The sequence below is a fragment of the Pseudomonas chlororaphis genome (genome assembly GCF_001921865.1).
GTDB classification, from domain to species: domain Bacteria; phylum Pseudomonadota; class Gammaproteobacteria; order Pseudomonadales; family Pseudomonadaceae; genus Aquipseudomonas; species Aquipseudomonas chlororaphis_D.
The window spans coordinates 180,344-238,014 of record NZ_MSCT01000005.1; the positions used below are offsets into that span (position 1 = coordinate 180,344).

Below are 57,671 nucleotides of genomic sequence, written 5' to 3' on the forward strand. Positions count from 1 at the left end.
CCAAGCCATACCAACGAATAGATGATATTGGACTGGGCAAGAATCTGGACGATTCCTTTGCCCATCGTCCCAGACCCAATGACCGCAACTTTAATTTCTTTCATGCTGCAAGGAGTCCTTATTTGGAGATTTTGTTTAGAGGCTTCGCTGGGTTGCCGAATACTGTTGTATAGGGGGCGACGCTTTTTGTTACAACGGACCCCATCCCAACCACCGCGCCTTCGCCGATAACAATCGGCCTGTCGGGGGTTCCTTGGCGAATCATTGCGCCAGTCCCAATATAAGCGTGGTCTTCAATGACCACGCTACCGTTGCATTGGACATTGGGTGCGAATGTCACGTAATCACCAATCACGCAGTCATGTGCTATGTACGAATAGATGTTTGCGTGAAAGAACTTACCTATCTTGGCGTTGGCCGTGACTGTCGTGAATGGGCAAAATACCCCGCCTTCCCCGATGATGTTATGGCTCAGCTTTACTGAGTTGGTTGCGGATATAGAGAAGGGTTTTATTCCTGAGGCGATAAATTGCTCAGCAATTTTCTGTCTGACCTTACTGTTAGCGATTGTGATGTTGAAGAACTTTTCGCCATCCATGTTCAGGAAGCTGGTGGTGTCAACCACGTTGATTTCGTTGATGCTTTTTTCTGTCTGGTTATCGTCAACGAAAATTATCTGGAACTCTTCTTCATTACGCATGCTAATCATTTCTTGTGCTAGAGGTGCTACCTCACGCCCAAAGCCGCCAGCACCAACGATTGCATAAATCTTCATGTTCGATCCTTCAATTCTGTGTAAAGGGAAGCGTCTTGAGCCGTGACGGGCTTGAGTCGCTACCGACGCAATGGGCGCGGCCGGATTCTACATTCGAAACAGCTCAATGTCAGGGCGTCCAGATAGCTGGATGCAATACTGCGGTGCTGGCGGGTAGTGGCAATTCAGAGGAGAGCTGTACCTCACGATGCTCTTGTGAGGATGCGCTTGTGCATCCTGTGCTTCTTTTAGTTTGTCAGTTATGCCGGCAAGAGTGGCTGGCCAGTAGGGTGCGTTATGCGGCTGAATAAAAATGCAGGGATTGGAAAGTTCTGGCAGGCCATCGTTGAAGTCGAAAGCAGCCAGGGAGCTTGTTCTGTTTGTTCTTGTGTCTCCATGGGGGGAGCTCTAGCAGTCGATGATTGGCAGGCTCGCATCGTGCAAACAACAAAGCCCGCATAGGCGGGCTTTGTTGTTTCTATTAGCCTTGTCTCACTTCACCCTGCGGCTCAGGTCCTCGAGGCTGCGCTTGAGTTGTTCCAGGTCCCGGTCCTGGTTGCTGACCTCGCTCTTGAGGCTGGACAGCTCGCTGGAGCTTGCACTCGAGCCGGAGCTGCTACTGCGCTTGAGGTCATCGACCTGTCTTTCCAGCTTGTCCAGGGTGCTGGCCTGACTGCCGACCTCGTTCTTGAGACTGGACAGCTCGCTGGAGCTCGAACCGGAGCTTGAGCTGCTGCCGCGCTTGAGTTCATCGATCTGCCTCTGCAGCTTGTCCAGTTCGCCGGCCTGGCTGCCGACCGTACTCTTGAGGCTGGACAGTTCGCTGGAGCTCGAACTGGAGCTTGAGCTGCTGCCACGCTTGAGGTCGTCGATCTGCTTGCCGAGCTTGTCCAGGTCGTTGGCCTGGCTGCTGACGGTGCTCTTGAGGCTGGATAGCTCGCTGGAGCTCGAACTGGAGCTTGAACTATTGCCGCGCTTGAGTTCGTCGATCTGCTTGCCGAGCTTGTCCAGCTCATTGGCCTGGTCGCTGGTGACCCGTTTGAGGTTGTTCACTTCATTAGTGTTCGAGCTGGAGCTGGAACCGTTGTTGCGCTTGAGTTCATCGAGCTGTTTTTCCAGCTTGGTCAATTGGCTGGCTTGCTCGCCGGCGGCTTTTTTCAGGTTGCTCACTTCGCTGGCGTTGCTGCTGGAGCTGCTGCCAGTGTCGCGTTTGAGTTCTTCGATCAGGCGGGCCTGGCTGTCGATCGTGCCTTTGAGCTTGGCCAGCTCCGCGGTGTTGTCCTTGAAGCCAGCCTGCAGTTTTTCCAGTTCGTCCAGGGTGATCCCGCTGGAGCGCAGGTTGAACGTGCGGTCCGGTTCCTGGTGCAGGACCGGAATGTTGTCGTAAGACGAGGCGCTTCTGGAGTCGACATCTATGGCCAGGGCGGGAAGCGCCAGGCTGCCGAGCAGCAGGGTGGTCAGGCTGGTGGTGAGGTAGACGGACGAACGCTTGGAGCGATTGAACATCACTTCGATTCCTTGAGAAGTGCCGATATGGCACATCGCTATGACTGCGTTTCCCGATGCTTGTTCCTAGTGTCATCGGGGCTGCCGGGTTGAGGAATGTAACAGAGTATTTTTTGCTGAGCCGGTGTTGAACGAGTGGACAGGTTTTTGTCGACGCGGAGCAAGGATTCATAGGCATCCGCAGATAAAGGTCCTATATTCGCAGCCTGTCTGAATGGTTTTCAGATGATCCCGAATGGTTCACGGCCTCGGCCTTTACTACGGTTTTTTGCGGCGAAGAGATCCCAGCGATCCAGACCCATCTTCCATTCCCATGATCAGAGAGAACGAGATGATTCCTAAAGAAGCCAGAATTGATGTCGCCCTTGAGAAGTACCTGGCTGCCACCCCTTCCTTGCGGGAAGAAATCAGCGCCCTGAGCCCCCAGGAGCAGAAGCAGCAGGCCCAGTGGGCATTCGAGGACGAAGCGGAGTCGCGCGATATCGAGCCGTGGGAACTGGTGTTGGAGTTGGTGGCCGAGTCGCCAGAGGAACTCAAGGCCATGCGCCTGGAGGTTCATCAGGAAGTGGCCGAGGCCCTGGGCATGGACCTGCAGGACTACCTGGAACTCAACGAAATCGACGACTGATGCAAAAACGCCAGCCTTTCAGGGGCTGGCGTTTTTCGTTGGGTACCGCGCAAGGCTTCAGAGGCTCAAGCGCATCGACAGATCGACCGCCTTCACATCCTTGGTCATCGCCCCGATCGAAATGTAATCGACGCCGGTCTCGGCGATCGGGCGCAGGGTGTCTTCATTGATCCCGCCGCTGGCTTCCAGCTTGGCCTTGCCGGCATTCAGGCGCACGGCTTCGCGCATGTCGTCCAGGCTCAACTCGTCGAGCATGATGATGTCCGCGCCTGCCGCCAGGGCTTCCTTGAGTTCCGCCAGGCTTTCCACTTCGACTTCCACCGGCTTGCCCGGAGCGATCTTGTGCGCGGCGCTGATCGCCTGGGCGATGCCGCCGCACGCGGCAATATGGTTTTCCTTGATCAGGAAGGCGTCGTACAGGCCGATGCGGTGGTTGTGGCAACCGCCGCAGGTCACGGCGTACTTCTGCGCCAGGCGCAGCCCCGGCAGGGTCTTGCGGGTGTCCAGCAGCTTGACCTGGGTGTCGGAGACGAAGTCGGCGTAGTACTGCGCGCGCGTGGCCACGCCGGACAGCAATTGCAGGAAGTTCAGGGCGCAGCGTTCGCCGCTGAGCAGCGAGCGGGCCGGGCCTTCGAGGTGGAACAGAGCCTGGTTGGGGCTGGCGCGCTCGCCGTCGCGGACCTGCCAGTGCACGGCGACCCGCGGGTCGAGCTGACGGAATACCGCGTCGACCCAGGCGGTGCCGCTGACGACCGCGGCTTCGCGGGTGATGATGGTGGCTTTGGCCAGGCGCTCGGCCGGGATCAGTTGCGCGGTGATATCGCCGCTGCCGATGTCTTCCAGCAACGCACGGCGCACGTTGGCTTCGATTTCGGCGGTCAGGTCGGCGAGGCGTAGATTCGGCATAGCGGGCTCCACAAACAAAGTGGCCCGATTATAGGGCCATGGCACGAACGAACCCAAGGCGGCCACCCGTCGGCACCTGCATTTGGTCGCCTGGCATGAGCCTTTTGCGCAAAAGCCCGGTCGTTATAGAAGCGCTATTTCAAAGTGGAAGCAGAGTCTGCTGGCACAAGAAGTGACTTTTACCAGATAATCCGACTTCTAATTGACGTCATAGCTTTGACGTCTATTTGGCTCCCCGATATTTGAAATGCAGCGTGCGTACCGATACCCGCTGGGACTCGACCGTGAGCGTCGTCGGCGTCGCCGACCTTTCAGTGCGCGGCAGAGAAACACCTTCAGGAGGCTTGGATGCACAACGACGGGAATGTAGTGCCTTTGCACAAGGCGGCTACGGATCAGGCGAACGCTTCGCCGCTCGCCCGCCTGCCCGTGATTCTGCTTCAGGTTCGTGACAAGGCCGCCCAGCAACTGCGCCACGGTTTGCAGGAACTGTTCGATAACGCCGACGATACCTTGTTCGAAATGGCCGATCGGGCGCAGAACAATGTCGACCAGAACACCTTTTTCGAAGCCATGCGCGACCTGCGCCTGAAGCGTAAAAGCATCGAGCGCGGGTTCCTGGAGAAACTCTTCGAGGCGTTTGTCGGCCTGGTCCACTACGACCCCGCGCCCGCGATCGCCCAGGCCGTGGCCTGCGTCTCCCCCACTGAAACCTGCCGCGACGACCTGGAGCGTACGGTGGCCGTCGAGGCGATGGTCGCCAAGGTCGGCAACCGCGACGGTTTTGCCCTCGACCAACTGACCGCGCGCCTGAACGTGCTGCTGGGCAAGCGCCTGGACGATCGTTGCAACCCATTGGGGCCGGCCATGCTCTGCGAGTATTTCCTCGAAGCCGGGCGCAGCCTGGGAGTGGGGATCAAGGTCAAGCTGATCATTCTCAAGTTGTTCGAGCGTTATGTGCTCAGCGAGACCGATCAGCTGTACGCCGAAGCCAATCAGCTGTTGCTCGCCACAGGCGTGTTGCCGGAGCTCAAGCCCGCGCCGGCGCGCCGGGCCATCGACCAGGCGGCCGCGAGTATCCAGGCCACGCCCGACCCTGGCGTGGCGCAGATGGACGAAAGCGTGCAGGAAGTGTTCGCCGCCTTGCAGGAACTGCTGTTGCATGTGCGCGGCAGCGTGGTGCCGACCCTGGAGGCGAGCGCCGAGACCCAGCCCATTTCGACCCGCGACTTGTTGCGCCTGTTGTCGCACCTGCAGCACTACGTGCCGGCCGGTACGCAAGACGATTTCGACCTGCGCAACCAGCTGGAACAGCTGCTGACCCGGGTTAGCGTAAAAAGCGGCAAGTCGCGAGTGGTCGGGGTGGCCGACGAGGATGTGATCAACCTGGTGGCGATGCTCTTCGAGTTCATCCTGGCCGATCGCAACCTGCCGGAATCGCTGAAGACCCTGATCGGCCGCTTACAGATTCCCATGCTCAAGGTCGCGGTGCTGGACAAGAGTTTCTTCAGCCGCAGCAGCCATCCGGCGCGGCGTTTGCTCAATGAAATCGCCGCGGCGGCCATGGGTTGGGGCAGTTGCGACGATTATCAGCGCGACAGCCTGTACCTGCGCATCGAGCAGGTGGTGCAGCGGCTGCTGAGCGACTTCGTCGATGATCCGGCGATCTTTTCCGAACTGCTCGCCGAGTTTCTCGCGTTCACCAGCGACGAGCGCCGGCGCAGCGAATTGCTCGAACAGCGCACCCGTGATGCCGAAGAAGGGCGAGCCAAGGCCGAACTGGCGCGCCGTTGCGTCGAGCAGGCATTGAACGACGGGCTGCTGGGCAAGGTGCTGCCGCTGACGGTGGTCGAGTTCGTGCAGCAGGCCTGGAGCAAGGTCCTGCTGCTGACCTATCTCAAGCATGGCGAACACTCCGGCGAATGGCGCCAGGGCTTGCAGACCATGGAGCAACTGATCTGGAGCGTGCAGCGCCACGTCGATCCGGACGCAGCCCTGCAACTGCTGACGCTGGTGCCCGACCTGCTCAAGGCGTTGCGCGACGGGCTGAACAGCGCGGCATTCGATCCGTTCGCCACCAGCGAATTCTTCAGCCAGCTGGAAGCCTTGCACCTGCAGGTGTTCGAGGGCCTCGGCCAGAGCGCCGAAGTGCGCCAGCCGAATACGGCGGACACGGCGGACGAACGGCCGGCGATGGTCGCGGTCGAGGAAGAAATCGTCCTGCCCAGTGCCGAGGAGGGCCCGCTGGAGGCCGCTCCCCTGGCATTGGCGGCCAACGATCCCGGGTTGTTGCGAGTCGAACAGCTGCGGCTGGGGGCCTGGGTCGAATTCCTCGAGGAAGACGACAACAGCGTGCGCTGCAAACTGGCGGCCATCGTGCAACCCGGCGACAAGTACATTTTCGTCAACCGCACCGGCATGAAGGTGCTGGAGCGCACCCGGGTCGGCCTGGCCCTGGAGTTTCAGCGCGGCGCGGTGCGCGAGCTGGATGACACGCTGCTGTTCGACCGGGCGCTGGAGTCGGTGATCGGCAGTTTGCAGCGACTCAATCGCGGCAAGTGATCGCAACCCGGACGCGGAACGCGGCATACTGGGCCGTCACAGGCCTGGTTGAAGGAATCGGTATGCAGTTGGACCCCGCAAGCGGTTGGTGTCACGGCGTTCGCCATTGCCCGTCGCCCAATTTCAACGCGCGTCCCGCGGACGAAATTTCCCTGCTGGTGATCCACAACATCAGCCTGCCGCCGGCCCAGTTCGCGACGGGCAAGGTGCAGGAATTCTTCCAGAACCGTCTCGATGTCACAGAGCATCCTTATTTTGCCGGGATCGCCGATCTGCGCGTGTCCGCGCATTTCCTGATCGAACGTGACGGAAGCGTCACTCAGTTTGTCTCCTGTCTGGATCGTGCCTGGCATGCCGGCGTGTCGTGGTTCGACGGGCGCGAAAGCTGCAACGACTTTTCCCTGGGGATCGAGCTGGAGGGCACCGACGACTTGCCGTTCACCGATGCCCAGTATGACGCTTTGGTGGCCTTGACCTGGCAGTTGCAGCAGGCCTTCAAGGCCATCACCCCACGGCGGATCTGTGGGCACAGCGATATTGCTCCGGGGCGCAAGACCGATCCGGGGCCGGGATTCGACTGGGTGCGCTATCGCGCGGCCCTGGATAAAGGGGAAGGACAATGAGTTTTCTGGTGTTGCTGCTGGCGGTCTGGATCGAGAAGTTCTCGGCCTTGCGCCAGCGCGTTCAGCGCGACGAGCCCTGGTTGCGCCAATTGTCGCGCCGGGAAGCCAGCCCGCGGCTGGCCAAGCGCCCCTGGTGGGTGTTGGCGCTGCTGGTGCTGCTGCCGGTCGCGTTGCTCGGACTGCTGTTGTTGATGCTGGAGCCGCTGGCCTATGGCCTGCTGGCATTGCCGGTGCATCTGCTGGTGGTGATCTACAGCCTCGGGCGCGGCGATCTGCTGGGCGGCCTCGGGCCGTTCCGCGACGCCTGGCGCCGCGAAGACCTGCAAGCCGCGGCCCATGTGGCCAAACGCGACCTGGACATCTGCGCCGACAGCGGCGAGCAGTTGCTCGAGCAGGTCCAGGGACATCTGCTGTGGCAGGCCTACCAGAGCTTTTTCGCGGTGATCTTCTGGTACTTCCTGCTGGGGCCGGTGGCCGCCTTGAGTTATCGCCTGCTGGCGCTGGCCGCCGAACACAGCAAGAACCCGGCGGTCGCCGAACGGGCCGGGCAACTGCGGCACGCTTTCGATTGGTTGCCGGTGCGCCTGCTGGCGGCCAGTTTCGCCCTGGTGGGCAACTTCGTCGCGGTCAGCCGCGTGATGCTCCACGAATTGCTGAACTGGAACATCAGCGCCGCGCAGTTGGTGGAGAAGGTCGGCCAGGTCGCCGCCGAAATCCCCGCGCCGATCACCGGCCCGGAAGGCATTGTCAGCCTGGACCGGATCTGGGAATTGCTGCTGCGGGCCGCGGTGCTCTGGTACGCCGGCTTCGCCCTGTGGACGGTGTTGCCCTGACTGGGGCTTGAGCCAACGCCGGCGAGTTTTTGCGGCTTGCCGGCGTACAGCAACCTGCCTTTTATCCGCCGTCCGTGCGGTTAACCTTAAGTTACAAACCCTTTTGCCGATTTGAGCTATACAGAAGCAGCGCCGAATAGTGGCTATCTGCTTTCTTCGCGTGGCTGCCAATAAAAATAAAAGCAAAAAGGGAGACTTCCAGTGAAGAGCTTGCTCTATCCCGCCATTGCCCTGATGAATCGCCTGAGCTTCGGCATGAAGTTCAGCCTGATCAGCGTGCTGTTTTTTCTACCGATGCTGGTCACCAACTTCTATCTGGTGCGCGATTCCTACCGTGAATTCCAGGGTACCCAGGTCGAGCTGCAAAGCTTGGACCTGCTGGGCAGCAGCCTGACCCTGCGCCGGGACCTGGAAACCCTGAACAACATGGTGCAGATCAACGCGACCCTGGGCCAGTCCGGCAAGGCCGGGGATATCGAGAGCAAGATCGCTGCCCTGGAAAAGTCCGTGCTCGAGCGCTTGCAGGGCCTGGTCGCGGTCGCCGTGGACCCTGAGCAGATCGGTGTATTCGACGGCAAGCGCGATGAAATGATTGCCGCTTTCAAGGCGCAGCAGGCGGAAAGTTCGCTGCAGAGCAAAAGCGCGTTGATCGGCAAGCTGCTGGGTAGCGCGCAGATTTTCAGCCAGATCATCGCCAGCCAGTCCGGTCTCAGCCGCGACAGCCAGGGCGACATCCGTCAACTCAGCGAGCTGCTGACCAGCGTCACGCCCCAGGTCACGCAGCTGCTCGGCGAGGGGCGGGCGATGGGTGCCTACTCCCTGGGCCAGGGCTTTCTCAATTCGTCCGCCAGCACCCGCTTCGACGAACTGCTGGTGCAGATCGAGAAGCTCCAGGCCGAGTACGGCCTGAAACTCCAGGACGCCCTGGGTTCGAGCAAGGCCGCCCAGGGCGCGCTGGATGCCCTGGCCAGCGCCAGCAAAGGCAGCCTCAAGCAAGCCAGCGAGCTGTTCGAAGAGCAGGTGGTGATGGCCGATACCCTGGATGCGCCCTGGCAGGGCTTCTATGACCAGGTCAGCGGGCTGATGGCGCAGACCTACCAGCTCAACGAAGCGACCCTGAAACTCCTCGGCGACGAGCTGCAACAGCGGCTCGGGCAGAACCGCACGCACATGGTGTTGCTGGTGGTGGCGCTGGCGGCGGTGTTCCTGCTGATTTTCTACCTCTACGGCGCGTTCTACGTCTCCACCCGCACTACCCTCAAGCGCCTGGGCGCGGTGATGGACAAGGTGGCGGCCGGCGACATGACCGTCACCTTCAATGCCCAGAGCCGCGACGAGCTGGGTGAACTGGGCACAGTGTTCAACGGCACCGTGGCGAAGATCCACGACCTGATCGAACTGGTGGGCCAGACCGTTGGCGAGGTCGAGCGCCAGGCCGGGCAGGTGGAGGCCGTGTCGGCCCAGAGCAACCAGGCAGTGGCCGGTCAGCGCAGCCAGATCGAGCAAGTGGCGACGGCGATGAACCAGATGTCGGCCACGTCCCAGGAAGTCGCGCGCAGCGCCGCGGCGGCCGTCAGCAGCGCCCACAGCGTCAACGACGAGACCATCAGCGGCCGCGGGCTGGTGGAGTCCCAGCAAGGCAGCATCGCCCAGCTGGCCAGCGAGATCGACCAGTCAGTGCTGGTGATCAATCAACTGGCCAGCGACAGCCAGGCCATCAGCCGGGTGCTGGAAGTCATCAAGAGCATCGCCGAGCAGACCAACCTGCTGGCGCTCAATGCCGCCATCGAAGCCGCCCGCGCCGGCGAGCAAGGCCGCGGTTTCGCGGTGGTGGCCGACGAAGTGCGGACCCTGGCCAAGCGCACCCAGCAATCGACCGAGGAAATCGAGCAGATGATCCTCAAGCTCCACGGCGGCGTGGGTGCGGCGGTCAAGGCCATGGGCGTCAGCCATCAGATGGCCAACGGCACGGTGGGGCAGTCGGAAAAGGTCCAGCAGGCGCTGGAGAATATCCTCGGGGCGGTGGGCATGATCGTCGACCAGAATCAGCAGATTGCCGCGGCGGTGGAGCAACAGACTGCGGTAGCCCACGACATCGACCAGAACATCGTCGAGATCAACCGCGCCGGCGAACGTACCGCCGAAGGCGCCTACCAGACTGAAAACGCCAGCCGTCTGTTATCGGCGCAGGTGGTACAGCTCAAGCAACTGATCAGCGCCTTTCGCGTCTGATTCAGGCGTTGCACGGCCAGCCGAACAGCGCGCAGGCGTTGGCGGTACTGGCCGCCGCCAGCTGTTCGGGGCTCACCGCCATGATTTCGGCCAGGGCTGCGCAGATCGCCGGCAGGTGTTGCGGGCTGTTGCGCTGGCCGGGGAACATGGCCGGCGCCATGTCCGGCGAGTCGGTTTCCAGCACCACCGCGTCCAGCGGCAAATCGGCGATGACCTTGCGCAAGCGCAGGGCCTGCGGCCAGGTCGCGGCGCCGCCCAACCCCAACTTGAACCCCAGCTTGAGGTATTCGCGGGCTTCCTCGCGGCTGCCGGCGAAGGCGTGGACGATGCCGGCGCGCTTGAGCTTGAAGCGCTTCAAGGTGACGATCACCGCGGCATGGCTGCGGCGTACGTGGAGCAGGGCCGGCAACTGGAAGTCCGCCGCCAGTTGCAACTGGGCCTCGAACAGCTGTTGCTGGCGCGGGCGATCCAGTTGTTCGAGAAAGTAATCCAGGCCGATCTCGCCCACCGCGCACAGCTGCGGGTGGCCCGCCAGGCGGCTCAGCCAGTCGCCCAGCTCGCTCAGGTCGGCCGGTCGGTGTTCGTCGAGGTAGACCGGGTGCAGGCCGAAGGCGGCGTGCAGGTCGGCATCGCTTTGCACCAGCTCCCAGAGCCGCTGCCAATTGCGCTGATAGACCCCCAACACCACCATCCGGCGTACGCCGAGGGCGCGGCTGTCTGCCAGCAGCGCCTGACGGTCCGCGTCGAAATCCGGAAAATCCAGGTGGGTGTGGCTGTCGATCAGCTCCACGTTCAAGCCTCGTGAATACGCTGCTTGAAGGTCCGGGCGATGGCGTTCACGCCGGGTTGGTAATGGCCTTCCTCGATAGCGGCCAGGGCCAGTTGCAGGGCCTTGTCGGCAATCAGCTGGTGTTGCTGGGCCATCGCATTGACCGGCAGCGGCAGGAAGTCCAGCAACTGGGTATCGCCGAAGGTGCCCAGGCGCAGTGGCCGCGACTTGAGCGGGAAGTCGTGCAGCGCATCGAACACGCCTTGCAGCAGCACATAGGAGGTGGTCACCAGGGCATCCGGCAGATGGCCCAGGCGCTGCAACAGCGCCTCCATCAACTGGCGCCCGCAGTCGCGGCTGAACGCCTCGCCCTGTTCGATCAACACCTCGCCGTCGAAACTGGCCAGGGCTTGCTTGAAGCCGGCGGTGCGTTCCTGGCTGATGCTCAGCTCGGGGCGCGCGCCGATCAGCGCGATCTGTTTGGGCCGGGGCTGCAACAGGCTGTCGGTCAGGTGGCGGCTGGCTTGCTGGTCGTCGCTGATCACCGAGCAGAAATGCTCCGGCGCCATCACCCGGTCGAGGGCGATGATCGGCAGGCCCTGGGCCTGCAACAGGCGATAGGTATCGTCTTCGGGCGGCAGGCAGCTGGCGACGAACAGCGCGTCGCAGCGGCGCGCGCGAAACAGTTGCAGCAGTTGCCGCTCGCTGTCCGGAGCGTCGTCGGAGCTGGCGATCAGCAGTTGATAGCCACGGGCGCGGGCGCCTTGCTCCAGCAATTTGGCAATGCGCGCATAACTGGGGTTTTCCAGGTCCGGAAGGATGAAACCCAAGGTTCGGGTGCGCCGACTGCGCAGCCCGGCGGCCTGTGGATTGGGCGTGAAGCCGTGCTCCTTGACCACCGCCCGGACCCGTTCGACGGTCGCGCTGCTGATGCGTTGCTGTTCGGCCTTGCCGTTGATGACGTAGCTGGCGGTGGTCACGGACACACCGGCCAGTCTGGCGATATCGCTGAGTTTCAACCCGGGTTTTCCTTGTTTTCTGGAGCTTGCCCCGACATTTTCGCCAATCCTAACCGATATAGGCAGGCGACCAATGTCGCAACGTGCAACCGACAGGTAGGGCTTCAAGGATGATGGATTATCGAGTAACGTGCCCAACATTCTAGATTAAACGATTCAGCAGGCGTATTTTCTAGGGATATGAGCAAACGCAAACCGAGCCTTGCCAAGCCGACGGTCCCGTTTGTGGCGTTAAAGCCATCTGGCTGATTCACTCAAAACAATACCTAGCGTCCTGGCGCTAAATAGGAGAAAGCATGCTCGAGCTCACCATTGAGCAGATATCCATGGGCCAGTCGGCTGTGGATAAGTCTGCTGCACTGCACCTGCTCGCGGAAAAGCTGGTGGCCGACGGTCTGGTGGCCGATGGTTATCTGGCCGGCCTGCAGGCCCGCGAAGCCCAGGGCTCGACCTTTCTCGGCCAAGGTATTGCCATCCCCCACGGCACCCCGGAAACCCGCGACCAGGTCTTCGCCACTGGCGTGCGCTTGCTGCAATTTCCCGACGGCGTGGACTGGGGCGACGGCCAGATCGTCTACCTGGCCATTGGCATCGCCGCCAAATCCGACGAACACCTGCGTTTACTACAACTGCTGACCCGGGCCCTGGGCGAAACCGACCTGGGCCAGGCCCTGCGCCGCTCCAGCTCGCCCGAGGCGTTGCTGAAACTGTTGCAAGGCGCGCCGCAGGAACTGGCGCTGGATGCGCAGATGATCGGCCTGGGCGTGGCCGCGGAAGATTTCGAAGAGCTGGTGTGGCGCGGCGCCCGTTTGTTGCGCCAGGCCGATTGCGTCAGCAACGGTTTTGCCGCGGTGCTGCAACAGGTCGACGCGCTGCCCCTGGGGGACGGCCTGTGGTGGTTGCACAGCGAGCAGACCGTCAAGCGCCCGGGCCTGGCCTTCGTCACCCCGGACAAACCGATTCGTTACCTCGGCCAGCCCCTGGCCGGGTTGTTCTGCCTGGCCAGCCTGGGCGAGGCCCATCAGGCCCTGCTCGAACGCCTGTGCGCGCTGCTGATCGAGGGCCGCGGTCATGAGCTGGGTCGCGCCACCAGCAGCCGCGCCGTATTGGAGGTGCTGGGCGGCGAACTGCCGGCCGACTGGCCGAGCGCGCGTATTGTGCTGGCCAACGCCCACGGCTTGCATGCGCGGCCGGCGAAAGTCCTCGCGCAGTTGGCGAAAAGCTTCGACGGCGAGATTCGCCTGCGCATCGTCGACAGCCAGGGTTGCGCGGTCTCGGTGAAAAGCCTGAGCAAGCTGCTGAGCCTCGGTGCGCGACGCGGCCAGCTGTTGGAGCTGATCGCCGAGCCGAGCATTGCCGCCGACGCCTTGCCGGCGTTGTTGGCGGCCATCGGCGAAGGTTTGGGCGAAGAGGTCGAGCCGCTGCCGCAGGCCAGCGCGCCGCAGCCAGTGGCGGAGGAGGTCGAGACGCCGGTCAGTGCGCCGGCGGCCGGCAGCCTGGTCCAGGCCATTGCGGCGGCGCCCGGCATCGCCATCGGCCCGGCGCATATCCAGGTGGTCCAGGCCATCGATTACCCGCTGCGCGGCGAGTCCACCGCCATCGAGCGCCAGCGCCTGCAACAGGCCCTGGCCGAGGTGCGCCTCGATATCGACGGCCTGGTCCAGCGCAGCCAGGCCAAGGCCATCCGCGAGATTTTCATCACCCACCAGGAAATGCTCGACGACCCGGAGCTGACCGATGAAGTCGACACCCGCCTCAAGCAGGGCGAAAGCGCCGAAGCGGCCTGGATGACCGTGATCGAAGCCGCCGCCAAACAGCAGGAAGCCTTGCAGGATGCACTGCTGGCCGAGCGCGCCGCCGACCTGCGGGACATCGGCCGCCGGGTGCTGGCGCAGTTGTGTGGCGTCGAAACCCCGAGCGAGCCGGACGAAGCCTACATCCTGGTGATGGACGAAGTCGGCCCTTCGGACGTGGCGCGTCTCGATCCGGCGCGGGTCGCCGGGATTCTCACTGCCCGTGGCGGCGCCACTGCCCACAGCGCCATCGTCGCCCGCGCCCTGGGCATTCCGGCCCTGGTCGGTGCCGGGGCAGGGGTGTTGTTGCTCAAGCCGGGCACGCCGTTGCTGCTCGACGGTCAGCGCGGCCGCCTGCATGTGGACGCCGACGCCGCGACCCTGCAACGGGCCACGCAGGAGCGCGACAGCCGCGAACAGCGGCTCAAGGCTGCCGCCGAGCAACGGCATGAGCAGGCGCGTACCACGGATGGCCACTACGTCGAAGTCTTCGCCAATATCGGCGAAAGCGCCGGGGTCGCCAGCGCCGTGGAAAACGGCGCCGAGGGCATCGGCCTGCTGCGCACTGAATTGATTTTCATGGCCCACCCGCAAGCGCCGGACGAAGCCACCCAGGAAGCCGAATACCGCCGCGTGCTCGACGGCCTGGCCGGGCGGCCGCTGGTGGTCCGCACCCTGGATGTCGGCGGCGACAAACCGCTGCCGTACTGGCCGATCGCCAAGGAAGAAAACCCCTTCCTCGGCGTGCGCGGCATCCGCCTGACCCTGCAACGCCCGCAGATCATGGAAGCCCAGTTGCGCGCCCTGCTGCGTTCGGCCGACAACCGTCCGCTGCGGATCATGTTCCCCATGGTCGGCAGCGTCGACGAATGGCGCGCCGCCCGGGCGATGACCGAGCGCTTGCGCGAGGAAATCCCGGTGGCCGACCTGCAACTGGGGATCATGATCGAAGTGCCGTCCGCCGCCCTGCTGGCGCCGGTGCTGGCCCTGGAGGTCGACTTCTTCAGTATCGGCACCAACGACCTGACCCAATACACCCTGGCCATCGACCGCGGCCACCCGACCTTGTCGGCCCAGGCCGACGGCCTGCACCCGGCGGTGCTGCAACTGATCGACATCACCGTGCGTGCCGCCCATGCCCACGGCAAATGGGTCGGCGTGTGCGGCGAACTGGCGGCCGACCCGCTGGCGGTGCCGGTGCTGGTGGGCCTGGGGGTGGACGAACTGAGCGTCTCCGGACGCAGCATCGCCGAGGTCAAGGCCCGCATCCGCGAACTCAGCCTGGCCCAGGCCCAAACCCTGGCCCGGCAAGCCCTGGCCGTCGGCAGCGGCAATGATGTGCGCGCCCTTGTGGAGGCCCTGTAATGGCGAAGATTCTCACCCTGACCCTGAACCCGGCGCTGGACCTCACCGTCCAGTTGGCGCGCCTGGAGCCGGGGCAGGTCAACCGCAGCGAAGCCATGCACAGCCACGCCGCCGGCAAGGGTGTGAACGTGGCCCAGGTGCTGGCCGACCTTGGCCATCAGCTGACCGTCAGCGGCTTTCTCGGCGAAGACAACCCGCAGGCGTTCGAGGCGTTGTTTACCCGGCGCGGCTTTGTCGATGCCTTTATCCGCGTGCCGGGGGAAACCCGCAGCAATATCAAGTTGGCCGAGCAGGACGGGCGCATCACCGACCTCAACGGCCCGGGCCCGGAGGTCGACGAGGCGGCGCAACAGGCACTGTTCGAGCGCCTGGAACGCATCGCCCCCGGGCATGACGCGGTGGTGGTGGCTGGCAGCCTGCCGCGCGGCGTCAGCCCGCAATGGCTGCACGCCTTGTTGATGCGCCTCAAGGCGCTGGGGCTGAAAGTGGCCCTGGACACCAGCGGCGAAGCCCTGCGCGCCGGCCTGGCCGCCGGGCCCTGGCTGGTCAAGCCCAATACCGAAGAACTGGCCGAGGCCCTGGGCAGCCCGCTGCTCTCGGTGCGCACCCAGGCCGAGGCGGCTCGACGCCTGCACGCCCAGGGCGTCGAGCATGTGGTGATTTCCCATGGCGCCGAAGGCGTGAACTGGTTCAGCAGCGCGCCGGCCTTGCAGGCGCTGCCGCCGAAGGTCTGCGTGGCCAGCACCGTCGGCGCCGGCGATTCATTGCTCGCCGGCATGCTCCACGGCCTGCTCAGTACTCACGGTTTCGAACAGACCCTGCGCACCGCCACGGCCATCGCCGCCATGGCCGTGACCCAGATCGGTTTCGGCATCACCGATGCCGTGCAATTGGCACAACTTGAACAGGGGGTGCGCGTTCATCCCCTCATAGAACAATAAGAGGGTTGGTCATGAAGTTAGCCATTGTTACCGCCTGCCCGAACGGCATGGTCACCAGTGTGCTGTGCGCCCGGCTGCTGGACGCCGCGGCCCAGCGCCAGGGCTGGAGCACCAGTGTCGAAGTGCACGACGAGGCGCACCCCGAACGGCAGTTGTCGGCCGCCACCCTCGAAGCGGCCGAGTGGGTGCTGGTGGTCAGCACCGGGCCTGTGGATATGTCGCGCTTCGTCGGCAAGCGGGTGTTCCGGAGCACCCCGTCGGCGGCGTTGCAGGATGTTGATGGCGTGCTGCGCCGCGGCGCCGAGGAAGCCCGGGTGTATGCCCAGGCCGTGGCCGAGCCGGCGCCGAGCGCTCAACGCGCGCCACGGCTGGTGGCGGTCACCGCTTGCCCGACCGGCGTGGCCCACACCTTCATGGCGGCCGAGGCCTTGCAGCAAACCGCCAAGCGCCTCGGCTACGAGCTGCAAGTGGAAACCCAGGGTTCGGTCGGCGCGCGCAACCCGTTGAGCAGCGAGGCCATCGCCGACGCCGACGTGGTGCTGTTGGCGGCGGATATCGAAGTGCCCACCGAGCGCTTCGCCGGCAAGAAGATCTACCGCTGCGGCACCGGCGTCGCCCTCAAGCAAGCCGAAGCCACCCTGAACAGGGCGCTGGCCGAAGGGCAGGTGGAATCGGCGGCTGGCGCTACCGCGACGCCGGCCAAGCAGGAGAAGACCGGGGTCTACAAGCACCTGCTGACCGGCGTGTCGTTCATGCTGCCGATGGTGGTGGCGGGCGGCTTGATGATCGCCCTGTCGTTCGTGTTCGGTATCACCGCGTTCAAGGAGGAGGGCACCCTGGCCGCGGCCTTGATGCAGATCGGCGGCGACACGGCGTTCAAGTTGATGGTGCCGTTGCTGGCCGGTTACATCGCCTACTCCATCGCCGACCGTCCGGGCCTGGCCCCGGGGATGATCGGCGGCATGCTCGCCAGTACCCTGGGCGCCGGCTTTATCGGCGGGATCATCGCCGGCTTCATCGCCGGTTACGCGGCCAAGGCCATCAGCCAATACGCACGCCTGCCGCAGAGCCTGGAGGCGTTGAAACCGATCCTGATCATTCCGTTGCTGGCCAGCCTGTTCACCGGCCTGGTGATGATTTATGTGGTGGGCAAGCCGGTGGCGGGGATGCTCGCGGGCCTGACCCATTTCCTCGACAGCATGGGCACCACCAACGCCATTCTGTTGGGAGTGCTGTTGGGCGGGATGATGTGCGTCGACCTCGGCGGGCCGATCAACAAGGCGGCCTATGCCTTCTCGGTGGGGTTGTTGGCGTCGCAGAGTTACGCGCCGATGGCGGCGACCATGGCCGCGGGCATGGTGCCGCCGATTGGTTTGGGCATCGCCACCTTTATCGCCCGGCGCAAGTTTGCCCAGAGCGAGCGCGAGGCCGGCAAGGCGGCGCTGGTGCTGGGGCTGTGCTTTATCTCCGAGGGGGCGATTCCGTTCGCCGCCAAGGACCCGCTGCGGGTGATTCCGGCGAGCATCGCCGGCGGGGCGCTGACGGGGGCGTTGTCGATGTATTTCGGCTGCAAGCTGATGGCGCCGCATGGGGGGTTGTTTGTGATGTTGATTCCGAATGCGATCAATCATGCGTTGTTGTATGTGTTGGCGATTGTGGCGGGGAGCTTGTTGACGGCCGTGGTGTATGCGGTGGTGAAGCGGGCGGAGGCGACGGAGTTGGCGTTGGAGCCGGTCAAGGCCTGACCGTCGTTTCTGTCGACCACCGACCCTGTAGGAGCGAGCTTGCTCGCGATGGCGTCCGGCCTGGCGCTGCATTTTTTGGATGGTGTACATATCCATTCCTGCGGTCACGGCGGCTTATGGTTTCGCCCTTACGGCGACTCACTTTTTACAAACGCCTAAAAAGTAAGCAAAAACGCTTGCCCCCGCGTACGGCCCTCGCTGCGCTCGGGTTCCCTCCTTCCGGCATTCATCAGGGGGCATCGCCGCCGGCGATGTCCTCGACTGCGTCGAGGGGCGCTGCGCGCCAACCCCCTGATGAATACCTCCACTCGGCCTGCCGAAGGGGCAGGTAGATCAAGATCAAAAGCTGGCGCTGGCGCGACCTACCGGTCGGCGCCAATCTTTGTAGCCGCTGCCGAGCTTGCGAGGCTGCGCACGACCGCGAAGCGGGCGCAGGGTCTAGAGGTCGCTGGAGGACCTGCGGTCCTTGCGCAGCCTTCGGCAGCGGCTACAGGAATCGGGGTGTTTTCAGGTTGTGCTGGCCCTATGACCGGGACGGAAGCCGTGGTTTCTGGCTGACCAGGCTATGCCCAGGCTCAACAGGGCCAGTACGGCCAGCGCCCAGGGGAAGGATGCGCTTCCCGCGCGTTCCAGCAGCAGGCCGCCGACCAGGCCGCCACCGGCCACCGCCAGGTTGAAGACTGTCACCAGCATGGATTGCGCGACGTCGGCGTTGTCGCCCGCGGTATCGGCCAGCGCGGTTTGCAGCAGGGTAGGGGCGCCGCCGAATGTCAGGCCCCAGGTGGCGATACCCAGCAGCACGACGAGGGCGGAGCCGTTGGCGAAGCCCAGCAGCAGCGCGGCCAGGGCGAACAGCGCCAGGCTGAGCAGGGTCAGCCCCCGCAGCCAGCGGTCCACCAGCAGGCCGGTGATCCAGATGCCGACGATGGAGGACAGGCCGAACAGCAGCAGTACGCTGCCCACCCGCTGTTCCAGGCCCACGGTGGAGAGGAATGGGGCGATGTAGGTGTACAGAATGTTGTGCGCCAGGATCCAGGCGAACAGCGCCAGCAGCACCGGACGGATGCCGGGCATGAGGAAGATGTTGCGGATCGGCAAGCGCTGGCGTGCGGCCTGGCCGGCAAAGTCCGGTACGCCCAGGCGTACCCAGGCCAGCAGCACCAGGGCCAGCGCCGACATGATCCAGAACACTCCGCGCCAGTCGAACAGGCCGCCGAGCCAGGTACCCAGGGGCACGCCGATCGCCAGGGCAATGGGCTGGCCGATACCCACCACGGCCAGCGCTCGGCCTTGCAGGTGGTACGGCACCATGCGCCGCGCATAACCGGCCAGCAGCCCCCAGATCACGCCGGCCGCCATACCGGCGATAAAGCGCGCCACCAGCGTCAGGCCGTAGTAGGGGGATAGGGCCGTGACCGTGTTGAACACCAACAAGCCAGCGATGGCCAGCAGGAACAGCGGGCGCCGATGCCAACTGCGGGTGAGGGCAATCACCGGGATGGCCGCCAGTACCGAACCGAGGGCATAGAGCGTGACCAACTGGCCGGCCAGGGCCTCGGACACGTTCAGCCCCTGGCTGATCTGTGGCAGCAGCCCGGCCGGCATGGTTTCGGTCATGATGGCGATGAAGCCGGCCATGGTGAATGCCAGCAGTTTCCACACGGGAAGCCCCTGGTCGAGCTTGTCGAACTGAGCCGTCGCGATGGCTCCGTGGTTGCCCTGAATACTCATGCTCAATCTCTCTGTCTGTGAATGTCTGCCGGGCGCGCCGGCTCAGGCGAGGTAGGAGGCCGCCATGTCCTTGTCGCCATGGCCCGCTTCGAGCGCGCGCTCGAAGCGCGACAACCCGGCCTGGACGGCATCGACCCGGACGCCGGCCTGGGTCGCGGCCTCCACGACCAGACGCGCGTCCTTTACTGCATTGGCAACGGAAAAACTGGTGGTGTAGTCGTCCGCGAGGATCGCCGCGGCCTTGAGCCGGAAGTAGGCGCTGTCCATCGGCCCGTCCTTGACCACATCGACCACCAGGGACGGGTCGATGCCCAACCCTTTGGCGATGGCCAGGCTTTCGGCGATGCCGTGGGTCAAGGCAAAGGCCCAGCTGTTGAGCGCCAGTTTGAGTCGACTGCTGGCGCCGACCTGCTCGCAGACCCAGAGGGTGCGCTTGCCGATGGCATCGAAGACTGGCTGCACCTGCGTGCGCGCCGCGACCGGGCCGCTGGCGAGGATGATCAGTTGGCCCTGTTCCGCAGGCTGCCGGGTGCCCTGGACGGGGGCGTCATAGAACACCAGCCCGCGCTCCGCGGCGAACGCTGCCAGGGTGGCGGTGTCTTCGATGCCGACCGTACTCGACTGCAGCCATAGGGTGCCTTTTGCCAGCGCGGGGGCGGCGGCTCGCATGGCATCCAATACGCTGGGACCGTCCTTGAGCAGGGTTATGACGATGTCGGCGCCGCGAACAGCGTCGACCGGGCTGGCGAATGCCTGGACGCCGTCCGTTTCCAGTGCTTGGGCCTTGGTGGCCGTACGGTTCCAGGCATTGACCCGGAAACCGTGCTTGCTCAGGTTGCGGACCACAGGTGCGCCGATCAGGCCTGTGCCGAGCACGGCGACGGTGAGAGTCGGGTTGTCGATAGTCATGGTTGAACTCCGTGGGTGGGAAATGTGTGGGTGTCTAACTGGAACGATCAGTCCAAAACTGGGTAAATGAAAACCCGAGGGCTGCGCAGAGCGGTGTCGCGCAGCCGTCGGGCCTGGTCAAAGCGCTGCCAGCGCCACCTCGACGACATCCATCAGGCGTTCGCGCCGTTCCTGCGGTGCGCTGCCTTTGCTCAAGACCCGCATGCCCTGGATGGTGCTGACGAAAAAACGCGCCAGGGCTCGGGGATTTTTCTCGGGGGCAATCTCGCCCTCCTGCTGGCCACGCGTGACCAGTTGCTCCAGCGCCCTCTCCAGGCGCTGGAAGTTCTGGCTCACCAGGGCGGCGACCGCCGGGTCCTGACCGGCCAGCTCCAGCGTGGCGTTGGCGACCAGGCAGCCGCGCTGGCGGGTGTCGCCCATTTCGTCCTCGACGATGCGCATCAGCAGTTGGCGGACCAGCGCCGGTGCCGGCTCGGCTTGGGACAGCAGGGCGACATTGACTTCCGTCAGTTGGTGATAGCGGCGCAACGCTTGCTGATACAGGCCGTTCTTGCTTTCAAAGGCGTTGTACAGGCTGCTGCGCGACAGGCCGGTGCCTTCGACCAGATCCTGGATCGAAGTCGCGGCGTAGCCTCGCTGCCAGAACACCTGCATGGCGGAGTCGGCGACTTCCTCTGGCTCGAACTCTTTGGCTCGCACGGAATTTACCTTTTCTGGAATGATCGTTCCTGAAAAATTTAAGCGCTTATCCCGGACGAGTCAAGGCGCTTTATGCAGGGTCTCTTCCTGTGTGGTGCGGTGCCTTGTCATATGCGGTTCATCAGTGCTGGCTAAGGTTTGCCTTTTCGGGTTGATAGCGGAGGGATCCACCATGGGCGATTTCACTCTCGGGCGGCGGCGTCTGATCCAGGTGGCGGGGGCGGGGTTGTTGCTGCCGGGGTTGGCGCCGGCGGTGATCGCTTCGCCCAAGGACCGGCCGAAGATGGTCGACGGGGTGCAGTCCGGTGATTTGCTCGGCGACCGGGCGATGGTCTGGAGCCGTACCGACCGGCCGGCACGGATGGTGGTGGAGTGGGATACGCGCAGCCTGTTCAGTAACCCGCGCCGCTTTGTCTCGCCCCTGGCCGATGCCCGTACCGATTTCACCGCGCGGGTCGAGCTGGGTGGGTTGCCCACCGACCAGGCGATTTTCTATCGGGTGTATTTCGAGGACGCGCAGACCGGGGTGCGCAGCAAGCCCTGGTTCGGCCATTTGCGCAGCGTGCCGCAGACCCGTCGCGATATTCGTTTTGTCTGGAGCGGCGACACTGTCGGCCAAGGCTTCGGCATCAACCCGGACATCGGCGGCATGCGCATTTACGAGGCCATGCGCCGGCGCCTGCCGGACTTTTTTATCCACAGCGGCGACACCATCTACGCCGACGGCCCGGTGCCGGCGCAGCTGACCACCGAGGGCGGGCGGATCTGGCGCAATATCACCACCGAGGCCAAGAGCAAGGTCGCCGAGACCCTCGACGAATACCGCGGCAATTACCGTTACAACCTGCTGGACGAAAACGTGCGCCGCTTCAATGCCGAAGTGCCGCAGATCTGGCAGTGGGACGATCACGAAGTGGTCAACAACTGGTCGCCGAGCAAGGTGCTGGATGAGCGTTACACCGTCAAAGATATCCACACCCTGGTGGGCCGCGCGCGGCAGGCCTGGCTGGAATACGCGCCGATGCGTTTGCAGAGCGCCGACCAGGGCGGGCGGATCTATCGCAAGCTGAGCTACGGGCCGCTGCTGGACGTGTTCGTGCTGGACATGCGCAGCTACCGCGGCGGCAACGACGACAACCTCGGCGCGGCCAAGCCATTTCTCGGTCGTGAGCAGTTGGACTGGCTCAAGCAGGGGCTCAAGCATTCCAAGGCGCAGTGGAAGGTGGTGGCGGCTGACATGCCGATCGGCCTCGGCGTGCCCGACGGCGAGGTCAGCCCCGGCGTGCCGCGCTGGGAGGCGATCGCCAACGGCGACCCGGGCCCGGCCCAGGGCCGCGAGCTGGAGATAGCCGAGTTGCTGACGTTTCTGCGCAAGCACAAAGTGCGCAACCATGTGTGGCTGACGGCGGACGTGCATTACTGCGCGGCGCACCATTACCACCCGGACCGCGCGGCGTTCCAGGATTTCGAGCCGTTCTGGGAGTTCGTCGCAGGTCCCTTGAATGCCGGCAGTTTCGGGCCCAACGCGCTGGACAAGACCTTTGGCCCTGAGGTGGTGTTCCAGAAGGCGCCGCCGACGCAGAACACCTCGCCGTTCGCCGGTTTCCAGTTCTTCGGTGAAGTACAGATCGAGGGGCGCAGCGGAGAGCTGACGGTGGTCCTGCGTGACCTGGACGGGGTGTCGGTGTTCGAGCGCAAGTTGCAGCCGGTGGTGTAGGAGCGCAGCTTGCTCGCGATAGGCCGAAGGCCGGTAGTGGCCTTGATACCGCTATCGCGAGCAAGCTTCGCTCCTACAGGAGCATCGGGGTCAGTACACGTCGCGACGGTAGCGCCCTTGCTCGATCAGGCGTTCCACCTCTTCGGCGCCCAACATGTCGTTAAGCACCTGATCAACCCCCGATGCCATGCCTTGCAGGCTGCCGCAGATGTAGATCGAGGCACCGTCGGCCAGCCACTGCTTGAGGCGTTCGGCCTGTTGGCGCAGGCGGTCCTGCACGTAGATTTTCTGCTGCTGATCGCGGGAGAAGGCCAGGTCCAGGCGGCGCAGGTCGCCGGCGGTGAGCCATTCCTGCAACTCGTCCTTGCAGTAGAAATCATGCTCGGCGTTGCGCTCGCCGAAGATCAGCCAGTTGTCTTGCTGGCCGTCGGCGATGCGTGCCTTGAGCAGGCTGCGCAAACCGGCCAGCCCCGTGCCGTTGCCCAGCAGGATCAGTGGGCACGGCTCGGCCGGCAGGTGAAAGCCGCTGTTGCGTCGTACCCGCAGGCTGATGCCGGCACCGATCGGCGCATGTTCGGTGAGCCAGCCGGAGCCGATGCCCAGGCTGCCGTCGGCGCGGCGCTCCTGGCGCACCAGCAGTTCCAGTTGGCCGTCGCTGGCAATCGAGGCGATCGAGTATTCGCGCATCGCCAGCGGCACCAGGGATTCCACCAGCGCCTGGGCATGCAGGCCCACCAGATGGGCGCGGTTTTCCGGGAGCTGGCGGCTGGCCAGGGCCTGTTCCAGGGTTTCTGGCAGGCCGCCGAGGGTCACCGGCGTGGTGCCGGCGATGCCCAGGCCGTCGAGGAAATGTTCGATGTCCCAGGCGCTGTTGCGCGGCAGCACTTCCACCAGGTCGCCGGCCAGCCAACTGCTCGGTTGCGGCGCGGCCAGCCCCAGCAGGTAGACGCCCGAGCCGCTGCTGTCGGGGTTGAGCAGGACGCGCTGGTTCAGGGTCCAGTTGTCGTAGGCGGGTGCCTGCCACAGGTCCACCGGTGCCTGGCCGAGCAACTGGCCCAGTTGCTGCTGCCAGTGGCGCAGGGCGTAGCTGTCGCCGCTGTCGACTTCCACCGGGGCGAACAGGGTGTTGCCGCCATGCTCGGCCAGCCAGCCGTGCAGGCGTTTGGCAAAACCGCAGAAATGCGGGTACTGCCGGTCGCCCAGGCCCAGCACCGCGTACTTGAGGTTATCCAGGGACAACGCCCGGCCCAGCACTTTGCGCTCGAAGCCGCGGGCGCTGTCCGGGGCTTCGCCGTCGCCGAAGGTGCTGACCACGAACAGTACGTTTTGCGCGCTCAGCAGGTCCTGCTCGCTGACGCTGGCCAGCGGCCGGACGTTGGCCGGTACGCCGGCGGCCTGCAATTGCCCGGCGGTCTGCCAGGCCAGTTGTTCGGCGAAACCGCTCTGGCTGGCGAAGCCGATCAGCCAGGCCGAGGCGTCGCCGGTGTCGGCGCTCAGGCCCTGGCGCGCGTCCTTGACCTGGCGCTTCTTGCGCCGTCGGTCCAGGTACAGCAGCCAGCCGGTGATGAAGAACAGCGGCATGGTCAGCGACGCGACGGTCACCAGGATGCGCCCGACGATGCCGAAGTAACTGCCGACGTGCAGCGCATAGATGCTGGTCAGCAACTGCGCCTTGAAACTCTTGTCGCTGTAGCGGTCGTGTCGGCTGACGGCGCCGGTATTCGGGTCGAGGGTGATCTGGTTCAGCGCCCGGTCGTGAGGCGAATCCTTGAGCAGGTAGAACACGGTCGCCGGCTGGCCGGCCACCGGCGGCATGCGGATGTTGTAGGAACTCAGGTCCTTGCCGGCGGTGCTGTAGATGCCCAGCCACATGGCGTTGTAGTCGGCGGTCGGCGCCGGGCCCTTGGGCGGCGCGCCCCGGCCGCCCTTCATGCGCTGGCTCTGCGGCGAGTCGGCCAGCAGCTTGTTCAGGCCCTTGTTGTACCACTCGTAGGACCAGGACAAACCGGTCAGCGCCGCCAAGAGATAGAACAGCAGGCACCAGGTGCCGGCCACGGCGTGCAGGTCCCAGTTGAAGCCGCGGCCTTTTTTCGCCCAGTCCAGGGTCAGCCAGGCGCGCCAGCTCGCCAGCTGGCGCGGCCAGCGCAGGTACAGGCCGGAGAGGCAGAAGAAAATCAGGATCAGGGTGCAGGCGCCGGTGATTTGCCGGCCGCTGTCACCCATGGCCAGGAAGCGGTGCAGTTGCAGCATCAGGCCGAAGAAGTCCTGGCCCACGGCGGCTCCGACGAACTCGCCGGTGTAAGGGTCGAAGTAACGCATCTCGCCGCGGCGCTGGCCTGGCGGCGGGGTGAACCACACGCGAGCGGCGTTGCCGCTGTCGGCCTCCACCGTCAGCATCGCGACGGTCTGGCCCGCGGCGGCCTGGATCTTTTCCACCAGCTCGGCGGGCGGCAGGACCCCGGCCGGTTGTTTTTCAACCTGCAGGGTCGAGGGGTTGAGAGCACGCAGGATTTCGTCCTGGAACGACACGGTCGCTCCGGTGACGCCCATCAGGGCCAGGACCAGCCCGGCGCTGATGCCGAAAAACCAGTGCAGCTGGAACAGGGTTTTCTTCAACACATCGACCGCCTCGTTGTTCTTAAGTCTGTGCCACGGCGCGCATTATGCCGTGAGTTGTCGAGAAGCATTCTTTTTTACGCAGAAAAGCCCCACCTGCCGAAACAGGTGGGGCTTGTGCGTGTGTAGCTGCTGCCGAGGGCTGCGACAGGACCGAAGGTCCTCCAGCGATTTCAGGATCCTGCGCCCCCTTCGGGGTCGATCGCAGCCTGCGGCAGCGGCTACATTCGCCCGGCGGCGCCAGGCGTCGTTTTCACCTCGTCAGAAGTGGAAGTTGGTGGTGAACAACGCGGTACGGCCAGGTGCCTGGTTGGCGAAGTGCGCCGAGTAGGCCTTGTCGTAGTAGGTCTTGTCGGTCAGGTTCTGCACGTTCAATTGCAGGTCGACGTTCTTGCTCAGCTTGTAGCTGGCCATGGCGTCGTAGCGGGTGTAGGACGGCACGTACACGGTGTTGCCGGCGTCGCCGTAGACGTCGTCGACGTAGAACGCGCCGCCGCCCACGGTCAGCTTCGGCATCACCTCATAGGTGGTCCAGAGGCTGAAGCTGTTTTTCGGCGTGTTCGGCATTTCATTGCCTTTGTTCGAGCCAGCGCTGACCACGCCGTTACGCCCGTTCAGGCCGGCGTCCACCAGTTCGCTCTTCAGGTAGCTGTAGCCGGCGAACACTTGCCATTTGTCGGTGATCTTGCCGCTGGCCGACAGTTCCAGGCCGTCGACGCGGGATTCGCCGGCGTTCTGGTAGGTCAGGGAGTCGACCAGGATGCGGGTGTTCTTCTTCTCGGTACGGAACACCGCGGCGGTCAGGGACAGGCGGTCGCTGAACACGTCCCACTTGGTGCCCAGCTCGTAGTTGACGGTTTCTTCCGGTTGCAGGTCGCTGCTGGCGGCGCCGGCCGACAGCGGGTTGCCGTCCGCGCCTTCGCCGACCAGGCCGCCCGCCGGCGAAGCCGAAGTGGCGTAGGAAACGTAGACGCTGCCGTTGTCGGTCGGTTTCCACACCAGGCCGGCCTGCCAGTTCCAGAACTGGCTGTCTTCCTTGATCTTGGTGCGCCCGGTGGCCGAATCGGTATTGGCCACGGTGTCGAAGGTGTCGTAGCGCAGGCCGACGTTCAGTAGCCATTGCGGGTCGAGTTCGATGGTGTCGAACACATAGGCCGCGCGGCTGGTGGCCTTGGTGCTGGTGCCGTAGTAGTTGCGGTTGGTGGTGCCGGTCCAGGCATCGTCCGGGTTCGGGTTGCTCAGCGAGGTGCAGCTGCCGCCCGCGGACTTGCCGGGGGTGCAGGTCGGGTTGCTGTTCGGGCTGACGGTGTAGCTGCTGACGCGCGTTTCTTCGCCGGTGAATTCAAGACCGGTGGAGTAGTTGTGCTTGAAACCCAGGGCCTGGAATTCGCCGAACAGGTCGGTCTGGTTGGTGGTGGTTTCGGTGGTGGAAACCCGCGAGTTGGCGCGACGCCACACGGTGCCGAACTGGTTGACGTTGTGCTGGCTGTCGTCTGGCTGGGTGAGGATGTAGTCCTGGCCGGTGCTGCCATGACGCAGGGTGTTTTTCAGCGTCATGTTGTCGTTCAGGTCGTGCTCGATGGAAATGGTGCTGATGTCCGCGCGGGTCTTGCGGAAGTCGCGGTCCTTCAGGCCATAGAAGTTGTTGCTGTCGCCGCCGTCGGTCGGCTTGTCGTGCACGTGGACGGCTTTTGCGCCGCTGTTGCTGTAGCCGTACGGAATGCCCGAGTCCGGCAGGTCGTCGCTTTCCATGTGGTAGTAGCTGAGGTTGACCCGGGTCGGGGTGCCCAGGCCGAAGGTCAGCGACGGTGCCACGCCCCAGCGGTCGTAGTTGACGGCGTCACGACCGGCCACGTTCTGTTCGTGGCTCATCAGGTTGAGGCGGAAGGCGGCGCTGTCGAGGAACTGGCGGTTCACGTCAAGCACATAACGACGGGTCTGGTCGGAACCGTAGGTGAAGCCGCCATTGAGGAAGTCCTGCTGCTTGGGCGTCTTGCTCACCAGGTTGAGGCTGCCGCCGGCCGAACCGCGACCGCCGAAGGACGAGTTGGGGCCCTTGCTGACTTCGATGGACTCGATGTCGAAGATCTCGCGGCTCTGGCCGCCGGTATCGCGCACGCCATCGAGGTAGGTATCGCCCTGGGCATCGAAGCCACGGATGAACGGACGGTCGCCCTGCGGGTTACCGCCTTCGCCGGCGCCGAAAGTGATGCCCGGCACGGTACGCAGCGCATCCTGCAACGAGGTGGCGGCGGTGTCCTTGAGCACTTGCTGGGGAACCACGGTGACCGAGCGCGGGGTGTTGACCAGCGGCGCGGTGTATTTTTGCGACGAGGCTTTTTCGACCTGATAGGAGGTCTGGTCCTGGGCTTCGCCCGTGATGCTGGTGGCGCCCAGCGAGATGGCGTTGCCCGAGGCCTTGCTTTCGCTCGGTTCGGCGGCATAAGCCAGGTGTGCGGCGGAGCCGGCGGTAAGCGCCACGCCAATCGCAGACGCCAGCAGGCGTGGTGAACTGACCGGTAATTGTGGTTGTTGGCGTGACATGTGAATTCCCCTCCCCAAGGTTTTGAGGCGGCGGAATATAAGGTGAACAGGTATCTGTATCAATTGCGAAATATTACTATTCGCGGATAATTTACATTCTTTACAATTTGTCTTTACGGTTTTTACGTTTTCATTCGTCTGGGCATTTTACATCGTCAATAAGAATTAATATCATTGGCGATTCTTTCGCTTTCAGGTACCGCGCCATGCTGCTGCACATTCCTGGTCTGTTCTCCCGTGACGAAGTCCTGCGGATTCGCGAGGCCCTGGAACAGGCCGATTGGGCCGATGGCAAGATCACGGCCGGGTACCAGTCGGCCAAGGCCAAGCACAACCTGCAATTGCCCGAGGGCCATCCGCTGGCCCAGGAGATCGGCGCGGCGATGCTCGAGCGCTTGTGGCAGCACCCGCGCTTCATGTCGGCGGCGCTGCCGCACAAGGTGTTCCCGCCGCTGCTCAACTGCTACACCGCCGGCGGCAGTTTCGATTTTCACATCGACAACGCCGTGCGCCAGCCCAAGGGCAGCGCCGAACGGGTGCGCACCGACCTGTCGTCGACCCTGTTTTTCAGTGACCCGGAGGACTACGACGGCGGCGAGCTGGAAATCCAGGACACTTTCGGCACCCAGCGCGTGAAGCTGCCGGCTGGCGACATGGTGCTGTACCCGGGCACCAGCCTGCACAAGGTCAATGCGGTCACCCGCGGCACTCGTTATGCATCGTTCTTCTGGACCCAGAGCCTGGTGCGCGAAGACAGCCAGCGCGCCTTGCTGTTCGAGATGGACGAGGCGATCCAGCAACTGACCCGGGACCTGCCGGAGCACCCATCGCTGATCCGCCTGACCGGCACCTACCACAATCTGTTGCGCCGCTGGGTCGAGGTGTAAACGTGAGTTTTCAGTTGCGCCGCGAAGAAGTCCTCGACGGCGAGCAGCTCCGCGCCATGCTCGAGCAGAGCCCGGCCCGGGCCGCCCAGGCGGTGCTGCTGGCAGCCGGGGAGGGTGTGCTCGACGCCCAGGCGCTGCTGGGGCAGATCCTGCTCGACGGCCAGGGCATCGAGCGCGACCCGGTGCTGGCGCTGCGCTGGTTCGAGATCGCCGCGCGGGGCGGCCACCTGATGGCGCGGAACATGCTGGGGCGCTGCTGCGAGCATGGCTGGGGTCGGGAGGCCGATGCCGTCGCGGCGGCCGGGCATTACCGCCAGGCCGCCGAAGCCGGGCTGGACTGGGCGCTGTACAACTACGCGAATCTGTTGGCCACCGGCCGTGGCGTTGCCGAGAACCAGGCCCTGGCCTTGAGTTGCTACCGTCGCGCGGCGGCCATGGGCCATGCCAAGTCGATGAATCTTTTGGGGCGTTATCTGGAGGAGGGGTGCCACTGCCCGATGGATCTCGCCGCGGCCTGCGACTGGTATCGCCGCTCGGCCGAAGGCGGGGATTTCCGCGGGCAGTTCAGCCATGCCGCGGTGCTGGCCGATGCCGGGCGTCTCGATGAGGCGCTGGGTTGGCTGGACAAGGCGCTGGAAGGCGGCAACCTGAACTTCCTGCGGGTCGCGCGCGGCGCCTTGCTGCAGGCCGCCCATCCGCAGGTCCGTGGCCTGGCCCTGGCGTACCACCAGCGGGCGGCGCAACTGGGTGATGAAACCGACCGCGAAGCCCTGGCCCAATTGCCCCTGTAGGCGCGAGGCTTGCCCGCGATGCGGTATCAGGGCTCCAAACCACACTGCTTTTCTTGCAAGCACAAAAAAGCCCATGACCAGTCATGGGCTTTTTCATTACCGGGTATCGCTTACAGGTAGAAGGATTTCAGCGGCGGGAAGCCGTTGAATTCCACCGCGCTGTAGCTGGTGGTGTAGGCACCGGTGGACAGCCAGTACAGGCGGTCGCCGATGGCCAGGTTCAGCGGCAGGCCGTACTTGTAGTTCTCGTACATGATGTCGGCGCTGTCGCAGGTAGGGCCGGCGATGACCACTTCTTCCGTCTCGCCTTTCTTCTCGGTCCAGATCGGGAACTTGATGGCTTCGTCCATGGTTTCGATCAGGCCGGAGAACTTACCCACGTCGGTGTAGATCCAGCGCTCGACCGCGGTACGGGATTTACGCGCCACCAGCACCACTTCGCTGACCAGGATGCCGGCGTTGGCAATCAGCGAACGGCCTGGCTCGAGGATGATTTCCGGCAGGTCGTCGCCGAAGTCTTCCTTGAGGAAACGGATGATTTCCTCGGCGTAGGTTTCCAGGCTGTTGGTGCGGGTGATGTAGTTGGCCGGGAAGCCGCCGCCCATGTTGATCAGCTTGAGGTGGATGCCGTCTTCTTCTTTCAGGCGCTCGAAGATCACCTTGACCTTGGCGATCGCCGCGTCCCAGACACTGATGTCGCGCTGTTGCGAGCCGACATGGAACGACACGCCGTAAGGCACCAGGCCCAGGTCGCGGGCGAGGATCAAGAGGTCCATGGCCATGTCGGTCTGGCAGCCGAACTTGCGCGACAGCGGCCAGTCGGCAGTGGTCGAGCCTTCGGTGAGGATCCGTACATAGACTTTCGAGCCCGGCGCGGCCTTGGCGATGTTGCGCAGGTCGGCTTCGGAGTCGGTGGAGTACAGGCGCACGCCCTTCTCATAGAAGTAGCGGATGTCCTTGGATTTCTTGATGGTGTTGCCGTAGCTGATGCGATCCGGGCTCACGCCCTGGTTCAGCACTTTGTCCAGTTCGTAGATCGAGGCGATATCGAAGTTCGAGCCCTTGTCGCGCAGCAGGTCGATGATCTCGACGGCCGGGTTGGCCTTGACCGCGTAGTAGACCTTGGCGAACTCGAAGCCGGCGCGCAGGTCATCGTAGGCCTGGGCGATCATCTGGGTGTCGATGACCACGAACGGGGTTTCTTGCTTGTCGGCGAACGCCTTCATTTTCTGAAAGGTTTCGCGCGCGAAATAGTCTTCGACCTGAATCGACATACCTGGGAGCTCCTACAGGGCAAACAGAAAAATAAATGGGTGCAAATGAACGTCCTCCGTATCCCCACTTTGGTTCGCCTACTTCCCAAGGCATTGCCGCCGAAAGCAAAAAGGCCATTGGAGGGACTCCCTATGGCCTTGCTGTCTCGTCGTCAGTACTTGAGCCGGATGGATCGTTTCCAGCATGGACGTTCGGCGCGAACTTTAGGGCGTGAGGGGCCTGAGATCAACAAAAAATGTCGCGTTTTTGTACTGGTCTGACGTACGTCGCGGGCATCCCTCTTTGTAGCCGACCGATATGACGGACAGATGTTCCAGTTGATTTATGAAGTGTTAAAAATACCTGCACGTTCGATGCTTTTGCATGCCAACTCACCGAAAACAATAATGTCGTCAACTTCGGCGACGTTGCCTGCGAGAAGGTCGACCAGAGGGAGATTTGGCAGGTTCCTGGCACCTATCCGAAGGCCCTTCACGAGAGCGGGTGTTTATATTTTTTTCCGCTCGGCGAAGGGCTTGCAGAATGGGCTGGCTGCCAGGGCTGAGCACCTCGGCAGCGACAGGGACGGGGCGCTTGTCAGGCCAGTGCGGTTTCCGCCGGCGAGACAATGTTGGTCTTCATCCCGCGCGAGCGCCCGGAGCTGAGGTAGGCGGCGATCGATTCCTGGGTCACCTCGCCGAGGAACACCCGCTCGGCATCCATCACCGGCAACCACGAACGGTTGAACTCGTACATCCGCGACAACAGGATCCGCAGGTGTTCGTCGTAGGCCGCGGTGGCGTTGAACTCGCGCAGGTACTGCACGCAGGTGCCGGTCTGGCGATGCAGGTCGCGGCGGCGTACATAACCCAGGGCCTTGTTGTCGGCGCAGGTCACTACCACGTAGCGGCGGTCGTGCTCGTCCATCAGTTCCAGGGCTTCGGCCACCGGCGTTTCGGGGCTCACCGATGGCGCGTTGTCGGCGGCGTCTTCGGCTTTCACCAGCAGCAGGCGCTTGAGGGTGCTGTCCTGGCCGACGAAGTTGCTCACGAAGTCGTCCGCCGGGTGCGCCAGCAGGGTGTCCGGGTGGTCGATTTGCAGCAGCTTGCCGGCGCGGAAGATGGCGATCTTGTCCCCCAGCTTGATGGCTTCGTCGATGTCGTGGCTGACCATGATCACGGTCTTGTTCAGGGCCCGCTGCATCTCGAAGAACTCGTTCTGGATCATCTCGCGGTTGATCGGGTCGACCGCGCCGAAGGGTTCGTCCATCAGCAGCAGCGGCGCATCGGCCGCCAGCGCGCGAATCACCCCGATGCGCTGTTGTTGGCCGCCGGACAGTTCGCGCGGGTAACGGTGCAGGTACTGCTTGGGTTCGAGCTTGATCATGCTCATCAGCTCGCGGGCGCGGTCGTGGCATTTCTGCTTGTCCCAGCCGAGCAGCTTGGGCACCACCACGATATTTTCCTCGATGGTCATGTTGGGGAACAGGCCGATCTGCTGGATCACGTAGCCGATATTGCGGCGCAGGGTCACTTCGTCGAGGTCGGTGGTGTCTTCGCCGTTGATCAGGATCTTGCCCGAGGTGGGCTTGATCAGGCGGTTGATCATTTTCAGCGTGGTGCTTTTGCCGCAGCCCGATGGCCCGAGGAACACACAGATTTCGCCTTCATTCACGGTCAGGCTTACCGAGTCCACGGCTTTCACATCTTTACCGTTGCTTTGGAAGGTCTTGCTGAGGTTTTGAAGTTCGATCATTTGAGTAATCCTTTTGGAGTCAAAGAGCGTTGCAGCCACTGCAAAAACAGATCGGCGAAGATCGCCAGGAGACTGACCAGCACCGCGCCGACGATCAGCATCGACATGTCGCTGCGGCTGATGGAAGCAAGAATGAGTACGCCCAGGCCGCCGGCGCCGATGGTGGCGGCGATGGTCATTACGCCGATGTTCATCACCACGGCGGTGCGTACCCCGGCGAGAATCACCGGCACCGCGATCGGCAACTCGACCATGCGCAGGCGCTGGCCGAAGGTCATGCCGATGCCGCGGGCGGCTTCGCGAATCCCCGGTTCCACGCCGGTCAGCGCCAGGTAGGTGTTGCGCATGATCGGCAGCAGCGAATAGAGGAATACCGCGGTGATCGCCGGCAGCGGCCCCAGGCCCTGGCCGAACCTGGAATAGAACGGCAGCAGCAGGCCGAACAGGGCGATGGAGGGGATGGTCAGCAGCACCGTGGCGCTGGCTTGCAGCGGGCCGGCGAGGGTCGGGAAGCGAGTCATCAGGATGCCCAGCGGCACGCCGAAAAGGATCGCCAGGGTCACGGCGACTCCCACCAGGGTGATGTGCTGCCAGGTCAGCTGGAGGACCTGCTGCCAGTCGAGATGGGAAAAGGCGTTGAGCAATTCCATGGCTTTTTCCTCCCTCAATTCAATGGATGCTGGCGCAGGAAGTCTGCGGCCACGGCGGATGGGCTTTCATGGTCGACGTCGACCCGGGCGTTGAGCTGGCGCATGGTTTCGTCGTCGAACAGTTCGGCCAGCGGCTTGAGATCGGCGGCCAGTTGCGGGTGGGCGTCGAGGTAGGCCTGGCGTACCACGGGGGCCGCGGTGTAGTCCGGGAAGTAGTGCAGGTCGTCTTCCAGGAGCTTGAGTTTGAAGGCGTTGAGCCGGCCGTCGGTGGTGTAGACCAGGCCGGCGAACACCTGGCCGTTGCGCAGGGCGGTGTAGACCAGGCCCGCGTCCATCTGCCGGATGTTGCGACGAGTCAGGTCCATGCCGTACAGCTCGACCATGCCTTGCAGGCCGTCGGAGCGGTTGGCGAACTCGGTGTCCAGGGCGATCAGGGGGTTGTCCTTGCGCTCGGCGTCGAGGACTTTTTTCAGGTCGCTGACGCTGTTGACCTGCGGATATTCCCGGGCGATTTTTTCCGGCAGGGCCAGGGCGTAGGTGTTGCTGAATTTCGACGGAGTCAGCCAGACCAGGCCTTTTTTTCCGTCGAGCTCCTTGACCCGTTCATAGGACTGTTGGCTGTCGAGTTTTTCCGTCACGTGGTTGTAGGCCACCAGGGACACCCCGGTGTATTCCCAGAGCATGTCCAGCTGCCCGCTTTCGTGGGCACTGCGGGCCAGGTTGCTGCCCAGGCCGCCGGTGACCCGGGTCTCGTAGCCCTTGCTGCGCAGGTATTGCGCGGTGATTTCCGCCAGCAGCGTCTGCTCGGTGAAAACCCGGGCGCCGATGCGGATCAGCGGCTTTTGCGCGGCTTGGGCAATGCCCGCGCACAGCAGGACGCAGCTTATGATCAAAGCTATTTTTTTCATGTGAGTTCCTTCGCGCAGGCTTAAGACGGGCGCAGGCCGCGTTCCAGCCAGAGGCGGCTGGCCAGTGTCACCAGACCGTCGAGCAGCAGGGCCAGCAAGGCGGTGCAAGCCGCGCCGAGCAGCAGTTGCGGCTGATTGTTCAGGGCGATGCCGGGGAAGATCAGGCTGCCAAGGCTGTTGGCGCCGATCAGGAAGGCCAGCGGCGCGGTGCCGACGTTGATCGCCAGGGCCACGCGCACGCCACCGACGATGATCGGCACGGCGTTGGGCAGCTCGACTTTCCACAGCACCTGGCGCGGCGTCATGCCAATGCCGACGGCGGCTTCCTTGAGGGAACCCTGGACGTTTTTCAGGCCCTCGTAGGTGTTGCGCACGATGGGTAGCAAGGAGGCCAGGAACAGGGCGAAGATCGCCGGCCCGCTGCCGATGCCGAGGATCCCCAGGGCGATGGCCAGGACGGCCAGGGGAGGGACGGTGTTACCGATGTTGAACACTTGCATGAAGCGCTCGGCACGCCCGACCATCGATGGTCGGCTGAGTAGGATGCCGGCGGGTATCCCCACCACGAGGGCGGCGAACATTGAAGCGAGTACCAGGTACAGATGGGCTTGCAGGTAAAACAGCAGATCGTCGCGGTAGTGTTCGATCGTTGTGATGCCGATCCAATGGACCAGCAGGGCCAGGAGCGCGATGACCGCGACGCCTCCTATCAGCCCTTTGCCATAGCGAATAGCCACAGGCGGACTCCTTTTCATGTCGGCGAGCATTCTTTCGTGTGGCAAAGCCATGCCTGGCTGCCAAAAGAACGTTCGCGAGAAGCAGCTCGTCGATGCGCTGGAAACAGCGTCGGATCGAGCCATACGCATAGCCCCGTCAGGCTAACTTGCTGATTTTTCTACCCCTGACGAAAGCTCGTAACAGGGGAGTGGACGCCTCCACCTTTTAAAAGGTTCCATATTTGGCAGCGCTTGGCCACCCTTTGTCCGGTAAGTCCGATACATCTGATGCCCCTTTGCCGCACCTGCGTCGAGTGATCGTTGCATGACCGTCCTGTAGCCGCTGTCGAGCGTAGCGAGGCTGCGAACGGCGGCGAAGCCGTCGCAAAACCTGCACCTTTGGCAGTGGTTACAGGGTTCGGCATTGAGGATTCGAGATGAGGTCGAGAGCAGACCTCGCGGCCATTTGAATCGCCGGCCAGACCTATGGACAGGCCCGGCCGGCTACCGGTTTACCCGGCGTGGGGATGGGTTCAGAAGGTGAAGTTACGGCCGATCATCGGTACCTTGGCGGCTTCGCCTTCGACGCTATTGAGTGACTGCTGGCCGAGGTTCACCCCAATCAGGCCGCCATACACGTTGTCGGCACCCAGGGACACGATCTTGCCGCTAGCCGACGACAGGCGAACCGAGCCGCTATTGCCACCCACCAGCCCGCCAATCGCCGAGCCGGTGTTGCCGGTGACTTTGCCTGACGCCGACGCGTTGCTGATCTGGCCGTTGTTCCAGCCGACCAGGCCGCCCACGTGGCTTTCGTTGCTGGCCTCGACATCGCCGGTGGCCGAAGAATTGGCGATGCTGCCACTGGCCAGGTTACCGACCAGGCCACCGGCCTGGGTGTTGGCCCCGCCGGTTACCGCGCCGGAGGCCGAGGTGTTGCGCAGGGTAGTGTTGCGGCCCTGGCCGATCAGCCCGCCGACGATCGACGAGTTGCCGGCAACGACCTGGCCACGCGCCGAGGCATTGCTCAGCGAGCCGCTGGTGTGCAGGCCGATCAACCCGCCGACATTGGCATTGGCGCCGCCGGTGACGTTTCCGGAAGCCTTGAGGTTGTTATGGCTGCCGCCTTGGCTGGAGCCGATCAGGCCACCCAGGTTACGACCATTCTTGTCCATGACCTCGCCAATGGCCGAGGCGTTGGTGAGCGAGCCCTGGATATGCTGGCCGATCAACCCGCCGATGGCCTGGGTGCCGTTGCCGGTCACTTTGCCGCTGGCGGAGGCGTTGGTCAGCGAGCTGCCGGAGTTGAGGCCGATCAAGCCGCCGACATTGGCGCCCGAGCCCCCAGTCACGTTGCCCAGGGCCTTGACGTTGGTCTGGTTGCTCGATTCGTTCAAGCCCACCAGGCCGCCGACATTCAGGCTGGCGGTATCCAGCACATCACCGCTGGCCGAGGCTCCGGTGAGCCTACTGGCCCGGTTCCTGCCGATCAGTCCGCCGATGGCCTGGGAGCCGTTGCCGGTCACCTTGCCGCTGGCGGAGACGTTGGTCACGGCGCTGGCGATGTTGAAGCCGATCAGGCCACCGATGTTCTGGGTGCGGACGCCACTCACATCGCCGCTGGCCGAGGCATTGGTCACCGTGCCGCCATTGTTGTAGCCGATCAGTCCGCCGATGGCCTGGGCATTGTTGCCGGTCACGCTGCCGGTGGCGGAGGCGTTGGTCACGGTGCCGCCATTGTTGTGGCCGATCAGCCCGCCGAAGAAACCGTCCTTGCCGGTTCCCTTGACGCTGACGGAGGAGCTGACGTTGGTCAGGCGGGTCGCGGAGGTACCTTCGTTGAGGCCGACCAGGCCGCCCAGTTCCTGGCTGTCGCCGCTCAGGGCGATCGAGCCGGCGCTGCTGCTGTTGGTGATCCGGGCGTTGCGGTTGACACCGACCAGGCCACCCGCGCTGATGTAGGACGAGTGCCCGCTCAGCGCCACGTCGGAGTGGCTGTTGTCGATGCTGGCAACGCCCCTGGCATTGCCGATGTTTTCTCCCACCAGTCCGCCCATGGCGTAGGTGTGGCTGTTGGCGATCACGCTGCCGCTGGCCGAGGAGTTGGCGATGCTGCCGTTCTCCAGGTTCAGCGCCACCAGCCCGCCCAGGGTGTTGAGGTGGTCGGCGCCGGTGACGCGTACATTGCTGGCCTTGACGTTATCGATACGGCCAATGTTGACGCCCGCCAGGGTGCCGACCTGGGTGTTGTAGTGGGTGGAGCGCGCGCCGCTGACCGAGATACGGTCGAGGTTCAGGTTACGGATTTCGCCTGCGTTGGAACTGAACAGGCCGACAAACGCCCCGGTGCCGTAGACCGACAGGTTATCGATGCTGTTACCCAGGCCGTCGAACACCCCGTAGAACCCGCTCCGGTCGGCCAGAGACAGGAAGCTGGCGCCGTTACCGGCGATCTTGTTGCCCAGTACGTAGCGCCCCTTCAGGTCCTTGTCGACGGCGCGCAATTGCGTCAGGTCCTGGATGACCAGATAGTCCTGGCCGTTGGCCCGGAAGGTTGCCCCGGCGCCCGACAGCGTCACCGCCTTGCTGTCCTTGATGGCGTGGCCTTGGTTGCCGGTATTCAGCTCCAGTCCCGCGCCCGCGCCAGTGAGGCGGATATCGTCGTTCAGGCGGACGCTGCCGTTACGGGCGCTCAGGGCCAGGCGGGCCTTGTCGCCGGTGGCGGTCAGCGCGGCATCGACACGGACGTCGCCGCGCTCGGCGTTCAGGCTCAGCGTGTTGCCGCTGCTCCAGGACAGCGGAGCCTTGACCGACAGATCGTTGCCGCTGGTCAGCTCGATATGGGTGTTGTTCAGGTTGGCCGTCAGGGTTTCGGTGCGCAGGGTCGAGTTGTTGCTGGTGAGCTTGCCCAGGTTGTTCTGGCCAGCTTGACCTGCCCCGCTTTCCTGGCTGGCAACATTGAGGGTGTTGGCGCGGATTTTCCAGGAACCGGTTTCGCCTTTGTCGGCCCGGGTATCCACTTGCGCGGCCAATTGCACATCGACTTGGGCGCCGCGGTTTTCCACGACGCCGCCGTTGCCCTGGGCGCCGAGAGCGCTGGCGTCCTGCTTGCCGGCGACCTGCACGATGCCGCGATCGCCGCCATCGAGGACGATCCGGCCCGACTTGCTCTGCAGCGTCCTGGCCTCGATCGTGCCCTGGTTGCTGACCACGGTCTTGAGCAGGCTGTCGGCGCTTTTGGCGGTCATCAGTACCTGGCCGCCGTCGGCCTTGATCAGGCCGCCGTTTTGCACCAGGGCATCCACCGCGCCGTCGCTGATCTGCAGGTTGAGCAAGCCGTTGCCGTCGAAGTTGAGGGTCATGTCCTTGCCCGCGCCCAGCACGACGTTACCCAGGTTGGCCTGGATCACGCCGTTGTTGCTGACCTGGGCGCCGAGCAGGGCGACACTGCCGCCGTCGCTGGCGGCGAGGGTGCCGGCGTTGCTGATACTGGCGCTGGAGTTGCCGGTGAAATGCAGGTTGCCGTCGAGGAAATCCTTGTCGGCGAGGTTTTGGGTCGAGACCACCAGGCCGCCGACATTGACCTGGGCCGACTTGCCGAACAGCACGCCGTTGGGGTTGATCAGGAACACCTGGCCGTTGGCGTCGATCCGGCCCTGGATGTCGCTGCCGTGGGTGCCGATGACGCGGTTGAGGGCGACGGCGTCGCGGCCGGGTTGCTGGAAGCTGACCCGCTCATCGGCACCGACGTTGAAGTCGTTCCAGTGGGTGATCAGCTTGTTGCTCTGCTGGTCGATGGTCAGATGCTTGCCGTCGACGGAGGTGCTCATGCCGCCATCGCCGGCGACTATATCGGCTCCGCTGGGCAGGGCGAAGGCCGGTGCCTGGGCGAGCAGGCCGAGCAGCGAGACGCCCGCGGCGATCACTGCCTTGCTGCGCCCGGCCTTGCCGCGTCGGCGGGTCCATTCGCTGGCAACGTTCCAGCAGCCCAGGGCCTGGTTCCAGACCAATGCATAGCTCTTGTTCATGATGCGTCCTCTTGTGTGAAAACTCTGCTGATCTCCCCAGCAGAATGGGTCGTGCTCAGAAAGTCCGGAGCGCCATGAGGCGGGTCGGCGGCGTGGGTTCCGGGCTGCTGTTGGCTCTTCCTGCCGGGCGGTCAGGCAGCACTGCTGGTGGAGCAGGCACAGATGAAACCGCTCGAGAACGTGCGATGGGATAGGTGAGTGACAGGAAGTCGTTGAGTTGGCGGGTTGAATCTACCAGCCGCCTGTTTGGGGGGAACTCAGAACAGTCTGAAGCTCTATAGGGGCGTTTCCTTAAATGGATGTGGTCCGCTGTCGCTGGTAGTCGTCAGTCGAATGGTTGTTCAGGCAGGCAAGTTTGTTGTTTGCATGAGAAGAGGGTTAATTAACCGCCATTAAAGGCGCGGTGGCCCTGGGGCGAGGCGTCGGGCGACACAGATAGGTTTGAACGTGTTCAGGTTGTTACTTGTCGGGGTTGTTGGCGCTTAGTTGATTTTTATATTGTCGATTGGAGTGTTGTTAATGGAGCATGTTTTTCTGTTTTAACTTTTTATCTTGAAGGGTGTTTGTTTGAGGGCAGAAGGAAAGTCTTGTCGGCGTTCGCTCGATAACCTGGTACCGGGATATTTGCATTGCTTCGGTTATCTTCCGGCGTTCTATTGTGTTTTTACGGCGCCCGGAAGCAGGCCTGCCGATTGGGCACGGAACAGCCGGGTGTCATCCTGGCGGGTATTTTCGAGCGCTATTTGTTAACATGCGCGGTTCTCTGTATTGGCCTTTGCAATCGGCCAAAGGTCATTTTTTAACTGCGTGCCCCGCGCTGCACGCAATCGAGATCCCAAGCGATGTCCGATAGTCAAATCGTCAACGAAGTCAACGCCAGACGCACCTTCGCCATTATTTCCCACCCGGATGCGGGTAAGACCACCATCACCGAGAAGCTCTTGCTGATGGGCAAGGCGATTGCCGTCGCCGGTACGGTGAAGTCGCGCAAGTCCGACCGCCATGCCACCTCCGACTGGATGGAGATGGAGAAGCAGCGGGGTATTTCCATTACCACGTCGGTCATGCAGTTCCCGTATCGCGATCACATGATCAACCTGCTCGACACCCCGGGCCACGAAGACTTCTCCGAAGACACCTACCGCACCCTGACCGCGGTGGACTCGGCGCTGATGGTGCTCGACGGCGGCAAGGGCGTAGAGCCACGGACCATCGCCCTGATGGACGTCTGCCGGCTGCGCGACACGCCGATCGTCAGCTTCATCAACAAACTCGACCGCGACATCCGCGACCCGATCGAGCTGCTCGACGAAATCGAAGCGGTGTTGAAGATCAAGGCGGCGCCCATCACCTGGCCGATCGGTTGCTACCGCGACTTCAAGGGCGTGTACCACCTGGCGGGCGACTACATCATTGTCTACACCGCCGGCCACGGTCATGAGCGCACCGAGACCAAGATCATCCAGAAACTCGACTCCGACGAAGCCCGCGCTCACCTGGGCGACGAGTACGAGCGTTTCATCGAACAGCTTGAACTGGTACAGGGCGCCTGCCACGAGTTCGACCAGCAGGAGTTTCTCGACGGCCAGCTGACGCCGGTATTCTTCGGGACCGCCCTGGGCAACTTCGGTGTCGACCATGTGCTCGACGCGGTCGTCGACTGGGCGCCGCTGCCGCTGGCGCGCGTCGCCAACGAGCGTACCGTGCAGCCGCAGGAAGAGAAATTCAGCGGTTTCGTGTTCAAGATCCAGGCGAACATGGACCCCAAACACCGCGACCGTATCGCCTTCATGCGTATCTGCTCGGGCAAGTACGAGAAGGGCATGAAGATGCGCCATGTACGCACCGGCAAGGACGTGCGCATCGGCGATGCCCTGACCTTCTTCTCCTCCGAGCGCGAACAGCTCGAAGAGGCCTATGCCGGCGACATCATCGGCTTGCACAACCACGGCACCATCCAGATCGGCGACACCTTCACCGAAGGCGAGGCCCTGGGTTTCACCGGCATCCCGCACTTCGCCCCGGAACTGTTCCGCCGCGTGCGCCTGAGGGACCCGCTCAAATCCAAGCAACTGCGCCAGGGCCTGCAACAGCTGGCCGAAGAGGGCGCGACCCAGGTGTTTTTCCCCGAGCGCAGCAACGACATCATCCTCGGCGCCGTCGGTGTGCTGCAGTTCGATGTGGTCGCCAGCCGCCTGAAGGAGGAATACAAGGTCGAGTGTTCCTACGAGCCGATCACCGTGTGGTCCGCGCGCTGGATCGAGTGCAGCGATAAGAAGAAGCTCGAGGAATTCTCCAACAAGGCTGTGGAAAACCTGGCGCTGGACGGCGGCGGTCACCTGACTTACCTGGCCCCGACTCGGGTCAACCTGGCGCTGATGGAGGAGCGCTGGCCGGACGTGAAATTCCGCGCGACCCGCGAGCATCACTAAGGTCTGAGCGACGTCTCACCCCAAAGCCCCGCTGCCCAAACAGCGGGGCTTTTTTATACCTGACATATATCCCCTGTAGGAGCGAGCTTGCTCGCGATGGGCTGCGCAGCAGCCCCAAACCGGCCACCGCGGGTTCTGCCTGGAGAAACCCATTGCCTGAGCGGGCGCCGTCGCGAGCAAGCTCGCTCCTACAAGGGGGAGGGGCATAACCAGCTGTTTTATGGCCTAGTCGAAAGCGGTCTATCCAATGGGCGAATAGCTAGCTTCCTATCTGGAAAAACACCGGCTTCGGGGCTAGGTTTCATACGAAGCCAGGCCCGGAAAACCAGGGCCTGTGGCCATCATTGATCCACCTATAAAGGACTAACCAACATGAAGGTTTTCCAACGGGTTGTGCTGTTGCTCAAGGTGCTGGTGATGCTGTCTTTGGGAACGTCCGCGGCCTGGGCCGGCAGCCAGCCGGCGCCTGGGTTCTGGGTGCCGGGGCATGCGCAGGGCGGCGTGCAGATGATCGCCAAGTCGGAGTCCGAGCCCGGGGATCAGGGCCAGGGCGGTAGCGAGGGCGACGACGATTCGACCACCGACGAACCGGATACCGATAACCCCGACGACGACAGTAAGGGTTGAGGCGGGATTGACCCGCTTTGACGGAAAAAGAAAACCCCTCCTGCCGGACTGATGCGCAATCCGGCAGGAGGGGTTGGGTCAACGCTGTGTGAGGCGCCGTGGGTGACCACGGCGCCTTTTTTTGCCGGTCAGCCGAGGAACTGTTCGGCGTAGTGGCAGGCCACCTGGCGGCTGTCGAGCTGGCGCAGCAGTGGTTCTTCGCTGCTGCAACGCTCGGTGGCGTACGGGCAGCGCTTGTGGAAGGCGCAGCCGGGTGGCGGGTTCAACGGGTTGGGCAGTTCGCCGACGATCTTGATCTTCGGCTTGTCCGGGTCCGGGTGGATGGTCGGCGTGGCCGACAGCAGCGCCTGGGTATAAGGGTGCAGGGGACGGGTGTAGATGTCCTCCTTCGGGCCCATTTCCACCGGTCGGCCGAGGTACATCACCATCACGTGGTCGGCGACGTGACGCACCACCGCCAGGTTGTGGGAGATGAACACGTAGGCAGTGTTGAACTCCTGCTGCAGGTCCATGAACAGGTTCAGCACCTGGGCCTGGATCGACACGTCCAGCGCCGAGGTCGGTTCGTCCGCCACCAGCACTTTCGGTTGCAGCATCATGGCGCGGGCCAGGGCGATACGCTGGCGCTGGCCGCCGGAGAACATGTGCGGGTAGCGCTGATAATGCTCGGGGCGCAGGCCCACCTGCTTCATCATCGCCTGGACCTTTTCCCGCCGCTCGCTGGCCGACAGCTGGGTGTTGATCAGCAGCGGTTCGGCCAACTGGTCGCCGATCTTCTGCCGCGGGTTGAGCGAGGCATAGGGGCTCTGGAACACCATCTGCACGTCTTTGCGCAGCTGTTTGCGCTGAGCCTTGTCGGCGCCGGCGACTTCCTGGCCGGCGATTTTCAGCGAGCCCGAAGACGGCTCCTCGATCAGGGTCAGGGCGCGGGCCAGGGTGGACTTGCCGCAGCCGGATTCGCCGACCACCGCCAGGGTCTTGCCGGCTTCGAGCTCGAACGACACGCCATTGAGGGCGCGCACGGTGGCGTGGCCCTTGAACAGACCGCGGGACACTTCGTAGTGGCGGGTCAGGTTGCGGGCGGTAAGAACGACGGCCATTACGCCACCTCCTGATTCAGCGGGTAGAAGCAGCGCGCGAGGCTGGCGGTTTTCGGATCGAGGCTGGGGCGCTGCTGACGGCAGTTTTCCTGCACGTACGGGCAGCGCGGCGACAGCAGGCAACCCTGCGGACGGTCGTAGCGGCCGGGAACGATGCCCGGCAGGGTCGACAGGCGCGCGGCGCCCATGCTGTGCTCGGGAATCGCCGCCAGCAGCGCTTCGCTGTAAGGGTGCGCGGGGATGTCGAACAGCTCCGGTACCTGGCCTACTTCCACCGCTTGGCCGGCGTACATCACGCACACGCGCTGGGCGGTTTCGGCCACCACCGCGAGGTCGTGGGTGATCAGCACCAGGCCCATGTTCTGCTCTTTCTGCAGGGCCAGCAGCAGCTCCATGATCTGCGCCTGGATGGTCACGTCCAGGGCGGTGGTCGGTTCGTCGGCGATCAGCAGTTTCGGCTCGCCGGCAATCGCCATGGCAATCGCCACGCGCTGGCTCATGCCGCCGGACAGTTGGTGCGGGTAGGCGTCCATGCGGCTGGCGGCGCCCGGGATCTCGACTTTTTCCAGCAGTTCGATGGCACGCTTGCGGGCCGCCTTGCCGGACATCTTCAGGTGCAGGCGCAGCACTTCCTCGATCTGGAAGCCCACGGTGTAGCTCGGGTTCAGCGCGGTCATCGGGTCCTGGAAGACCATGGCCAGGTCCTTGCCGACGATCTGCCGGCGTTGCCGGGCGCTGAGCTTGAGCATGTCGCGGCCGTCGAAGCTCAAGGCGTCGGCGGTGACGATGCCAGGGTGCTCGATCAGCCCCATCAGGGCCATCATGGTCACGGACTTGCCGGAGCCGGACTCGCCGACGATGGCCAGGACTTCGCCCTTGTCCACTTTCAGGTCCAGGCCATCCACCACGGGAACGGCCTTGGCGTCGCCGAAGCGTACGTTGAGATTCTTGATTTCTAGCAATGACATGGGAATCTCCTCAGGCGGCGTTCTTGAGTTTCGGGTCCAGCGCATCGCGCAGGCCGTCGCCCATCAGGTTGATTGCCAGCACGCTGAGCAAAATGGTCAGACCCGGCAGGCTCACGACCCACCAGGCGCGTTCGATGTAGTCGCGGGCCGAGGCCAGCATGGTGCCCCACTCGGGGGTTGGCGGTTGCACGCCAAGGCCGAGGAAGCCCAGGGCCGCGGCGTCGAGAATCGCCGAGGAGAAGCTCAGGGTCGCCTGGACGATCAGCGGCGCCATGCAGTTGGGCAGCACGGTGATGAACATCAGGCGCGGCAGGCCGGCACCGGCCAGGCGCGCGGCGGTCACGTAGTCGCGGTTCAGCTCGCCCATCACCGCGGCGCGGGTCAGGCGCACGTAGGACGGCAGGGACACCACGGCGATGGCGATCACGGTGTTGATCAGGCCTGGGCCGAGGATGGCGACGATCGCCACGGCCAGCAGCAGGGACGGCAGGGCCAGCATGATGTCCATCAGGCGCATGATGGTCGGGCCGAGCATACGCGGGAAGAACCCGGCGAACAGGCCCAGGAGGATGCCCGGGATCAGCGACATGACCACCGACGACAGGCCGATCAGCAGCGACAGGCGCGAACCGGTGATCAGGCGCGAGAGCAGGTCGCGGCCCAGTTCGTCGGTGCCGAGGATGAACTGCCATTGGCCGCCTTCGAGCCAGACCGGCGGGGTCAGCAGGAACTCGCGGTATTGCTCGCTCGGGTTATGCGGGGCGACCCACGGCGCGAAGATCGCGCAGAAGACCACCAGCAGCATGAACAGCAGGCCGGCCACCGCGCCTTTGTTGCGCGAGAAGGCTTGCCAGAATTCCTTGTAGGGCGAGGGGTACAGCAGGCTTTGATCCACGGCGACGGCGGATGTGGCCACTGAGGAGGTTGGAGTGCTCATGAGTAGGTCCTCAGCGCTGATGGCGGATGCGTGGGTTGGCGAAGCCGTAGAGGATGTCCACCACGAAGTTGACCAGGATCACCAGGCAGGCGATCAACAGGATGCCGTTCTGCACCACGGGGTAGTCCCGGGCACCGATGGCTTCGATCAGCCATTTGCCGATGCCGGGCCAGGAGAAGATGGTTTCGGTCAGGACCGCGCCGGCCAGCAGGGTGCCGACTTGCAGGCCGACCACGGTGAGTACCGGGATCAGCGCGTTGCGCAGGCCGTGGACGAATACCACGCGCGCCGGCGACAGGCCCTTGGCCTTGGCGGTGCGGATGTAGTCTTCGCGCAGCACTTCGAGCATCGAGGAGCGGGTCATCCGCGCGATCACCGCCAGCGGAATGGTGCCAAGCACGATGGCCGGGAGGATCAGGTGGTGCAGGGCGTCGAAGAAGGCGCCGGTGTCATCGGCCAGCAGGGTGTCGATGAGCATGAAGCCGGTTTTCGGCTCGATGTCGTAGAGCAGGTCGAGCCGTCCGGAAACCGGGGTCCAGCCCAGGCTCACGGAGAAGAACATGATCAGGATCAGGCCCCACCAGAAGATCGGCATCGAGTAACCGGCCAGGGAAATACCCATCACCCCGTGGTCGAACAGCGATCCTCGCTTCAAGGCGGCGATCACCCCGGCCAGCAGGCCGATGACGCCGGCGAACAACAGGGCGGCCATGGACAGTTCCAGGGTCGCGGGAAACAGGGACGTGAACTCGGTCCAGACACTCTCGCGAGTGCGCAGCGACTCGCCCAGATCGCCGTGGGCGAGCTTGCCGATGTAGTCCAGGTACTGGGCGTACAGCGGTTTGTTCAGACCAAGGCGTTCCATTGCCTGGGCATGCATCTCGGGGTCGACCCGGCGTTCGCCCATCATGACTTCCACGGGATCGCCGGGAATCATGCGAATCAATGCGAACGTCAGCAAGGTGATGCCGAAGAATGTGGGGATCAGTAACCCCACACGGCGGGCAATAAAACTAAACATCTTCTGGTGTACCTCATCAGCCGGTTAGGCGTGTCCGGCATCCCTGGGGTCAGGAATGCCGGGCGTTTCTTATCTACTTCACCTGGGTGGTAGCGAAGTTGTTGGTGGTCAGGGGGCTCTGGTGGTAACCCTCGACGTTCTTGCGCATCGCGGTGAACATTTTCGGATAGGCCATGGGAATCCACGGTTGTTCCTTGTCGAAAATGTCCTGGGCCTGTTCGTAGAGAGCGGTCCGTTTGGCCGGATCGGCCTCGGCCCGGGCCTGATCGATCAGGTCTTGAAACTCCTTGTTGCACCAGCGTGCGTAGTTTTCGCCGTTTTTGGCGGCCTCGCAACTGAGGTTGGGGGTCAGGAAGTTGTCCGGGTCCCCGTTATCCCCCGCCCAGCCGGCCGACACCATGTCGTGTTCGCCGTTTTTGGCGCGCTTGAGCATCTCGCCCCATTCCATGACACGGATATCGACCTTGAGGCCGATCTTGGCCAGGTCGGCCTGCATCATCTGGGCGCCGAGCAGCGGGTTGGGGTTGGTCGGGCCGCCGCCGTTGCGGGTGAACAGGGTAAACACCGTGCCTTCTGGCACACCGGCTTCCTTGAGCAGGCCGCGGGCCTTGTCCAGGTCGCGAGCCGGGTTGCTCAACGTGCTGTTGAAGCCCAACAGGGTCGGCGGATAGGGGCCGGTGCCGACCACCGCATTGCCCTTGCCATACAGGCTGTTGACGTAGGCTTCCTTGTCGAAGGCGATATTGATGGCGTGGCGTACCCGCGGGTCGCTCATGTATTTCTTGCTGGTATTGAGCGCGATGTAGCCCACGGTCATGGCGGCCAGGTCGTCGACTTTCAGGTTGGCGTCGGCCTTGATGCTCGGGATGTCATCCGGTTTCGGATACAGGGCCACCTGGCATTCGTTGGCCTTGAGCTTCTGCAGGCGCACGTTGTTGTCGGTGGTGATCGCCAGGATCAGCGCGTCCGCCGGCGGCTTGCCACGGAAGTAGTCCGGGTTGGCCTTGAAGCGTACCTGGGCGTCCTTGGCGTAACGCTGGAAGACGAACGGGCCGGTGCCGATCGGCTTGTTGTTCAGGTCGCCGGTCTTGCCGGCCTTGAGCAACTGGTCGGCGTATTCGGCCGGGAAGACCGAGGAGAAGGCCATGGCGATGTCGGCCAGGAATGGTGCTTCGCGGCGGGTCAGGGTGAAGACCACGGTGTGGTCGTCGGTCTTCTCGACGCTTTTGAGCAGCTCCTTGAAGCCCATGCTCTCGAAATAGGGGAAGCCCACGCTGGATTTGTCATGCCACGGGTGTTTCGGGTCCAGCTGGCGCTGGAAGCTCCAGACCACGTCGTCGGCGTTCATCTCGCGGGTCGGCTTGAAGTAATCGGTGCTGTGGAACTTGACGCCTTGGCGCAGGTGGAAGGTGTAGGTCAGGCCATCGGGGCTGATCTCCCAGGACTCGGCCAGGGCCGGCTCGATGTCCGTGGTGCCGGGCTTGAAGTCCACCAGGCGGTTGAAGATGGTTTCCGCCACCGCGTCGGCAGTGACTGCAGTCGTGTACTGGACCATATCGAAGCCTTCCGGGCTGGCTTCGGTACAGACCACCAAGGGTTTGGCCGAGGCGCCAGCGGCGATGCTCAGCACTGCGGCAGCGATGGCTGCTCTCAGGGAAATCATTTTCATCTAGAACCCTCTGCAATCGGTTGAACCAGAGTAGCTGGAATGGCGAATTCGTCATGAATTCGCCATTCGGCTGGCGCGTTAGAGAATGTTGAACGGGATGGTGGTGACCAGGCGGAACTCGTTGATGTTGCCGTCGGCCTGGTGTTCGCTGGCCCGGTGCGTGGTGTAGGTCGCACGGATAGCAGTGGCCTTGAGTGGGCCGCTCTGGACCGCGTAGGACGCGCCAATGCCGTATTCGTAGTGGGTTTCGCCGTCCATCAGGCTCAGGTCGCCGCGCTTGGCGCCCGGATCGGTGTAGGCGGTGCCGCGGTAGTGGGTGCCGTCGATGCCCCAGCCGCGAGCCTGGTAGATATTGAACTTCAGGCCTGGCACGCCGTATTCGGCCATGTTGATGCCGTAGGCGATCTGGAAGGACTTCTCGTTCGGGCCGTTGAAGTCCGACAGCAGGGAGTTGGCCAGGTAGATGCCGTTGGTTTCGTGCAGGTAGTCGAAGTACTCGTTGCCGTTCACTTGCTGGTAGGAGAAGGTCAGGCTATGGGCCTGGTGGGCCAGGCCCAGCGACAGCGAGTAGGTGTCGTTGTCGATCTCGCCCATCAACTTCTTACCTTCGTCGACGGTCTTGTAGTAGTTCAGGCCGGTGGTCAGGCTCAGTACCTGGCTGTCGCCCAGCTCGTGGGTGGCGCCGAAGTAGTACTGGTTCCAGAAGTCTTCGACGTTGGCGCCATACAGGCTGGTCTTCAGGCTCTTGAACGGCTGGTAGTTCACGCCGGCGGTGTAGACCTTGTCGGTTTCCACGCCAGTGGCGGAGTACTCGGTGCGGAATTTCGACAGGCTCTGCTCGGTACGCGGCGACACGCGATCGAAACCGGCCAGGTCGAACGACAGGTTGTTGAACTCTTCACTGTGCAGGCTCACGCCTTCGAAGCTCGAAGGCAGGGCACGGTTGCCGATGACGTCGACGATCGGCGTGCTGAAGTTCTGGCGGCCGGCGGTCAGGGTGGTGTTGGAGACGCGGAACTTGACGTTGGCCAGGCCCAGCTTGCTCCACTGGTCTACCGGATCGCCGCTGGAGTCGGCCAGGGTCCGGTTGGAACCGCCGGCGATGTCCTTGCGGTCGCGATCCAGGACGATGGCGTTGTAGGCCGCGACTTCGGTGCTGACACCGACGGTGCCCTGGGTGAAGCCCGAGGTGTAGTTGACGATGGTGCCCTGGACCCAGTTGATGCGGCGTGGCGTCGGGGTGCGAGGAGCCTTGGGGTCGTCTTTGACACTGTTTTTCTTGTAGCTGAAGGTGTCGTCGCGACGTTTCAGTTCGTTGGCGTACCAGTTACGGGTTGTGCCCCCAAGACTTTGACCGTCGATGAAGCCCTTGGCCTCGCTTTGCGCATTGGAACCGGCCAGGGTGGTCGGAACGAATTCCTGGCTGACGCTTTCGGCGTGAGCCGCAGCGGTGATGCTGCTGATTGCCAGGGCCAGTAGGGCGGTGCTGCTCAGTTTCATGGGTGAAGCTCCTTTAGTTTCTTTTTTTTTATGCCGGTCTTTTTGGGTTGACCGGCTATGGGTTTACAACTCATTCAAGGCATTGCAAACGTTTGCTGGAGGCCGGATCGCCGAATTCAGGCAACACGTTTGCGTGGGGGCGAACTTCGCCCCCAGCGGCCTGGCTAATCATTTATTGGTCGATACTGACGCCCGAGAAAACGTTGCGACCGAAGGGGCTGACCTTGAATCCCTCGACTTTGGCGCTCAACGGCTGGTTGACCGTCGAGTGGGCGACCGGGGTGATCGGCACCTGCTGCTTGAGCAACTGCTGGGCCTGTTGGTAGAGCTGCGTGCGCTGCTCGCGATCGGTGACGATCTTGGCCTGCTTGATCAGCTTGTCGTACTGCGGGTCGCACCACATGGAGTAGTTGTTGCCGCCGATGGCGTCGCAGCTGTACAGGGTGCCGAGCCAGTTGTCCGGGTCACCGTTGTCGCCGGTCCAGCCGATCAGGCTGATGTCGTGCTCGCCGTTCTTGGTGCGCTTGATGTACTCGCCCCATTCGTAGCTGACGATCTTCACTTTCAGGCCGATCTTGCCCCAGTCGGACTGCAGCATCTCGGCCATCAGCTTGGCGTTGGGGTTGTAGGGGCGCTGCACGGGCATGGCCCACAGGGTGATTTCCGTGCCTTCCTTGACCCCGGCGGCCTTGAGCAGCTCACGGGCCTTTTCCGGGTTGTAGGCGGCGTCCTTGATGCTGGTGTCGTAGGACCACTGGGTCGGCGGCATGGCGTTGACCGCCAGCTGGCCGGCGCCCTGGTACACGGCGTTGAGGATGCCCTGCTTGTTCACCGCCATGTCCAGCGCCTGGCGCACTTCGAGCTGGTCGAAGGGTTTGTGGCGAACGTTGTAGGCGATGTAGCCGAGGTTGAAACCTGGCTTTTCGATCAGTTGCAGCTTGGGGTCTTTTTTCAGTGCTTCGACATCGGCCGGCCGTGGGTGCAGGGTGACCTGGCATTCGCCGGCCTTGAGTTTCTGCACGCGGACCGAGGCGTCGGTATTGATGGCGAAGATCAGCTGGTTGAGCTTGACCCGGCTCGGGTCCCAGTAATGCTTGTTGGCGACGTAACGGATGTTGGAGTCTTTCTGGTAGCTCTTGAACACGAACGGCCCGGTGCCGATCGGCTTCTGGTTGATCTCGCTGGGCTTGCCGGCCTTGAGCAGTTGCTCGGCATATTCGGCGGAGAGAATCGCGGCGAAGCTCATGGCGATGTTCTGGATGAACGCGGCGTCCACCGCGTTCAGGGTCATCACCACGGTCAGCGGCCCGGTCTTCTCGACCTTGGCGATGTTCTTGTTCAGGCTCATCCCGTTGAAGTAGGGAAACTCGGTGGGGTAGGCCTTGCGAAAGGGCTGCTCGGGATCGAGCATGCGGTTGAAGGTGAAGAGAACGTCGTCGGCGTTGAAGTCGCGGCTGGGCTTGAAGTACGGCGTGGTGTGGAACTTCACCCCTTCGCGCAGATGGAAGGTGTATTGCAGGCCGTCCGCGGAGATGTCCCAGCGGGTGGCCAGGCCCGGCACCACATTGGTCGCGCCCTTCTCGAACTCGGCCAGGCGGTTGTACAACGGCTCCGCCGCGTCGTTGTCGGTGGCGGTGGTGTATTGCGCCGTGTCGAAGCCGGCCGGGCTGCCCTCGGAGCAGAACACCAGGCTGTTGCCGGCCGCCAGGGCGGCGCAGGTCGTGGTCAACAGACCGGTGCCCAGCAGGGCGGATAAAACCAGGGAATGACGCATGACGATCCCTCTCCTTCTTATTGTTTTGATCGATGAGCCATCGCCCCATCCGGAGGCGGTCGCGGTCATCGATCCCAAGTCTTCGCTTGCAGCCAATGTCGGGTAATGCAGGCACCGCTCCATGCGTCAACGGTAGGGGTCGACGCAGGGGTAGTAAATGCATAAGAGCCTGAAAGACATGTAGGGATCTTCCGAAATGCCCGTACTCACCGCGATGGGGCGCAGTAAAAGGGCAAGGCGTTGGGAATCTGCAGTCTTGGCAGGCGAGGCCAGGGCGACGTCAACCGACGTCGCCCTGGCGCACCCTTATTTGCTGATGCTGACGCCGTAGAAGGAGTTCAGGCCAAAGGGGCTGATCTTGAAATCCTGGACGTTGGCGCGCATAGGTTGGAACACCGTCGAGTGCGCGATCGGTGTCATCGGGACCTGGTCTTTGAGGAGGTGTTGCGCCTGCTTGTACAGCTCGGTGCGTTTAGCCACGTCCGGGGTGGCCTTGGCTTGCTTGATCAGTGCGTCGTACGGCTTGTCGCACCATTTGGAGAAGTTGTTGCCGTTCATGGCGTCGCAGCCGAACAGGGTGCCGAGCCAGTTGTCGGGGTCACCGTTGTCGCCGCTCCAGCCGATGATCATCGCCTGGTTCTCGCCGCCTTTGGAGCGCTTGATGTACTCGCCCCATTCGTAGCTGACGATGTTGATCTTCAGGCCGATTTTCGACCAGTCCGATTGCAGCATTTCAGCCATCAGCTTGGCGTTCGGGTTGTACGGACGCTGCACGGGCATGGCCCACAGGGTGATCTGGGTGCCTTCCTTGACGCCGGCTTCCTTGAGCAGCGCCTTGGCTTTCTCGGGATCGTACTTGGCATCCTTGATGGTGGTGTCGTAGGACCACTGGGTCGGCGGCATGGCGTTGACCGCCAGCTGGCCCGCGCCCTGGTACACCGAGTCGATGATCTGCTGCTTGTTCACCGCCATGTCCAGCGCCTGACGGACCTTGAGGTCGGCCAGCGGGTTGGCGTCGGTGCGGCCCTTGAGCACAGGCATGACGTTGTAGGCGATATAGCCGAGGTTGAAGCCGGCCTGTTGCGGCAGCTTGAGGTCCTTGTCTTCGCCCAGGGCCTTGAGGTCGGCCGGACGCGGGAACAGGGTGACCTGGCATTCGTTCTTTTTCAGCTTCTGGATACGCACCGACGGGTCGGTGGTGATGGCGAAGATCAGGTTGTCGATCTTCACGTCTTCAGGCTTCCAGTAATCCTTGTTGCCGGTGTAGCGGATGTTGGAGTCTTTCTGGTAGCTCTTGAACACGAACGGACCCGTGCCGATCGGCTTCTGGTTGATCTCGCCCGGCTTGCCTTCCTTGAGCAGCTGGTCGGCGTACTCGGCGGACTGAATGGAGGCGAAGCTCATCGCCAGGTTCTGGATGAACGCGGCGTCGACGGTCTTCAGGGTGAACTTGACGGTCTTGTCGTCGACTTTCTCGACCTTGGTGATGTTGGTGTCCATCCCCATGTCGGTGAAGTAAGGGAATTCGGTGGGGTACGCCTTGCGGAACGGCATGTCCTTGTCGAGCATGCGGTTGAACGTGAAGAGCACGTCGTCGGCGTTGAAGTTACGAGTTGGCTTGAAGTACGGCGTGGTATGGAACTTCACCCCATCGCGCAGATGGAAGGTGTAGGTCAGGCCGTCGTCGGAAATGTCCCAGCTGGTCGCCAGGCCAGGAACGACGGCGGTGCCGCCACGCTCGAACTGGCTGAGGCGGTTGAACATGGTTTCGGCCGAGGCGTCGAAGTCGGTTCCGGTGGTGTACTGGCCTGGGTCGAAACCGGCCGGGCTCCCTTCGGAGCAGAACACCAGGTTAGTCGCCGCTTGGGCGAACGGTGCGCTGGCGAGTAAGCCGGCGCTGACTAAAAGCGGAATGACTGCTTGTTTGAACATGGTTGCCTCATGATTTGTTGTCATTTTTGGTGTAGAGGGCGACCTTATGAGTCGACCCGCCGATACTTATGCAGGCCCCATACCCAATGCAAGATGCGGGGCTGTCACAAGTATCAAGGAGTGGAACGAACGTACATGGATGACGCATTTGTATAAATATTGACGCTTTTGACCGTATGCGCTGGTTTTTTCTGGTGCATCGGTTGCCTTCTTGCGGGGCGGCCAAGGGGAGTTGTGCCTCCGGTTGGTGCATCGCAGGGGCGGGCGTCGATCGGTTTCTGGTCGAGCCGCCTGGCTTCGCCTGCCAGGCGCAAATGGGTTGACCGGATGAAGTAGCAGGGCGGCTTGCTGGGGAGGCCGTGGAGAACGGATGCCCGGGATCTTGCAGGCGATGGCGAGTGAACAGCCCATCGGATGTTGTGGCTCGCAGTGAGGTTGTCACTGTAGAGGCTGCGGGTGGCGCATGACAGTGGGATGCCGAGGGTCAGCTCCGCTGTCTGCCAAACCTGAAGCGGAAAGGTCTTACGCATGCAAACCTCATTTTTTATTTTTCTAGGGCGTATCTGAGGATTGGCCTTGTGGGCCGGGGCAGCTCGCCTTCTACGGGGAGTGGATACAGCCCCATGGACCCTGTGCGGCGACGGCGATCGCTGGTTGTAGGGTTGGTTGACGATTCGCCGATGCCGAAATTAAGTCATGCTGAAATCGTGGTCAACGAAAATTAAGCATGGTTAACATTTCTCTTGCGCACGAGGTGTCTGTGAGGTCGCTCGGCCGGATTCAGGCCGCCGAATGGTCGTCGAACAGGCCCATGGTCGTGACGGCCAATACTTCTGCCGGGCCGTTGCTGGCATTAGCCAGGTAGTGCGGTTTGGTGGAGTCGAAGTGCACCGAGTCGCCGGGTCCGAGGGGATACTGGCGCCCCTCGATGGTGTAGACGATCTGCCCCGAAAGCACGTAGGCAAACTCGGCGCCATCGTGGGAGATCAGTTCCGACTGGTAGCCCACCGGTATGTTCATCTTCACCGCGTTGATCAGGTTGCCGGGAAAGGAACTGGACAGCCGCTCGTAGGCCAGGGGCTGGCCTTCGATGGTGTAGCGCACCCGCTTGCCGTCGTGGGAGTCGGGTTGTGCCTGGGGCGGCTGGTCGAACAGGGCGTTCAGCGGAACGTTCAGGGACTTGGCAATGCTGACCAGGGAGGAGATCGAGACGCCGGTAAGATTGCGTTCGGCTTGGGACAGGAAACTCGCGGTCAGGCCGGATTCGCTGGCAATCTGGCGCAGGGTTTTCTTGGCGGCGCGACGATAGCGGCGCAGGCGTTCGCCGATGCGATCTGCGGTCATTGGAGAGACTCTTATAGGAAAGGCGCAGTATACCCGGTGGACGTCAATGACGTCTGATAGGCGCAATACCGAGGTGCGTAACGTTGGCCATCACCGACAGGGTCGAACTCACTCCCCAAGGCGAGTTCCCGAAATGGTTGGTTGCCAAAAGCGCGGTAGCCTCATTTGTGCTGGAGGCTACCGCCGTTTGGGGCGAGAGGGAAAACGTTACTGCATCAGCACTTCGATCGAGCCGTCGGCGCTCATGCTGACCTGGCTGGTGCCGGCTTCGACTTCCGGGGTGACCGGTGCGGCATCCATGGCGGCGGCTTTCATCATCATTCCGCCACGCAGGTACGGCTGCGGGTAACCGTTGCTGTTGAGGTTCAGGTTGACGATCTTGTAGCCCTTGCCGCCCAGCGCCTCGGTGGTCAGTTGCGCGCGTGCCTTGAAGGCGTCGACCGCTTCCTTGAGCAGTTTGTCTTCGCTGGCCTTGCGGGTGGTGTCGGCGATGGCGAAATCCATGCCGCCCATTTTCAGGTCGGTCAGCAGTTCGCCGGTCAGCTTGGACAGGGCGGCGAAGTCCGAACTCTCCAGGCGCAGCTCGGCGCGTTCGCGCCAGCCGGTGATTTTCTGGCCCTTGGTGTCGTAGATCGGATAGCTGTTGCGGCTGCCCTGGCGCAAGGTGATGTCCTTGACCTGGCGTGCCTGGCCCAGGGCCTTGTTCATGGTGGCGGTGATTTCCGCGGCGAGCTTGGCCGGGTCGGCGTTTTGCGACTCGCTGTAGAGGGTGACGATCATCAGGTCGCGGGCCACTTCCTGGCTGACTTCGGCACGCAGGGAGATCTGGTTGTAATGAAGCTCATCGGCGGCCAGGGCCGGCAGGCTGGCGAGGGTGCCGACGCTGAGGGCGAGAAGGGCGGCGCTGCGACTGAATGTATGCATGAAAACTCCTTGAGTACGGTCCGCAGGTATCGGGTTCCCGGCCTGCGTGAAACCATCAGACTCTAGCCTTTATTGTCTGGTTCGGTCCGTTAACAACTTCTATACATCTGCTATGGCGAGCGTTTGCGCTCTATCGCGGAGGAGCCTCGCTGCGCAGAAACCCCGTTATCGCTGCAGGAGTGAGCTTGCTCGCGATAGCGGCCTGCGGGGCAACAGAAAACCTGTGGCGGTTTGCCGCAGTTTTGCCTGTCTGGGCCGCTGCTTGGTTATACTCGTCGCGATCCGCCTGGAGCGCTCATCAGGAGAGCTCATGCTCGCCCCCGTACAACTGCTTTCCGCCACGCGCCAGAACCTCTGGCGTCTGACTTTTATCCGCACCCTGGTTCTGGCCGCGCAGGCCGGTTCGGTGGGGCTTGCCTACTGGTTCGAGCTGTTGCCGCTGCCCTGGTTGCAGCTGTGGGTGACCCTGGGCCTGTCGCTGATTCTCTGCACCTTCACCGCCATTCGCCTGCGCACCTCGTGGCCGGTCACCGAGCTGGAATATGCCGTGCAGTTGGCCTGCGACCTGTTTATCCACAGTGCCTTGCTGTATTTCTCCGGCGGTTCGACCAACCCCTTCGTCTCTTATTACCTGGTGCCGCTGACCATCGCCGCGGTGACGTTGCCGTGGCGCTACTCGGTGGTTCTGTCCGGCATCGCGCTGACCATGTACACCCTGCTGCTGGCGCAGTTCTACCCGTTGCAGACGTTCCCCATCGCCCGGGAAAACCTGCAGATCTATGGGATGTGGCTGAGTTTCGCCTTGGCCGCGGCGGTGATCACCTTCTTTGCCGCGAGGATGGCCGAGGAGCTGCGGCGCCAGGAAGAACTGCGGGCGATCCGCCGCGAAGAAGGCCTGCGCGACCAGCAGTTGCTGGCGGTCGCGACCCAGGCCGCGGGGGCCGCCCACGAACTGGGGACGCCGCTGGCGACCATGAGCGTGCTGCTCAAGGAAATGCGCCAGGACCACCTCGACCCGCTGTTGCAGGACGACCTGAGCGTGCTTCAGGATCAGGTCAAACTGTGCAAGGAAACCTTGCAGCAACTGGTGCGCGCCGCCGAAGCCAATCGCCGGCTGGCGGTGGAAATGCAGGATGTCACCGTCTGGCTGGACGAAGCGCTGAACCGCTGGCACCTGATGCGCCCCGAAGCCAGCTACCGCTTCCAACTGCTGGGCCATGGTCCGATGCCGCGGCTGGCACCGCCACCGGACTTGACCCAGGCTCTGCTGAACCTGCTGAACAATGCCGCCGACGCCTGCCCGGAAGGGCTGGAAGTGCAGCTGGACTGGGACGCCGAGACCCTGACCATCAGTATTCGCGACCACGGCGCCGGTGTGCCGCTGGCCATCGCCGAGCAGATCGGCAAACCATTTTTTACCACCAAGGGCAAAGGTTTCGGCCTGGGCCTGTTTTTGAGCAAAGCCAGCGTGACACGCGCCGGCGGCTCAGTGAAACTCTACAGCCATGAGGAAGGCGGCACGCTCACCGAGCTGCGTCTGCCCCACGGCGCCCGAGGAGACCAACATGAGTGAAGAAATCCAAGTCGAAGGCGAAGAACTGCCGCATTTGCTGCTGGTGGATGATGACGCCACCTTCACCCGAGTGATGGCGCGAGCCATGAGCCGTCGCGGCTTTCGGGTCAGCACCGCGGGTTCCGCGGAAGAAGGCCTGGCCCTGGCCCAGCAGGACCTGCCGGACTTCGCCGCGCTGGACCTGAAGATGGACGGCGACTCTGGCCTGGTGCTGCTGCCCAAGCTGCTCGAACTCGATCCGGAAATGCGCGTGGTGATCCTCACCGGCTATTCGAGCATTGCCACCGCGGTCGAGGCGATCAAGCGCGGCGCCTGCAACTACCTGTGCAAACCGGCCGACGCCGACGACGTGCTGGCCGCGTTGCTCTCCGAGCATGCCGACCTCGACACCCTGGTGCCGGAAAACCCGATGTCGGTGGACCGCCTGCAATGGGAGCATATCCAGCGGGTCCTGACCGAACATGAAGGCAACATCTCCGCCACTGCCCGGGCCCTGGGCATGCACCGTCGAACGTTGCAGCGCAAGCTGCAGAAGCGCCCGGTCCGTCGCTGAACCGCGACTGAACGAATGTCCTCGGGACGCGTGAAAAAACGAGCCGATCCACTATGATCGGCTCGATGCTTGTCCCCATCCCAATCGAGCCTTGATGATGAATCAGAACGCTGAATATTCCGCGGTCAACGATACTGTGCGCGGGCAGTTTTTCCGTCGGGTCTGGGAAATGACCACGCCCTATTGGCGCAGCGAGGAGAGGGGCAAGGCCTGGTCGCTGTTGATCGCGGTGATCGCCCTGACGCTGTTCAGCGTGGCGATCTCGGTGTGGATCAACAGTTGGTACAAGGATTTCTACAACGCCTTGCAGAAGAAGGACGAAGCGGCGTTCTGGCAACTGATCCTGTATTTCTGCGGGATTGCCGCGGTGGCCATCCTGGCCGCGGTCTATCGGCTCTACCTGACCCAGATGCTGACCATCCGCTGGCGCGCCTGG

The 57,671-nt window shown here is 63.2% G+C and carries 43 protein-coding genes (2 of these 43 running past the window's edge); 16 read left to right on the forward strand and 27 right to left on the reverse strand.

The genetic code is table 11. The features are described 5' to 3' along the window. From BTN82_RS03745 to BTN82_RS03755, 3 genes are all read right to left on the reverse strand, one after another. Positions 1-104: the beginning of a 3-hydroxyacyl-CoA dehydrogenase family protein gene (locus BTN82_RS03745; RefSeq protein WP_222610204.1), read on the reverse strand. 751 nt of this gene lie to the left of the window's left edge; 104 of the gene's 855 nt are visible here — the first part of the coding sequence; it begins with the start codon at positions 102-104; its stop codon lies off the left edge, out of view. A 14-nt stretch (positions 105-118) separates the two neighbouring features. Beyond that, positions 119-775, reverse strand: a complete 657-nt coding sequence (locus BTN82_RS03750; RefSeq protein WP_075117825.1) for an acetyltransferase — start codon at positions 773-775, stop codon at positions 119-121. A gap of 471 nt (positions 776-1,246) precedes the next feature. Beyond that, positions 1,247-2,260: a hypothetical protein gene (locus BTN82_RS03755; RefSeq protein WP_075117826.1), complete on the reverse strand. Its 1,014-nt coding sequence runs from the start codon at positions 2,258-2,260 to the stop codon at positions 1,247-1,249. Between the two features lie 331 nt (positions 2,261-2,591). On the opposite strand from BTN82_RS03755, the gene BTN82_RS03760 reads away from it, so the two are divergent. Beyond that, a complete protein-coding gene (locus tag BTN82_RS03760) occupies positions 2,592-2,888 on the forward strand; it encodes a DUF6388 family protein (RefSeq protein WP_075117827.1) in 297 nt (98 codons plus the stop codon). A 57-nt stretch (positions 2,889-2,945) separates the two neighbouring features. Here the strand turns inward: BTN82_RS03760 and nadC are convergent, their stop codons facing one another. Beyond that, positions 2,946-3,794: a carboxylating nicotinate-nucleotide diphosphorylase gene (nadC, locus tag BTN82_RS03765; protein ID WP_075117828.1), complete on the reverse strand. Its 849-nt coding sequence runs from the start codon at positions 3,792-3,794 to the stop codon at positions 2,946-2,948. Positions 3,795-4,142: 348 nt separating this feature from the next. Here nadC and BTN82_RS03770 point away from each other — a divergent pair, with 348 nt between their 5' ends. From BTN82_RS03770 to BTN82_RS31800, 4 genes are all read left to right on the forward strand, one after another. Then, positions 4,143-6,356: a DUF1631 domain-containing protein gene (locus tag BTN82_RS03770; protein WP_075117829.1), complete on the forward strand. Its 2,214-nt coding sequence runs from the start codon at positions 4,143-4,145 to the stop codon at positions 6,354-6,356. A 62-nt stretch (positions 6,357-6,418) separates the two neighbouring features. Continuing rightward, positions 6,419-6,979, forward strand: a complete 561-nt coding sequence (gene ampD, locus BTN82_RS03775) for a 1,6-anhydro-N-acetylmuramyl-L-alanine amidase AmpD (protein ID WP_075117830.1) — start codon at positions 6,419-6,421, stop codon at positions 6,977-6,979. Beyond that, positions 6,976-7,812, forward strand: coding sequence for a regulatory signaling modulator protein AmpE (gene ampE, locus BTN82_RS03780; protein ID WP_075117831.1), 837 nt, complete (start codon positions 6,976-6,978; stop codon positions 7,810-7,812). Before ampD ends, ampE begins: the two co-directional genes overlap by 4 nt. 1,527 nt (positions 7,813-9,339) lie before the next feature. Beyond that, positions 9,340-10,044, forward strand: coding sequence for a methyl-accepting chemotaxis protein (locus tag BTN82_RS31800; RefSeq protein WP_410002789.1), 705 nt, complete (start codon positions 9,340-9,342; stop codon positions 10,042-10,044). A 1-nt stretch (position 10,045) separates the two neighbouring features. Here BTN82_RS31800 and BTN82_RS03790 read toward each other — a convergent pair whose 3' ends face one another. Both BTN82_RS03790 and cra read right to left on the reverse strand, forming a co-directional pair. Beyond that, entirely contained in the window at positions 10,046-10,834 is a 789-nt protein-coding gene (locus BTN82_RS03790) for a TatD family hydrolase (RefSeq protein ID WP_075117833.1), read from the reverse strand. Positions 10,835-10,836: 2 nt separating this feature from the next. After that, on the reverse strand, positions 10,837-11,832 hold the full coding sequence (cra, locus tag BTN82_RS03795; protein WP_075117834.1) for a catabolite repressor/activator: 996 nt from the start codon (positions 11,830-11,832) through the stop codon (positions 10,837-10,839). A gap of 296 nt (positions 11,833-12,128) precedes the next feature. Here cra and ptsP point away from each other — a divergent pair, with 296 nt between their 5' ends. Genes ptsP through BTN82_RS03810 form a run of 3 tightly spaced genes read left to right on the forward strand, consistent with a single transcriptional unit; the run spans position 12,129 to position 17,676 of the window. Beyond that, on the forward strand, positions 12,129-14,990 hold the full coding sequence (ptsP, locus tag BTN82_RS03800; RefSeq protein ID WP_075117835.1) for a phosphoenolpyruvate--protein phosphotransferase: 2,862 nt from the start codon (positions 12,129-12,131) through the stop codon (positions 14,988-14,990). Next, complete coding sequence (gene pfkB, locus BTN82_RS03805; protein WP_075117836.1) at positions 14,990-15,931, forward strand: 1-phosphofructokinase; 942 nt, start codon at positions 14,990-14,992, stop codon at positions 15,929-15,931. Before ptsP ends, pfkB begins: the two co-directional genes overlap by 1 nt. A gap of 11 nt (positions 15,932-15,942) precedes the next feature. After that, positions 15,943-17,676, forward strand: a complete 1,734-nt coding sequence (locus BTN82_RS03810; protein ID WP_075117837.1) for a PTS fructose-like transporter subunit IIB — start codon at positions 15,943-15,945, stop codon at positions 17,674-17,676. A gap of 507 nt (positions 17,677-18,183) precedes the next feature. On the opposite strand, the gene BTN82_RS03815 is transcribed toward BTN82_RS03810, so the two are convergent. The 3 genes from BTN82_RS03815 to BTN82_RS03825 form a co-directional block, all read right to left on the reverse strand. Next, positions 18,184-19,407 (reverse strand): MFS transporter, encoded by a 1,224-nt coding sequence (locus BTN82_RS03815; RefSeq protein WP_075117838.1) that lies wholly within the window; start codon positions 19,405-19,407, stop codon positions 18,184-18,186. Positions 19,408-19,449: 42 nt separating this feature from the next. After that, positions 19,450-20,316: an NAD(P)-dependent oxidoreductase gene (locus BTN82_RS03820; RefSeq protein WP_075117839.1), complete on the reverse strand. Its 867-nt coding sequence runs from the start codon at positions 20,314-20,316 to the stop codon at positions 19,450-19,452. 117 nt (positions 20,317-20,433) lie between these two features. After that, on the reverse strand, positions 20,434-21,015 hold the full coding sequence (locus BTN82_RS03825; RefSeq protein ID WP_075117840.1) for a TetR/AcrR family transcriptional regulator: 582 nt from the start codon (positions 21,013-21,015) through the stop codon (positions 20,434-20,436). 172 nt (positions 21,016-21,187) lie between these two features. Here BTN82_RS03825 and BTN82_RS03830 point away from each other — a divergent pair, with 172 nt between their 5' ends. Next, on the forward strand, positions 21,188-22,732 hold the full coding sequence (locus tag BTN82_RS03830) for an alkaline phosphatase D family protein (protein ID WP_075117841.1): 1,545 nt from the start codon (positions 21,188-21,190) through the stop codon (positions 22,730-22,732). 90 nt (positions 22,733-22,822) lie between these two features. Here the strand turns inward: BTN82_RS03830 and BTN82_RS03835 are convergent, their stop codons facing one another. Together BTN82_RS03835 and BTN82_RS03840 are read right to left on the reverse strand one after the other, a co-directional pair. Continuing rightward, positions 22,823-25,351 carry a PepSY domain-containing protein gene (locus BTN82_RS03835; protein ID WP_075117842.1) on the reverse strand — a complete coding sequence of 843 codons (2,529 nt, stop codon included), beginning with the start codon at positions 25,349-25,351 and terminating at the stop codon, positions 22,823-22,825. A 258-nt stretch (positions 25,352-25,609) separates the two neighbouring features. Then, complete coding sequence (locus BTN82_RS03840) at positions 25,610-27,892, reverse strand: TonB-dependent receptor (RefSeq protein ID WP_075117843.1); 2,283 nt, start codon at positions 27,890-27,892, stop codon at positions 25,610-25,612. A 206-nt stretch (positions 27,893-28,098) separates the two neighbouring features. On the opposite strand from BTN82_RS03840, the gene BTN82_RS03845 reads away from it, so the two are divergent. Together BTN82_RS03845 and BTN82_RS03850 are read left to right on the forward strand one after the other, a co-directional pair. Further along, positions 28,099-28,779: a Fe2+-dependent dioxygenase gene (locus BTN82_RS03845; protein ID WP_075117844.1), complete on the forward strand. Its 681-nt coding sequence runs from the start codon at positions 28,099-28,101 to the stop codon at positions 28,777-28,779. A gap of 2 nt (positions 28,780-28,781) precedes the next feature. Then, complete coding sequence (locus tag BTN82_RS03850) at positions 28,782-29,570, forward strand: tetratricopeptide repeat protein (protein WP_075117845.1); 789 nt, start codon at positions 28,782-28,784, stop codon at positions 29,568-29,570. A gap of 110 nt (positions 29,571-29,680) precedes the next feature. Here BTN82_RS03850 and BTN82_RS03855 read toward each other — a convergent pair whose 3' ends face one another. The 6 genes from BTN82_RS03855 to BTN82_RS03880 all read right to left on the reverse strand — a co-directional run bounded on the left by BTN82_RS03855 (position 29,681) and on the right by BTN82_RS03880 (position 38,881). After that, positions 29,681-30,844, reverse strand: coding sequence for a type III PLP-dependent enzyme (locus BTN82_RS03855; protein WP_075117846.1), 1,164 nt, complete (start codon positions 30,842-30,844; stop codon positions 29,681-29,683). A 577-nt stretch (positions 30,845-31,421) separates the two neighbouring features. Beyond that, a complete protein-coding gene (locus tag BTN82_RS03860; RefSeq protein WP_075117847.1) occupies positions 31,422-32,579 on the reverse strand; it encodes a betaine/proline/choline family ABC transporter ATP-binding protein in 1,158 nt (385 codons plus the stop codon). Then, positions 32,576-33,229 carry an ABC transporter permease gene (locus BTN82_RS03865; RefSeq protein ID WP_075117848.1) on the reverse strand — a complete coding sequence of 218 codons (654 nt, stop codon included), beginning with the start codon at positions 33,227-33,229 and terminating at the stop codon, positions 32,576-32,578. The genes BTN82_RS03860 and BTN82_RS03865 overlap by 4 nt, the downstream gene beginning before the upstream one ends. A 14-nt stretch (positions 33,230-33,243) precedes the next feature. After that, the gene (locus tag BTN82_RS03870) at positions 33,244-34,137 is read right to left on the reverse strand and encodes a glycine betaine ABC transporter substrate-binding protein (protein ID WP_075117849.1); all 894 of its coding nucleotides are present in this window, start codon (positions 34,135-34,137) and stop codon (positions 33,244-33,246) included. 20 nt (positions 34,138-34,157) lie between these two features. Beyond that, positions 34,158-34,892, reverse strand: coding sequence for an ABC transporter permease (locus BTN82_RS03875; protein WP_186828351.1), 735 nt, complete (start codon positions 34,890-34,892; stop codon positions 34,158-34,160). 494 nt (positions 34,893-35,386) lie between these two features. Beyond that, positions 35,387-38,881: a GLUG motif-containing protein gene (locus tag BTN82_RS03880; protein ID WP_075117851.1), complete on the reverse strand. Its 3,495-nt coding sequence runs from the start codon at positions 38,879-38,881 to the stop codon at positions 35,387-35,389. 842 nt (positions 38,882-39,723) lie between these two features. Here BTN82_RS03880 and BTN82_RS03885 point away from each other — a divergent pair. Both BTN82_RS03885 and BTN82_RS03890 read left to right on the forward strand, forming a co-directional pair. Continuing rightward, entirely contained in the window at positions 39,724-41,313 is a 1,590-nt protein-coding gene (locus BTN82_RS03885; protein ID WP_075117852.1) for a peptide chain release factor 3, read from the forward strand. Positions 41,314-41,685: 372 nt separating this feature from the next. After that, positions 41,686-41,940 carry a hypothetical protein gene (locus tag BTN82_RS03890; protein ID WP_075117853.1) on the forward strand — a complete coding sequence of 85 codons (255 nt, stop codon included), beginning with the start codon at positions 41,686-41,688 and terminating at the stop codon, positions 41,938-41,940. A 128-nt stretch (positions 41,941-42,068) separates the two neighbouring features. Here BTN82_RS03890 and BTN82_RS03895 read toward each other — a convergent pair whose 3' ends face one another. From BTN82_RS03895 to BTN82_RS03945, 10 genes are all read right to left on the reverse strand, one after another. Continuing rightward, entirely contained in the window at positions 42,069-43,040 is a 972-nt protein-coding gene (locus tag BTN82_RS03895; RefSeq protein WP_075117854.1) for a peptide ABC transporter ATP-binding protein, read from the reverse strand. Further along, a complete protein-coding gene (locus tag BTN82_RS03900) occupies positions 43,040-44,008 on the reverse strand; it encodes an ABC transporter ATP-binding protein (RefSeq protein WP_075117855.1) in 969 nt (322 codons plus the stop codon). The genes BTN82_RS03895 and BTN82_RS03900 overlap by 1 nt, the downstream gene beginning before the upstream one ends. Before the next feature lie 10 nt (positions 44,009-44,018). Continuing rightward, positions 44,019-44,945 carry an ABC transporter permease subunit gene (locus BTN82_RS03905; RefSeq protein ID WP_075117856.1) on the reverse strand — a complete coding sequence of 309 codons (927 nt, stop codon included), beginning with the start codon at positions 44,943-44,945 and terminating at the stop codon, positions 44,019-44,021. Between the two features lie 10 nt (positions 44,946-44,955). Further along, on the reverse strand, positions 44,956-45,966 hold the full coding sequence (locus BTN82_RS03910) for an ABC transporter permease subunit (RefSeq protein WP_075117857.1): 1,011 nt from the start codon (positions 45,964-45,966) through the stop codon (positions 44,956-44,958). Positions 45,967-46,039: 73 nt separating this feature from the next. Further along, on the reverse strand, positions 46,040-47,635 hold the full coding sequence (locus BTN82_RS03915) for an ABC transporter substrate-binding protein (RefSeq protein WP_075117858.1): 1,596 nt from the start codon (positions 47,633-47,635) through the stop codon (positions 46,040-46,042). A 78-nt stretch (positions 47,636-47,713) separates the two neighbouring features. After that, entirely contained in the window at positions 47,714-49,135 is a 1,422-nt protein-coding gene (locus BTN82_RS03920) for an OprD family porin (RefSeq protein ID WP_075117859.1), read from the reverse strand. 172 nt (positions 49,136-49,307) lie between these two features. After that, positions 49,308-50,909, reverse strand: coding sequence for an ABC transporter substrate-binding protein (locus tag BTN82_RS03925; protein WP_075117860.1), 1,602 nt, complete (start codon positions 50,907-50,909; stop codon positions 49,308-49,310). 306 nt (positions 50,910-51,215) lie between these two features. Then, positions 51,216-52,841, reverse strand: a complete 1,626-nt coding sequence (locus BTN82_RS03930; protein WP_075117861.1) for an ABC transporter substrate-binding protein — start codon at positions 52,839-52,841, stop codon at positions 51,216-51,218. Positions 52,842-53,621: 780 nt separating this feature from the next. Further along, positions 53,622-54,185: a cupin domain-containing protein gene (locus tag BTN82_RS03940; RefSeq protein ID WP_075117862.1), complete on the reverse strand. Its 564-nt coding sequence runs from the start codon at positions 54,183-54,185 to the stop codon at positions 53,622-53,624. A gap of 207 nt (positions 54,186-54,392) precedes the next feature. After that, the gene (locus BTN82_RS03945) at positions 54,393-55,109 is read right to left on the reverse strand and encodes an SIMPL domain-containing protein (protein WP_075117863.1); all 717 of its coding nucleotides are present in this window, start codon (positions 55,107-55,109) and stop codon (positions 54,393-54,395) included. A 310-nt stretch (positions 55,110-55,419) separates the two neighbouring features. Between BTN82_RS03945 and BTN82_RS03950 the strand changes: the two genes are divergently transcribed. The 3 genes from BTN82_RS03950 to BTN82_RS03960 form a co-directional block, all read left to right on the forward strand. Then, on the forward strand, positions 55,420-56,682 hold the full coding sequence (locus BTN82_RS03950) for an ATP-binding protein (protein WP_075117864.1): 1,263 nt from the start codon (positions 55,420-55,422) through the stop codon (positions 56,680-56,682). Further along, complete coding sequence (locus BTN82_RS03955) at positions 56,675-57,235, forward strand: response regulator transcription factor (RefSeq protein WP_009042166.1); 561 nt, start codon at positions 56,675-56,677, stop codon at positions 57,233-57,235. Before BTN82_RS03950 ends, BTN82_RS03955 begins: the two co-directional genes overlap by 8 nt. Before the next feature lie 97 nt (positions 57,236-57,332). Beyond that, positions 57,333-57,671, forward strand: the beginning of a protein-coding gene (locus tag BTN82_RS03960; protein ID WP_075118124.1) for an ABC transporter ATP-binding protein/permease. Its footprint extends 1,389 nt past the window's final position; only the first 339 of its 1,728 coding nucleotides appear in the window; its start codon is at positions 57,333-57,335; its stop codon lies off the right edge, out of view.

Excerpts from the sequence above, each read along its gene's own strand:
- BTN82_RS03860 (WP_075117847.1), bottom strand. The coding sequence starts at position 32,579 with ATGATCGAACTTCAAAACCTCAGCAAGACCTTCCAAAGCAACGGTAAA.
- BTN82_RS03940 (WP_075117862.1), bottom strand. The coding sequence starts at position 54,185 with ATGACCGCAGATCGCATCGGCGAACGCCTGCGCCGCTATCGTCGCGCC.
- nadC (WP_075117828.1), bottom strand. The coding sequence starts at position 3,794 with ATGCCGAATCTACGCCTCGCCGACCTGACCGCCGAAATCGAAGCCAAC.
- BTN82_RS03925 (WP_075117860.1), bottom strand. The coding sequence starts at position 50,909 with ATGCGTCATTCCCTGGTTTTATCCGCCCTGCTGGGCACCGGTCTGTTG.
- BTN82_RS03905 (WP_075117856.1), bottom strand. The coding sequence starts at position 44,945 with ATGAGCACTCCAACCTCCTCAGTGGCCACATCCGCCGTCGCCGTGGAT.
- BTN82_RS03865 (WP_075117848.1), bottom strand. The coding sequence starts at position 33,229 with ATGGAATTGCTCAACGCCTTTTCCCATCTCGACTGGCAGCAGGTCCTC.
- BTN82_RS03890 (WP_075117853.1), top strand. The coding sequence starts at position 41,686 with ATGAAGGTTTTCCAACGGGTTGTGCTGTTGCTCAAGGTGCTGGTGATG.
- BTN82_RS03930 (WP_075117861.1), bottom strand. The coding sequence starts at position 52,841 with ATGTTCAAACAAGCAGTCATTCCGCTTTTAGTCAGCGCCGGCTTACTC.
- BTN82_RS03900 (WP_075117855.1), bottom strand. The coding sequence starts at position 44,008 with ATGTCATTGCTAGAAATCAAGAATCTCAACGTACGCTTCGGCGACGCC.
- BTN82_RS03920 (WP_075117859.1), bottom strand. The coding sequence starts at position 49,135 with ATGAAACTGAGCAGCACCGCCCTACTGGCCCTGGCAATCAGCAGCATC.
- BTN82_RS03875 (WP_186828351.1), bottom strand. The coding sequence starts at position 34,892 with ATGAAAAGGAGTCCGCCTGTGGCTATTCGCTATGGCAAAGGGCTGATA.
- BTN82_RS03755 (WP_075117826.1), bottom strand. The coding sequence starts at position 2,260 with ATGTTCAATCGCTCCAAGCGTTCGTCCGTCTACCTCACCACCAGCCTG.
- BTN82_RS03950 (WP_075117864.1), top strand. The coding sequence starts at position 55,420 with ATGCTCGCCCCCGTACAACTGCTTTCCGCCACGCGCCAGAACCTCTGG.
- BTN82_RS03820 (WP_075117839.1), bottom strand. The coding sequence starts at position 20,316 with ATGACTATCGACAACCCGACTCTCACCGTCGCCGTGCTCGGCACAGGC.
- BTN82_RS03885 (WP_075117852.1), top strand. The coding sequence starts at position 39,724 with ATGTCCGATAGTCAAATCGTCAACGAAGTCAACGCCAGACGCACCTTC.
- BTN82_RS31800 (WP_410002789.1), top strand. The coding sequence starts at position 9,340 with ATGTCGGCCACGTCCCAGGAAGTCGCGCGCAGCGCCGCGGCGGCCGTC.
- BTN82_RS03750 (WP_075117825.1), bottom strand. The coding sequence starts at position 775 with ATGAAGATTTATGCAATCGTTGGTGCTGGCGGCTTTGGGCGTGAGGTA.
- ampD (WP_075117830.1), top strand. The coding sequence starts at position 6,419 with ATGCAGTTGGACCCCGCAAGCGGTTGGTGTCACGGCGTTCGCCATTGC.
- BTN82_RS03810 (WP_075117837.1), top strand. The coding sequence starts at position 15,943 with ATGAAGTTAGCCATTGTTACCGCCTGCCCGAACGGCATGGTCACCAGT.
- BTN82_RS03845 (WP_075117844.1), top strand. The coding sequence starts at position 28,099 with ATGCTGCTGCACATTCCTGGTCTGTTCTCCCGTGACGAAGTCCTGCGG.
- BTN82_RS03770 (WP_075117829.1), top strand. The coding sequence starts at position 4,143 with ATGCACAACGACGGGAATGTAGTGCCTTTGCACAAGGCGGCTACGGAT.
- ampE (WP_075117831.1), top strand. The coding sequence starts at position 6,976 with ATGAGTTTTCTGGTGTTGCTGCTGGCGGTCTGGATCGAGAAGTTCTCG.
- BTN82_RS03915 (WP_075117858.1), bottom strand. The coding sequence starts at position 47,635 with ATGAAAATGATTTCCCTGAGAGCAGCCATCGCTGCCGCAGTGCTGAGC.
- BTN82_RS03760 (WP_075117827.1), top strand. The coding sequence starts at position 2,592 with ATGATTCCTAAAGAAGCCAGAATTGATGTCGCCCTTGAGAAGTACCTG.
- BTN82_RS03855 (WP_075117846.1), bottom strand. The coding sequence starts at position 30,844 with ATGTCGATTCAGGTCGAAGACTATTTCGCGCGCGAAACCTTTCAGAAA.
- BTN82_RS03955 (WP_009042166.1), top strand. The coding sequence starts at position 56,675 with ATGAGTGAAGAAATCCAAGTCGAAGGCGAAGAACTGCCGCATTTGCTG.
- BTN82_RS03910 (WP_075117857.1), bottom strand. The coding sequence starts at position 45,966 with ATGTTTAGTTTTATTGCCCGCCGTGTGGGGTTACTGATCCCCACATTC.
- BTN82_RS03945 (WP_075117863.1), bottom strand. The coding sequence starts at position 55,109 with ATGCATACATTCAGTCGCAGCGCCGCCCTTCTCGCCCTCAGCGTCGGC.
- BTN82_RS03895 (WP_075117854.1), bottom strand. The coding sequence starts at position 43,040 with ATGGCCGTCGTTCTTACCGCCCGCAACCTGACCCGCCACTACGAAGTG.
- BTN82_RS03815 (WP_075117838.1), bottom strand. The coding sequence starts at position 19,407 with ATGAGTATTCAGGGCAACCACGGAGCCATCGCGACGGCTCAGTTCGAC.
- BTN82_RS03880 (WP_075117851.1), bottom strand. The coding sequence starts at position 38,881 with ATGAACAAGAGCTATGCATTGGTCTGGAACCAGGCCCTGGGCTGCTGG.
- BTN82_RS03830 (WP_075117841.1), top strand. The coding sequence starts at position 21,188 with ATGGGCGATTTCACTCTCGGGCGGCGGCGTCTGATCCAGGTGGCGGGG.
- BTN82_RS03840 (WP_075117843.1), bottom strand. The coding sequence starts at position 27,892 with ATGTCACGCCAACAACCACAATTACCGGTCAGTTCACCACGCCTGCTG.
- BTN82_RS03870 (WP_075117849.1), bottom strand. The coding sequence starts at position 34,137 with ATGAAAAAAATAGCTTTGATCATAAGCTGCGTCCTGCTGTGCGCGGGC.
- ptsP (WP_075117835.1), top strand. The coding sequence starts at position 12,129 with ATGCTCGAGCTCACCATTGAGCAGATATCCATGGGCCAGTCGGCTGTG.
- pfkB (WP_075117836.1), top strand. The coding sequence starts at position 14,990 with ATGGCGAAGATTCTCACCCTGACCCTGAACCCGGCGCTGGACCTCACC.